We start from the raw sequence: 57,671 nt of genomic DNA, 5'->3' as shown, positions 1-57,671 counted from the left end.
GCGATCGCCGCCGCGGCCCGCGGCCTTGAGCCGCGATGCATTGCGCGCGATCCCCGCGTCGAGTTGTGCTTCGACCGCCTTCGCGCGCGCGTCGCGTCCGGTCACGGTACCAATCGTCCGGAAGATCCGGCGCATCCAGTCGAGCTGCGTGACGAGCACGCCGCCTTCCGACACGTTCGGGCTGAACTGGAACAGGATCGTCGGCGCGATCCGGTCGAGCGCGGCGAAGATCGGCGCATGCCGGAAGCCGACGCCGAGGATGAGGTCGGGCTTAACCGCGGCGATCGCCTCGAGCCCCGGCTCCTGACGCGAGCCGATGTCGGTCACACGGGCGAGCCGGTCGCTCTCGTAGCCGAGCCAGCCCGGATAGAACGCGGTATCGGCCATGCCGACCGGCACGATGTCGAGCGCGATCACGCTTTCCGCGAACATGAAGTCGAGCGCGACCACACGTTGCGGCTGCACCGGCATCGTCGCGCTCGCCTGCGATACGACGGGGTTGCCGGCGAGCGAGCGGCCCGATTGCGAAAGCGTGCTGCCCTGCCCGCCCTGCGCGTCGATCGCAACCGCGGCGGCCGGCGCCGCATGCGCGCCGCACAACGCGGCGCCGAACGCGGCCAGTGCGGCAAGCGCATGGCGGCGGCCGGCATGCGGTGCCGGAGTCACCGGATCGCATCCTGCTCGGCCAGCGCCGCGTCGTCCATCGTCAATAGCAGGGGGCAGCTTCCACACAGTTGCGTTTCTCCAGGAATTTCATAGCGCAGGCAGCACACGCGGCGCGCGCGAAACGGCGTCGGCAGCAGCGGCGAGCGCGGCACGGCGTCGCGTACCGGCAGGCGCAGCGGATTCGGCTCACCTTCGACGCAGGACGCGCCGAACAGCCAGTCGGCATCGCGAGCGGGATCGGCCGCGCACGGCAGCGAACGGTACGTGTCGAGCAGATAGTCGAGCAGGTTGCCCGCGTTGCTCCACAGCACGCGCGGCGTGACGCGGCCCATCGCCGCGAGCAGGCCGATCACCGCGCCGAGATGCGCGACGAGCCCCGCATAGCGCGGCGCGGGCGCGATGCACGGCGCGCCGAGCGCGTCCGGCGCGAAATACAGCGCAGCCGGCATCCCGTCGTCGAGCGCGACGAACGTGCGGTCCGGCGTCATGTCGAGCGGCCGGCCGAGCGTCAGCGCGGCGACGACGCCGGCCGGCGCCGCGCGGCCGAAATAGTATTTGCTCCATTGCGACACCAGCGCGCGCGCATGCAACGCCGGATCGCCGCCGTAGTGGCGGACCATCGCATCGAGCAGCGTATCGCGATGATCGGGCAGCGCGCCGACCGGCACGATGATCCGGCCCGGCGCGTGCGCGTCGTCGGGCATCCCGAGCCACACCGCGTCGAGATGCGCGGTGAACGGTTCGGGGGCGAACGCGGAGAAGCGCGTGGCGCGTGCACCGTCGAGCGCTGGTGTCATCGCCCCGCGCGCCGCGCGCGGCGCCCCTCAAGGATCAGCAACCCGAGCAGATACGGCGCGCCGATCAGCGCGGTCAGCACGCCGGCGGGCACTTCGCGCGGCGCGACGACCGTGCGGGCGGCCAGGTCGGCACACCCGAGGATCAGCGCGCCGCATGCGGCCGCGAGCCACAGCCGCGTGCGGTGCCGGCGCGCGCCGAGCATCGTCGCGACGTGCGGCGCCATCAGTCCGATGAAGCCGACCGGCCCGACCGCCGCGACGGCCGCGCACGCGGCGAGCGTCGCGATCGTCAGCGCGAGCGGCCGCAGCGCGGCGACCGGCAGGCCGAGCGCGGCCGCCTGGTCGTCGCCGAGCGCGAGCATGTCGAGCGGTCGCGCGAGCCAGGCGAACACGGGGACCGCGAGCACGCACCACGGCAGCAGCATCGACACCTCGCCCCAGCCGCGGCCGTAGGTGCCGCCGACGAGCCACACGACGAAGCGCGCGGGCTGCACGCTTTCCTGCGTGATCAGCCATTGCGCGAGCGTGGTCCACAACGCACCGATCACGATGCCGGTCAGCGCGACCGCGAGCGGTGCATAACGGTGCCGGTGATTCAGCGCGAGCGTGATCGCGAGCGACAGCGCACCGCCGCTCAACGCGGCCACGGCGAGCGTCACGTGCCCCATCAGCGGCCACGTCGACAACGCGAACAGCGTGACGAGCCCCGCGCCCTGCGTGACGCCGAGCACTTCGGGGCCGGCGAGCGGGTTGCGCACGACGCTCTGCATCGCGACGCCGCTCACGGCGAGCAGCGCACCCGCGAGGAGCGCGCACAGCAGCCGCGGCATGCGCAGGTCGATCAGCATTCGCGCGACGACATCGTGACCCGACAGCGCGGCGGACCAGCGTGCCGGCGACAGCCATTCGGGGCCGGCCGACGCGCCGGCGAATACGACGAGCACGCCGGCCGCGACGAACAGCGCGGTGCGCAGCGGCCAGCCGAGCTCCTCGAGCCAGGCGACCACCCGCGTCGACCCGCTGCCGCCCGCGCGTTCGGCTTGAGCATGCAGCACGCCCGACCAAGCAGCGCCGCGCCGGATCATCGCGAGCATCAGCGGCGTGCCGACGAGCGCGATCGCGACGCCGGTCGACAGCGTCGCGTCGAGACCCGACGCGAGCACCGCACTGTCGGTGACGAGCACGAGCGCGCCCCCCGCGAGCGCCGACAGCGGCACCAGCACGCCGAGCCGGCCCGCGCGTGCGCCGCGCACCTGGCGCACCAGGTTCGGCGCGACGAGCCCCACATACGACAGCGGGCCCGCGATGCTGACGGCCACGCTCGTGAACGCGACCGCGACGATCGTCGCCGCGAGCCGCGCCGCGTCGACGCGCACGCCGGCCGCGGCCGCCGCCTCGTCGCCGAGCGCGAGCGGATTCAGCGGCCGGATCACGAACGGCAGCGCGAGCAACGGCACGACGAGCCAGCGCGCGGCAAGCGCGAGCCCGGTCGCGCCGGGTTGATAAAGACTGCCGTTGGTCCACAGCGCCGCGCCCGCGATGTTCTGCTCGAAGAATGCGAGCACGAGCGTCGACAGTGCCGCGAACAGCAGCATGCACACACTACCCGCAAGCACGAGCCGCAGCGGCGTCGCGCGCCAGCCGCCGGCCGCGACGATCGCGCACGCGGCGGCGATCAGCCCGCAGATGAACAGCAGCGGCACCGACGCGACACCGGCGAGCGCCGGCACCAGCATCGCCGCGAGCAGGCCGAGCTGGGCGCCGCCCGTCACGCCGAGCAGGTCGGGCGATGCGAGCGGGTTGCGCGTGAGCGACTGGAACAGCGCGCCCGCGATGCCGAGGCAGCCGCCCGCGACGAGCGCGGCCGCGACACGCGGCAGGTTGAGGTCGAACAGGAACACGCCCGCGAGCGCGGCAGCGTCGCTGCCCGGCATCGCGTTCCACCACACACGGAGGTCTGGGGCGATGCGCAGCACCGCCAGCACCGCGATCAGCACGACGAGGCCGAGCGCGAGCGCGCCGGCACGGCCGCCGGATGCCGCGCCCTGCCCGCTCGCCGCGAGCCGCTTGCGCATCGCGAACGTCGTCATACGGCGATATCCCGGTGAACTGCGCGATCGAACCCGTCCGCCGTGCCGGATGCCGGCGGCCCGTATGCCGGCACGCACATCGGCGCGCCCGTCTGCGGATGCGCGAGCTTCAGCATGTCGACGCCGAACGCCGCGCGCAGCCGCGCCGGTTCCAGCATCGCGTCGGGCGAGCCCTGCGCGACAAGGCGGCCGGCACGCATCAGCACGATGTCGTCGCTGAACGCGGCTGCCTGGTTCAGGTCATGCAGAACCCACACGATCGTCAGCCCGCGCGCGCGGTTCAGTGCGCGCAGCGCGTCGAGGATGTCGAGCTGGTGATGGATGTCGAGATAGGTCGTCGGCTCGTCGAGCAGCACGATCGACGCCTGCTGCGCGAGCGCCATCGCGATCCACGCGCGCTGCCGCTCGCCGCCCGACAGCGCGCCGACGTCACGCCCGGCGTCGCCGGCCAGGCCGCTCGTCTCGAGCGCCTCGTCGATCGCCGCATGGTCGGCGCGCGACAGCCCGCGCAGGAAACCGCCATACGCGTAGCGGCCGTACGCGACCAGCTCGCGCACGGTCAGCCCCGACGGAATCTGGTTGAACTGCGCGAGCATCGTGAGCTCGCGCGCGAGCGCGCGACGGCGAAACGACGCGAGCGGCTTGCCGTTTACGTCGATGCGGCCCGCACGCGCGGGCTGCAGGCCCGCGAGCGTGCGCAGCAGCGTGCTCTTGCCGCAGCCGTTCGGGCCGCACAGCGCGGTCACGCGGCCGGCCGCGATCGACAGGTCCAGCCCGTCGATCACGACATGGTCGCGATAACCCACCGTCAATCCGCGCGCGGCCAGCGCGGCGGTACTACGCGTCATCGGTCCTCCGTTCGGCCGCGCGCGGGACCGTATAGCTTTGCGCCATCGCGACGACCACCTTGCGCGACCCTTCGAACGGGTCGCGTGCGTGCGCGGTCAGCATGTTGTCGAGCATCAGCACGTCGCCCGTGCGCCACGGGAACACGATGCGCTGGCGATCGAGCACGCCGCGGATTTCCGCGAGCGCGTCGGCCTCGAGCGGCGCACCGTCGCCGTAATACACGTTGCGCGGCACGTTCTCGAGCCCGACCGCGTCGACGAGCGCTTCCTGCATGTCGTCGTCGAGCGCCGACAGGTGAAACAGGTTCGCCTGGTTGAACCACACGCGCTCGCCCGTGCGCGGATGGCGTGCGACAGCCTGGCAGCGTTCGCGCGTGCGCAGCAGCAGTTCGCCGTCGTCGTCCGTGCGCCATGTGCATTCGATGCCGCGCGCCGCGCACATCCGCTCGACCTCGGCCGGCTCGTCGGTGCCGAACGACTGCTGCCACGGCAGGTCGAGCCCCTGGCCGAAGTTGCGCACGTACAGCAGTTCGCGCTGCTCGAAGCGCGCGACCAGCGCCGGATCGAGCGCGCGGTAGACGGCGCGGCTGTCCGCGATCGGCGTCGCGCCGCCTTTCGGCGCCGCGAGCGCGCAATGGAACCAGATCCGCAGCGGCCACTCGCGCGTGTACGACTGCTCGTTGTGCAGCGGAATCGCGCGATGCGGCGGGTATTCGGTCGACGTGTAGACGGCGCCTTCGACCTGGCTGCGCGGCGTCGACGCGTATTCATAGCCGATCAGCGGATCGCCGAACGACGCCGCGAACTGCTGGAACGCATCGATCGACGGCACGTGAAAGCCCGTGAACAGCACACCGCCCGCCCGTTCGAGCGTGTCGGCCGCGATCGCATGCGCGAGCGGCGCGATCTCGTCGATCGACATGCCGCCGGCGCCGCGCGGCGACACGACGGTGGGCAGCCCCGGCTCGATACGCAGGTCGTCGAGCGTCGGCAACGAAAGCAGGGTCATGCAACGTCCTCTTCAGGTGGCGCGCCGCACACGCGGCGCAGCGGGTCACGACGCGCGCGTTGCGCGATCGCCGTCCATCGCGCGGCGCAGGCTCGCGGGGCGCATGTCGGTCCAGACGGTCTCGATGTGCGCGAGGCAGTCGGCTTTCGGGCCGCGCACGCCGACCTCGCGCCACCCGGCCGGCACGGGCCGGAACGTCGGCCAGATCGAATACTGTTCTTCGTCGTTGATGACGACCGTGTAGACGAGGTCGTCGGTGTCGGCGGAAGGCGTCGTGGCTTGCGTCATGATCGAAAAAAGCGGGAGGCGGTTGAAGGAGGCGAAGCGGCGAACTGTCGGATCGGCCGCTCCTGTCTTGAAGACGATTGGCCGGCGCGATTTTTTACCGGCGCCGCGCGCGGCCGCCGAGAAACACCGGGCACGCGTCACCGCGATGGCACGCGTCGAGGCATTCCGCGCAGTGCCGCTCCGCGTCGCGCACCATGAAATGCACGAGTGTCTGCGACACGTTCAACGCGCGCGCCGCGGTCTGCAGCGTCTCCTCGCGCAGCCGCACCATCTCGAACGCCGCGCGGCTGCGCGCCGGCAGGTCGTCGAGCGCGGCCCACACGCGGCGCAGCGTGTCGCGCGTCATCAGCGCGGCCTCGGGCGTCGGTTCCGGCGACGGCACGTCGAAGCCGTCGTCCTCTTCCGTGTGATAGACGTTCTCGAGGCTTTGCCGGCGGCACGCATCGATCGACGCATTGCGCACCATCCGCGTCACGTATGCGATCGGCTGGCGCACCGCGTCCTGGTTCGGGAATTCGACGAGCTTCACGAACACGTCATGCACGACGTCCTCGGCGCGGCTCGCACAACCGACGAAGCCGCGCGCGACGTTGACGAGCATCGCGCGATGGGCGATCAGCACGTCGAGCAGCGCACCCTGCGCATGCGGCTCGGCGGTACGGCGCGCCCGCGGCGCGGGACGCGACGGCAGGTCCGGATAACTGCCGAGGAACGGGTTCGCCGTTGCCGCTGCCGGTCGTTCGAGCACTTCCGCCATAGCCATCGATCTGCTCCGTCAAATTCCGAGATAGCGCAATTTAACGTAAACGCAAATCATTCTCAATCCGATTACGAGATGACCCTTTCGGTTGTCAGGATTTGTCTGATTAATTGACGGATTCGGTGTTTTGACGAACGGGACAGGCCGAACGACAGGATCTCGACGAAGACGCCTCCGCCACCGTCGCACGGCTCGTGCCGGCCACCGCCGAAGCGCATCCGCGCCACGTGTGCGACTTCGTGCATCGCCATCACAAGGTGTGTCGCCGGGTGCTTTGAGCGGCGCGCCGCGAGCCTGGAAAAAAGCGCCGGCATGCCGGCGCTTTCACGTGAGGTGCGTGCGGTGCGTCGAGCCGCGCTCGCGCGGCTCGCGTCAGTAGATGAACAGCCGGATCGTTGCAGTCGCATCGAACCGCCCGATCTTCGGCGGCCCGAACGACTTGAGCACCGCGTCCATCAATACGCTCTGGTTCATGACGTTGGACGGAAACTGAGCGAGGTTGAACTGTTGGTTGAACGGAATGGCCTTGCCCTGGCTGTCCTCGATGCCGATACCGAAATTGCTGTCCTTCGCCGGCACCAGCAAGCCGTTCTGAACCGGATAGCTCGTTTCGAAATATCCGTCGACGCGTACCGCGACGTTGCATTTCTTGGTCAACGACAACGAGAACCGCTTGCGCGGCACCGCCGGCATGAAGCCGTTGCCCACGGCCTGCACCTGTCCGAAATTGACGATGCCCGGTTCGGGCGTCACGAGCACGTCGACGAAGCACGGCGTCGGCTTGAGGTTGCGCAGGCCGCTCAGGCGGTACTGGAAGCTCGGGTTGTATGCATTCAGCCCGAACTCGCCGTCGAACTGGAATACCGTGTAGATATCGCTCGGTGGCTGGACCCAGTTGCCCTTCTTGCGCACGACGACCTGGTAGTCGATGCTGATACGGGTCTGCTCGCAACGTCCGCGATCGAAGTCGTACTTGCTGCACGGAGGCACCGAATAGCCGGTAAACACCCCTCCGCCGCGATTACTCGTCTTGTCGAAATAGTCGATTCCCTTGTAGCGGATGCCGATCTCCAGCCCCCACGCCGCCGGGTTCGTGCGATTCGGGTTCGCGTAGAAATAGATGTTGTCGACGACTTTCAGGCTGCCTGCATCGCCGAGGTCCTTGTAGCAATACCCTGACGTGGTGCGGACCGGCGACACCCAGATCACGTATCCGTCCGGCGCGTCGGTCGGATACGACGCGACACCGCCGATCGGCTCGGTCAGCGAGGTCGCACCGCTGTTCGTCAGGCATCTTAGCGCCCACGCCGGCTGCGCGGCCGCGACCAGCAATCCCAGCACGAGCCAGCGCAGCCACGCCGCCGGCAACCACCGTTCGCGCATCCCGCCGCTCATTTCTTCACGCTCTTGCAGGCACCGGCCTCACACGCATACTCGACCGCCACCTGGCCGCCGTAGTCGTCCACGTGCGTGACGAACAACGTCGACGGCGTCGCGGCCTTGAACGGCACGTCGGCCGTGCTCATCGGGCTCACCATCACAGGGTCCAGCGGCACATGCGTCTTCTGCGCACCCGAAGCCGCGTCGACGATCGTGATGTGATACGGCGTCGGATTGTCGAACACGAGCTTGTGCGCCGCCGCGTCGACGCGCAGCGTCATCGGCAGCGTCCAGTCCTCGTCGCGCGCGGGCTGCACGCCCTTCGGCCGGTAGAACAGCTTCATCTGCGTATGCAGCGCGATCTGCAGCGTGTTCGGCGTATCGGTCTTCGGCGGCACTTCGCGGATGTTCAGGTAGAACACCGATTCGCGATCGGCCGGCAGTTCGGTGCCCGGCAGCTTCGCGATGCGCAGCACGTTGCGCTCGTTCGCCTCGACGCGCTGCAGCGGCGGCACGACCATCAGCGGCGACGTGATCTTGTTGCCTCGCGTGTCCTCGAGCCACGACTGCACGAGATACGGATACGTCGTGCTCTTGTTCGTGATGGTGACGATCGCGGCCGGTTCGCCTTCGTTGAAGATCACGCGCGTGCGGTCCGGCACGATCGCCGCATGCGCGACGCCGGCGAGCAGCGCGCTGGCCACGGCCAGCATGCACGATGCGCGGCGCGGGAAGAAAAGAGAGAAAGCGTGGTTCATCGCTGGATCCGTCAAATCATCGTTCGGTCCGTGCGGCCGTTGCATGCGGCTCGCCGGGCGTCTGGCACGTCACCGGAATCGGCGTGCCTTCGAGTTGAAGCTGGTTGGGCAGTGCATTCACCGCGCACAGCGTGCGTTCGCCTGCACGCACCACGAGCGCGGATCTCGGCTGCACCTGGGTCAGGAACGCGGCGCCGGCTTCGCCGACGATGCCGAGCTCCTTGCCGTTCGCCGCGTCCTGCACGGATGCGCCGAACGGCACCGGCTTGCCGGCCGCATCGGTCAGCGTCAGGTACAGGTTGCTGCCGCGTGCGGTGGAGAACTTCACGAAGCCGATCGCGCCGTCGGTCAGCACCATGCGCTGGATCGGGTTCGACACCTGCACCTCGAGCGGCAGTTTCTCGACGTTGACGGTCGCGTCGTACACGTTGTACGGGGAGATCCCGTCGAGCACCGCATAGCCGCGCGAGTCGGTATGCGTGAGCGTGCCGGACAGCGGCACGTCGGGCACGCCGTCGGTCGATACCAGCAGGCGCGTATCGCCCGCGTTGCCGTTCGCATGCGCGGACACGCCGTACTGCGTCGCGACGAGCGAGCCGTCGACTTCGAGCGACGCGGCCGCGTACGCGTTGGCGAGCGTCGACGCCTGCGCGCTCAGCTGGTAGGTCGACGTGCGCTGGCGGAAGCTCGCGTTCGCCGACGCGCGGCCGTCGGTCGCGCCCGCATTGATCTGGTAGGTGCGGCCGTCCGGATCGTCGTAGATGTAGCCCGCGTTCACGCTCGTGCTGCCGCTGCCCGTCGTCAGGTTCGACGTGACGGTGTGGCGGCCGCCGATCGGCAGCGTCGCGGTCACCGAGAACTGGTTGCCGCTCGCGCCCGCGGTCTGTGTGCGGAACGCGGACACGCTGACGTTCAGGTTGCGCAGTGCGCCGACCGAGAACGCGCGCGTCAGCGTGAGACCCACGCGCTGCTCGGACGAGCGCGCCCAGTAGGTCGTCTGGTCGTACGAGAAATAGGTCGACGTGTCGCCGAAGCGCTTCGACATCGTCGCCGAGTAGCGCTGCTTGCTGTTGGCGAGGCCGTACGCGGTCGGGTCGCCGGAGAACTGCGCGAAGTTGGTGTACTCGCGCTCGGAGAAGCGATAGCCGAAAAAGCGCACGTCCGCATCGAGCCCGTCGAAATGCTTCGAATAGTTGATACGGTACGAGTTGCCGTTGCGCGTCGCGCCGTTCCACCACAGCCGCGCGCGTGCGTGCGTGACGTCGGCCGACACCGCGCCGAACGTGCCGAAATCGCGGCCGACGCCGAGCGCGATCGACGTGTAGCCCGATGCGGCGATGAAGCCGCCGTACAGCGTGATGTCGAACGGCAACCCGTAGGCGGCTTCGCCGAACCCGAAGAACGGCGTGATGCCGGCGCCGCCGAACTGCCGCGGCTTGCCGACGGCGGCCTTGTAGCGCAGTTGTCCGGTGCGCGCGAGGAACGGCACGGCGGCCGTCGTCACCTGGAAGCGCTGCACGCTGCCGTCTTCCTCGTCGACCGTGACGTCGAGCGTGCCCTGCACGCTCGTATTGATGTTCTGCAGCGCGAACGCGCCGGGCGACACGCGCGTCACGTACAGCACGCGGCCCGCCTGCGACACGGTCACGGTCGCGTTGGTGCGCGCGACGCCCGAGATCAGCGGCGCATAGCCGCGCAGCGAAGGCGGTAGCATCCGGTCGTCGCTGCGGATCGATGCGCCGGTCAGCGCGAACGTATCGAAAATGTCCGAGCTCAGGTAATCGTCGCCGAACGTCACCGTCGACTGGATCGACGGTAGCGCGCGAAACGCATAAAGCCGGCTGAAGCGGAACGTGCGGTCCGCATACGCCGTGTTGCCCACGTTCGACTGCACCTGGTAGTCGCCGCGAAAGCGCCACGCGTCCCAGTTCGCGCCGATCGTTCCGTAGGCCTGGACCGAATTCGTCTGTCCGCCGCCCGAACCGAAGTTGCGGTTCGTGTTCGCGATCACGCGATAGTCGAGCATCGCGCCCGGAATCCCGTCGGACCAGCTCGACGGCGGCAGGTACGTCGAATCGGTGAATTCGAGCGCGGCCTGCGGAATCGTGATCTTCAGCCGTCCGTCGCTCTTCAGGTAGCGCACGGTCGCGCCCTCGATCGCGCCGAGATCGACGCAACGTCCGCCCTGAAAGCGCGGCAGGTCCTTCGCGAGCGATGGTTTCAGCCCGAACCGCGCGACGAGTTCCGGCGGCAGGCACGGCTTGCCCGCGCCGGATGCGTCGAGCGCGATGAACTGGATCGCCTGCAGCCCGTAGAACAGGTCGTTGACCTGGACGTCGAGCATGTATTCGCCCGGCAGCGTGAAGTCGGGCTGCGAGAACTGCGACAAGTCGACGTTGTTCGTGCCGTCGATGTCGAGGAACGACGAATTGAATTCCGTCGCATGGCTCTGGCTGCCGACCACCAGCACGGAGACGCAAAGGAAGGAATGTCTGATTCGCACGCGGCGCTACCGGAAATCCGGGGAAGGTGAGACGTGAAGGAAAGGAAGCCGGAGAAAGGGTGTGGACACCCCTCCTCCGGTACGGCCGCTTACTGGTAGCGGACCGTGAAGTTCGCGACGCCGTCGGCCGTACCCGGCGTCACGCCGGCGGCCGTGGCTTCGTACATCGCCGCGAAGCGTGCGGTGTTGGTGCCGTTTTGCAGCAGGGTCGGCGCCTTCTGTTCGGCGCCGTTGTCGAGGTATTCGCCCGATGCGGCCTGCAGGCGGATGCCGACGTTGGTTGCCGAACCGATCGTGGCGAGCAGCTTCGGCTGGCCCGCGCTCGACGTGCCCGTGAACGTGAAGTACGCGTTCTGCGCGATGCTGGTGTCGCAGTCCGTCAGCTTGATGTCGAACGACACCGCGTCCGACTTGTCGCCGGCTTGCTTGAACTTGTTGGTCGGCACCTTGCCGAGCTGCACGGTCTGGTTGACGGAGTTCGAATCGATGCCGCATGCGCCCGCGACGATCTCGCCCGTGAAGTTGATCGTGCCGGTGCCCGCTGCGAAGGCCGAGGTGGACAGGGCTGCGAGTGCGACCGCGCTCAGGAGGGTTTTTTTCATGACGTTTTCCATGAGAATTGCAAAGGGAATGGACGACGTGGCGGATACAAAAGGCAGCGTGTGGTTGGCTCCCGTCCGTCACGAGGCGGCATTATCGAGATAAGAGTGAAAGAATTTTGTAAATCATTGTCAAATCTCAATGACAATCTTTGTTTTACGCATTTTTAAACCCCATTCCTTCCTGCCAATTCTCAATTACGACATTTTATTCCGCAGTCCTTTTCTATTTTTCGGAACCGACTGAAAATTAACGACAATTCGTTTTATCGATTGAAATATCCCGGCTTCTCTTTGCTGGGCAATGACTTTCCAGATACCGGATGTGAGCCGACAAAATTCGGTCCGATCCCGCCATCGTTGCATGACCACAACGAAATGATTCGACGATTTTCAACCAACAGGAAATTAACGGGCGATATTCAAGGACGCGAAATTTTCGCGCAAACGATTGCAATATCCGCACAAACGTTTCACCGCGACACTTTGTCGCCCATGATTATTCGCAATACTTGAATTAATCGAATCGTCAACCCGGAATTAAAGCGGCCGCATAAAGCCGTGCGCCGGGACGACATTCGCGACACTGGATGGAGTCGAAACTGGAGGAAGTCCGGCACGATCGGAGGCCGGCGGCGACGCGATCGGTCGCCGGGATGCGAGTCGAGTGAAAGGCGGCCCTTCAACCCGACTGCGTGGAGGAAAAACAGGCGCGACGAAGCGCGCATGCGCGTGTCGTCGATCGCGGCCGGTGCCCCGACCGCAGCAACACCGACCGGGGTAGCGGCGACGCATCGCCATGCGCCGCCGCTACCTGCCCGGTCCCGGTCAAGACATCACGCGGCAGCTTCGCCAGCGGTGGCTGGCGCCCACCCGCCGCCCAGCGCGCGATACAGCGCAATCGCATTCGCGAGCCTGCGCTCCTTGAGCCGGATCAGCTCCTGTCCCGACTCGTACGTGCTGCGCTGCGCGTCGAGCAGTTCGAGATACGTCGCGACGCCGCCCGCATAGCGGCGCTCGGCGAGCTTCAGCCGCGCGCCGTCGGCCGCATAGACGTCCTGCTGCGCCGCGAGCTGGCGATCGATCCAGTCGCGCGCGGCGAACGCGTCGGCCACCTCGCGGAATGCGGTCTGCACGGTCTTCTCGTATTCCGCGACCGCGATGTGCTTGCGTGCGGTCGCGACGTCGAGATTCGCGCGATTGCGGCCGCCCGCGAAGATCGGCAGCGTGATGCGCGGCGCGAACGTCCACACGCTCGTGCCGCCCGCGAACAGGCTCGAGAACGCATCGCTGACCGAACCGTAGTCGGTCGTCAGCGCGATGCGCGGGAAGAACGCCGCGCGCGCAGCGCCGATCTGCGCGTTCGCGGCCTTGAGCCGCGACTCGGCCTGCCGGATGTCCGGCCGCCGTTCGAGCAGCGCGCTCGGCGCGCCGGGCGCCACCGGCGCGATCGCGAGCGTGTCGAACGCGGTGCCATCGGCCGGCACGGTGCGTGCAAAATCGCCGGCGAGCAATTGCAGCGCGCGCACCGACTGCGCGTGTTCGCGCTGCAGCGCGGCCTGCGACGCACGCGCGGACGCGACCAGCATCTCGGCCGAACGCAACTCGATCGCGTCGCTCGTGCCGGCCGCGTAGCGGCGCTGCGTGAGCGCGGCGATGCGCTCGCGCGCGTCGAGCGTGCGCCGCGCCAGCGCCAGTTGCTCGCGCAACGACCGTTCGGAAACATACGCGCCGGCGACTTCGGCAATCACGCCGATGCGCACCGTGCGCTGCGCGTCGGCCGTCGCGAAATACTCGGCGAGCGCCGCATCGGACAAGTTACGCACGCGGCCGAACAGGTCGAGCTCGTACGCGCTGACGCCGACGCCCGCGCGATACAGCCCGCTCACCGCGCTCTCGCGCACGACCGGGTCGTACTGGCGCGTGCGTTCGTAGCCGAGGTTTGCGTCGACCGACGGCATCAGGTCCGCGCGCTGCACGCCGTACAGCGCGCGCGCTTCGTCGAGCCGGCCGGCCGCGATCCGCAGGTCGCGATTGTTGGCGAGCGCGGCATCGATCCACGCCTGCAACGCCGGATCGGTGAAATACGCGCGCCAGTCGTCGAGCAGCGCGGCATCGGCGGATGCAGCCGGCTCGACCGCCGGCTGCGTGTCGCCATCGACCGGCGTGTAGCTGGCCGGCACCGGCGCGGCGGGTCGCTCGTAGCGCGGTGCGAGCGAGCATCCGGCGAGCGCGAACGCGAGTGTGGCGACCAGCGCGACCCGAGCGCGCGGCGTCGCGCACGCCTTCAGGTAGAACGTCATTGCGAACCCTCCATCGTCGCCGGCTGGGATCCGCCGCGCCGGCGCGGGCCGACGTCGAACAGGCGACCGACGCTCACGAAAAACAGCGGGACGAGAAACACCGCGAGCACCGTCGCCGTGATCACGCCGCCGAGCACGCCGGTGCCGATCGCCATCTGCGCGCCCGATGCGGCGCCCGATGCGAACGCGAGCGGCAGCACGCCGACGCCGAACGCCAGCGACGTCATCACGATCGGCCGCAGCCGCAGGCGCGCGGCCTCGAGCGCGGCGTCGACGAGCGACATGCGCTGCGCGACCAGGTCCTTCGCGACTTCGACGATCAGGATCGCGTTCTTCGCGGACAACCCGATCGTCGCGATCAGCCCCACCTTGAAATAGATGTCGTTCGGCATCGCGCGCAGCGTGACGCCGAGCACCGCGCCGATCAGGCCGAGCGGCACGACCAGCATCACCGCGAACGGGATCGACCAGCTCTCGTAGAGCGCCGCGAGCGCGAGGAACACGACGAGCACCGACAGCGCGAACAGCATCGGCGCCTGCGCGCCCGACAGCCGCTCCTCGAACGACTGCCCCGACCACGCGTGGCCGATGCCGGCCGGCAGCTTCGCGGCGAGCCGCTCGATCGCGGCCATCGCCTCGCCACTGCTGTGGCCGGCCGCGGCCGAGCCGTTGATCGTGAACGACGGATAGCCGTTGTAGCGCGTGAGCTGCGGCGGCCCGAGCGTCCAGTGCAGCGTCGCGAACGCCGCGAGCGGCACCATCTCGCCGCGCGCGTTGCGCACGCGCAGCTTCTTCACGTCGTCCGGATCGAGCCGGCGCAGCCCGTCGGCCTGCACGATCACGCGGCGCACCTGCGTGCCGTGCATGAAGTCGCCGATGTAGTCGGAGCCGAACATCACCGCGAGCGTCGTGTTGATCTCGTCCATCGACACGCCGAGCGCCGACGCCTTCGCGCGATCGATGTCGAGTTTGAGCTGCGGCGCATCCTGCGTGCCGGCGAACATCAGGTCGGTGAGCGCCGGATCCTTGCCGCCCGCCGCGAGCAGTTGCTCGCGCGCGGCACTGAACGCCGCGTAGTCGAGCCCGCTGCGATTCTGCAGCCGGAAGTCGAAGCCGCTCGTCGAACCGAGATCGGGCAGCGCCGGCGAGTTCATCGCGAACACCGTGGTGTTCGCCGCACCCGCGAAGCGCTCGTTGATGCGCGCGACGATCGCCTGCACGTGATCGCGCCCGGCCTTGCGTTCCTTCCAGTTCTTCAGCGTGACGAAGATCATCCCGCCGTTCGGCCCTTCGCCGTACAGGTTGAAGCCGCCAAGCGCGAACGTATATGCGGCCGGCTCGTCGTTGCGGATATACGACTCGACCTCGCGCACGCTCTGCATCGTTTCCGCGAGCGGCGTGCCCTGCGGCCGGATCACCATCACCATGAAGTTGCCCTGGTCCTCGTCGGGCAGGAACGCGGTCGGCAGTTGCGTGAGCATCAGCGCGGCCGCCGCGGTCAGCGCGCCGTACACGACGAGCCAGCGCACCGGCTTCTTCAGCATCGCGCCGACGCGCGTCGCATAGCGCTGCGTCGCACGCGCGACGAAGCGGTTGAACCAGCCGAAGAAGCCGCGCTTCTCGTGATGGTCGCCGGACACCGGCTTGAGCAGCGTCGCGCACAGCGCGGGCGTCAGCGACAGCGCGAGAAACGCCGAGAAGCCGATCGATACCGCGAGCGCGAGCGCGAACTGCCGGTAGATGTTGCCCACCGCGCCGCCGAAGAACGCCATCGGCACGAACACCGACGTCAGCACGACCGTGATGCCGACGATCGCGCCGCTGATCTGCGTCATCGCCTTGACGGTCGCGTCGTAGGGCCCGAGCCCCTCCTCGACCATCAGCCGCTCGACGTTCTCGACGACGACGATCGCATCGTCGACGAGGATGCCGATCGCGAGCACCATCCCGAACATCGTCAGTACGTTGATCGAGAAGCCGGCCGCGTACATCACACCGAACGTGCCCGCGAGCGCGACCGGCACGACCAGCGTCGGGATCAGCGTCGCGCGCAGGTTCTGCATGAACAGGAACATCACGAGGAACACCAGCACGCCGGCCTCGATCAGCGTCGTGACGACCTTGTTCATCGACACGCGCACGAACGACGACGTCTCGTACGGGATCTGGTATTTCACGCCCGGCGGGAAGTACGCGGACAGCGCGTCCATCGTCGCGCGCACGCGCTTCTCCGTTGCCACCGCGTTGGAGCCCGGCGCGAGCTTGATGCCCATCCCGGTCGCGGTCTTGCCGTTCACGTACGACGGATAGTTGTAGTCGTTGCCGCCGAACTCGACGCGCGCGACATCGCGCAGGTAGAGCGCCGAGCCGTCCGGCTGCGTGCGCAGCGCGATCGCGCCGAAGTCGGCCGGCGTCTTCAGCGGCGCGTCGGCGAACACCGTCGCGGCGATCGGCGCAGTGTCCGGCACCGCGCCGCGGCCGATGTCGCCGATCGTCACGCGCGCGTTGTGCGCGCGCACGGCCGACGAGATATCCGACGCGGTGAGGCCGTGCCCGGCCATCTTCACCGGGTCCGGCCAGATCCGCATCGCATATTCGGCGCCCCAGAACTGCACGCGGCCGACGCCGTCGACGCGGCGCAGCGCCTGCACGACGTTCGCCGACGCGTATTCGCCGAGCTGCACGTCGGTCATCCGGCCGTCGTCCGACGTCAGCGACACGACGAGCTGGATGTTGTCAGCGGCCTTCTCGACCTGGATGCCGTCGCGCCGCACGGGCTCGGGCAGCCGCGCCTCGACGGTCTTCAGCCGGTTCTGCACCTCGACGGCCGCGAGATCGGCGTTGACGCCCTGCTTGAACGTCAGGTACAGCGACGCGGCGCCGGCGCTGCTCGTCGCGGACGTGTACAGCAGCCCCGGCGCGCCGTTCATCTCGCGCTCGATCAGCGCGGTCACCGATTCCTCGACGACCTGCGCGGACGCGCCCGGGTACGTCGCATAGATGCTGACGACGGGTGGCGCGATGTCCGGGTACTGCGCGACGGGCAGCGCGCGTATCGCGAATGCGCCGCCGAGCATGATGAAGAGTGCGATCACCCACGCGAAGACGGGGCGATCGATGAAGAAACGTGCCATGTTGGTCTCGGTGAACCGGTCAGGTTTGACGGGCGGCCGCCTGTGACGCAGCCTTCGTCGGCATTGCCTGCTCGACGGGCTTGACGGCGGTATCGGGGGCGAACTGCGCGGCGTTGTCGACGATCACGCGCTCGCCGCCCGCGAGGCCGCGCGTGATGCGCCAGTCGCGTCCGCTCATCCGGTCGGCGACGACCTCGACGTCCTTCACCTTGCCGTTCGCGCCGACCACGCGCACCGACGTGCGGTCGGCCGTGCGCAGCAGCGCATCGCGCGGCACGAGGATCGCGCGCTGGTCGACGGCCGCGTCGAGCGCGATCCGCACGTACGCGCCCGGCAGCAGTTCGCGTTCGGGATTCGGGAACAGCGCGCGCATCGCGACGGTATCGGTGGTCGGGTCGACCGCGAGATCGCTGAACAGCAGCCTGCCCTTCAGCGGGTACGCGGTGCCGTCGGCACGCAACAGCGTCACCGTGACGTCGTGCTGCGCGATGCCCGTCGCGCGACCGCTCTTCACCGCGCGGCGCAACGCATCGACGTCGGCCGCCGGCTGCGAGAAATTCACGTAGATCGGATCGAGCTGCTCGACGGTCGTGAGCGGCGTCGCCTGGTCCTGGCCGACGAGCGCGCCTTCGGTCACGAGCGCGCGCCGCGCGCGGCCGGAAATCGGCGCGGTGACGGTTGCATAGTCGAGCTGCAGTTGCGCGCGGGCGAGTTCCGCCTTCGCCGAAGCGACGCCGGCCTTCGCCTGCGCGTCGTCGGCAACGGCCTCCGTGTGATCGCGCTCGCTGACCGCATGGTCGCGCACCAGGTCGTCGTAACGGCGGCGCTTGTCGCTCGCCGCGAGCGCGGCGGCCTGCGCCTTCGCGAGCGCACCCTGTGCGGCGTCGCGTGCGGCCTTCAGCGGTGCCGGGTCGATGCGGAACAGCACCGCGCCCTGCTTCACTTCCTGCCCTTCTTCGTAAGTCCGCGCGGTGACGATGCCGGCGACCCGCGCGCGCACTTGCGCTTGCCGATACGCGTCGAGCCGGCCGGGCAATTCGACGGTCATCGGCACGGCCGTCGGACGCACCGTGACGACCGTCGCGTGCTGAATGGCCTCCGGCGCCCTGTCCTGTTCGCCCTTTCCGCATCCGGTCACGAGCAGCGTGGCTGCGAGCGCGAACGGCGCCAGCCGAAGGCGGCGCCCTAGGGAGCGTTTGTTGTTCATGTATGACCTCGGATCGTTCGCCGCCGATACAATGCGGCGGCTCAGGGTGGCCGATTATAATCAGTCACGACTGATTAAATACATGTGGTTGCAATCCGACCGCGTCACTGTGTCAATTAAGCGACAGCGAACTGTAAGGAAATTCACGCCATGGCCCGCAAGACCCGGGAAGAATCGCTCGCCATCAAGCACCGGATCCTCGACGCCGCCGAGCTCGTCCTGCTCGAGAAAGGCGTCGCGCAAACCGCGATGGCGGACCTCGCCGAGGCCGCCGGGATGTCGCGGGGCGCCGTGTACGGCCACTACCGCAACAAGATGGAAGTGTGTCTCGCGATGTGCGACCGCGCGTTCGCACGCACGTCGGAAGGCTTCGACACGGTCGACAGCCTGCCCGCGTTCGCCACGCTGCGCCGCGCGGCGTCGCACTACCTGCAGCGATGCGGCGAGCCGGGCTCGATGCAGCGCGTGCTCGTGATCCTCTATACGAAATGCGAACAGAGCGAGGAGAACGGCGCGCTGCTGCGGCGCCGCATGCTGCTCGAGCTGCAGATACTGCGCATCACCAAGGCGCTGCTGCGCCGCGCGATCGCGGCCGGCGAACTCGCCGCCGATCTCGACGTGCATCTCGCGGCCGTCTATCTCGTGTCGCTGCTCGAAGGCGTGTTCGCGTCGATGATCTGGACCAACCGGTTGCGCGGCAATTTGTGGAACGACGCGGAAGCGATGCTCGACGCCGGCTTCGACGCGGTCAGGACGTCCAGCGCGCTACGCGTGCGTGCGCAAAAATTGCCTGCTTGACGAAAAGCCGCGCAATAAATGCTGATTTAACCCGATTTACCGCAGTGCGAAACGAATGAGCTGACCCTCTTTAAAATTTTTAACGTTTCGCGGAACATCGGTAGACTGACGCTGTCATCTTTCTTTAGCGTCTTCGTGGTAATCCGGGTGCGACCCGGAAAGTTCACGCCGCCGTTCGAAGCGGGCCTGCCCGCGAGTTGGGTCGAACGGAAACGACACAGGCCCCTGGCGGGGCCTGTTTTGTTGCACGCCCGTCGCCTGCCCCCGTCGCCACCCGGCGGACATGCCGCCGATGGCTCCCGCCCACACCTCTTTGAACCGCTTTCCTGGATGTGGACACCTTTGGTCAAGCCTGCCGCAACCCCTGATGCTTTCGCGCCCCGCCGCGCGCAGCGCCTCGTGCGCGCGCTCGTGCCGGCCGCCGTCCTCGGCGCCCTCGCCGCCTTCGGTCTCGCCGCCGCGCTGCCGGCCGTCTCGCAACTGCCGGGGGCCGTCGATTCGGGCACGGCCGCGCTGCCGCAGCGCGTGCTGTCCGACACGCCGTTTCCCACCGCGCAGCATTTCGTAACGAGCGAACTCGCGCGCACGATCGGCGAGCGCAACGAACTCAATGAACGCGGCGAGCGCAGCCTGCAGCCGGGCCTGTTCGCGCCGCTCAGCGCGCACCGCAACGACATGCTCGGCTATACGAGCCTGTTCCAGTTCGCGCCGCCCGAACAGCAGCACGGGATGCGCGCGGGCGACATCGAACTCACGCTGTCCGATACGCTGAACCGTCTCGACGTACCGCCCGAGGTGCGCATCCAGCTCGGCGATCTCGTCACCGGCAAGGTCGATATGCGCGCCGGCGCACGGCGCGGCGACTACTACCGCCTCGCGTACGACACCAACAACGGCACGCCGCACCTCACCGCGCTCGAGCTGCGCGTCGCGGGCCGCACGTTCGGCGCGATCTGGTTCCGCGCGCCAGGCGCCGACCACGGCGCGTACTACACGCTCGACGGCGCACCGCTCGAGGCGGCCGCGTTCACGATGCCCGTCAAGTGGACGCGCATCAGCTCCTTCTTCGGCGAACGCATCCACCCGCTGTCGCAGGCGATGGCGTTCCATACCGGCGTCGACCTCGCCGCGCCGTCCGGCACGCCGGTCAATGCGGCGGCCGACGGTGTCGTGTCGTTCGTCGGCACCGATCCGGGCGGCTACGGCCACTACGTGATCGTCGATCACGCGGACGGTTATTCGACCTACTACGCACACTTGTCCGCGTACGCGCGCGGACTGAAGACCGGCGAAACCGTGAAGCAGGGGCAACGCCTCGGCTCGGTCGGGATGACCGGCGCGGCCACCGGCCCGCATCTGCACTTCGAAGTGCGCGTCGCGAACGATCCGGTCGATCCGCTCGTCACGCTCGCGAGCGCGCAGACCGGGCTGTCCGACATGCAGCTCACGGCGTTCCGCCAGGAAGCGACGCAATGGCGCTTCCGCCTCGCGTCGATCAGTACGACGCCGTTCGCATTCGCGCAGACCGACGGCCCGCTGTGGGGCGACTTCGCGACCGGTCCGTCGACGCTGCGCGCGGTCTTCGATACGCACTACAGCGCGTCCTGACGCCGACGCACCGACGCACCCCGAACCTCATCACACCCGTCGCCGCTCGAGCAGCGGCGACGCGGCCCGCAGCGGATCTCCGCAAGCGACCGATCTTCATCGCCAGCCATGCGCCGCAGGCATCGCACGCGCCCGCCGTCACCGCGCGGGTTCCGTGCGCTCGGCCGCCGCCCGCGCGACGCGCTCCGCACGCGGGCGACGCGACAGCAGCCAGCGCGCCGCGCCGTCGAGCGACGTGCACAGCACCAGATAGATCGCAGCGACGAACAGGAAGATCGGTGCCGGATAGACCATCAGCCGGTTGTTCACCTGCGTCGCGACGAACGACAGTTCCGGCACGCCGACGATGTACGCGAGCGACGTGTCCTTCACGAGCGCGACCCACTGGTTGACGAACGACGGCGTCATGATCCGGATCGCCTGCGGCAGCAGCACGTAGCGCACGGTCTGCCAGCGCGTGAGCCCGAGCGACAGCCCCGCCTGCCACTGCCCGTCGCCTGCCGCGACGATGCCCGCATGCACGGCATGCGCGAGATACGCACCGCCGATCAGCGCCAGCGCGCACACGACCGTCGCGAGCCCTGGCACGTCCATGTGCAGCAGCATCGGCATCAGGAAATACGTCCAGAAGATCAGCATCAGCACGGGAATCGCGCGGAAGAAGCCGATGAACGCGAGCAGCAGCACGCGCAGCGGGCCGCGCGCAAGCGCCATCGCGACGCCGAGCGCGACGCCCAGCACCGCGGACGCGAGCGCCGACGCGATCGCGAGCATGAGCGACAGCGCGGCACCGCCGAGCGCGCCGTCCGGGAACGCGCCGACGAGCAGGTACGGCAGGTTGTCGAGCAGCAGCGAGAAGTCCATCGTCAGCGCCCCGCCCCGAGCCGGTCGCGCCATTGCGTGGCCGCGTATGCGCCGGCCTCGATCGCGGCCACCGCGGCGATGTACAGCACGGTCGCGACACCGAACGCGGCGAAGGTCTTGAACGTCTCGGTCTCGACCTGCCGCGACGCATACGACAGCTCGGCGACGCCGATCGCCATCGCGAGCGACGAGTTCTTCACGAGATTCATGTATTGGCCGAACAACGGCGGCAGCGCGATGCGCACGGCCTGCGGCAGCACGACGTAGCGCAGCGACTGCATTGGCGTGAGGCCGAGCGCCGCAGCCGCATCATGCTGCGCGCGGCGCACGCCGCGCAGCCCGGCTTCGCATTCCTCGGCGACGAACGCGGCCGTGTACGCGCTCAACCCGAACCAGCCCGCGACGAACTCGAACGACGGCCACGCGAGCGTGAACGGGCCCGCACTCAGTTGATGGCGCGCGTTCAGCCACGCGACCCACGTATCGGGCAGCAACGACGCGACGCCGAAATACCAGAACAACAACTGCACGAGCAGCGGCGTGTTGCGGAACGCGACGACGTAACCGGCCGCCAGCGTACGCGGCACGGTGCCGCGCGCATGCCGCATGACGGCGAGCAGCAGCCCGCCGACGGTCGCGGCGAGCGCCGACGCGGCCGCGAGGCCGAGCGTCAGCAGGAAGCCCTGCCAGAGCCAGGACAGATATTTGGGAGCCAACCCGAGCATGCCGTGGTGCGCGCGCGAAGCGCGCGATCGAAAAGAAACGGAAAGCGCCGCGACCCCTGCGCACCGGCGTGGCCGGCGGCGGAACGCGGCGCACCTGGCGTGGGACTCAGGTCTTGTCGCCGATGCGGAAGATGCGCGTGAGCGGCGTCTTCGTCGTGGGCCCGAACCACGCGTCGTAGATCTGCCCCGCGCGGCCGTTCGCCTCGAGGCCCTTCAGCGTGTCGTTGACGAAGCCGAGCAGGCGTGTCTCGCCCTTCGGCACGCCGACGCCCATGTAGTCGTTCGAGATCGTGAACGCCGGGATCTCGTAGTTCTGCTTGTCGGGCACGTTCGCGAGCAGGCCGATCAGTTTCGGCCCGTCCTGCGTGATCGCCTGCACGTTGCCGGCGCGCAGCGCGGCGAACGCGAACGGCGTGTCGTCGTACGCGACGATCGTCGCTTTCGGGAATTTCTCGCGCAGCGTGATTTCGTTCGTCGTGCCCTTGTCCGCGCCGACGCGCAGGCTGTTCAACTGGTCGGCCGATTTCAGCACGCCCTTCTTCGCGAGAAACTGCTGGCCCGACGAGAAATACGGGATGCTGAAGTCGACCTGCTTCGCGCGCTCGTCGGTGATCGTGAAGTTCGCGAGCACCAGGTCGACCTTGCCGGAAGTCAGGAACGGAATGCGGTTCGCAGGATTGGTCGGCTGCAGTTGCAGCTTCACGCCGAGCTTGTCGGCCAATGCCTTCGCATAGTCGACGTCGAGGCCGACGATGTGATTGCTCTTGCCGTCGACATAGCCGAACGGCGGATTGCTGTCGAAGGTCGCGACGCGCAGCACGCCGGCCTTCCTGATGTCGTCGAGGCGGTCCGCGTGCGCGACCGTGCCGGCCGTGACGAGTGCGGCCCCGACGAGCCACGTAGCGAGAGTGTGGATTTTCATGAGCACGACCTGATTTGTTTTGAAGGCCGCCGCGGATCGCGCGGCGGCCGGTTCGAGGAACATCGCGACGTTGTGTGTCGTCGCGAAGCCGCTAACGTATCAGCGCGTGCGGCGATTCCGAACCAACAAATGGTGCTTTGCTCTGCGGCTTTCGTGATGAGGCTTGCAGACGGCGGGCACCGCGCAACGCTTCGAAAAAAAAGACGCCCGCTGCACGCAGCGGGCGCGAATCCCAGTCAAGGAGGTGTCACACGAACTACGGGTTCAGAATAAAAGCACCGCCCGCGGCGAACAACGAAGCGATTCCGATATCGATATCGCGCGTCCCGCGATGAGCTTGCACGCGTCCATGCGAAGCCGTCGCGCATGAAAAAACGGCGCGCCGCCTGTGAGGCGGAGCGCCGTCCCGTTGCACGTTGCCGGTCGATGCGGGCAGCCTCGCGAGGCTGCCCCGCCGATCACGGCTCGTGACGCAGATACCCTACCTTGCTCGGATCGCGCATCCGCCACGACACGAGCAGCGAGATCGCGCACAGCGCGGTCACATACCAGTAGAAGGTTTCCTCGCTGCCCTTCGACTTGAACCACAGCGCGACATACTCGGCAGAGCCGCCGAAGATCGCGTTCGCGACCGCATACGACAGGCCAACGCCCATCGCGCGCACTTCGGGCGGGAACATCTCGGCCTTGATGAGGCCGCTGATCGACGTGTAGAAGCTGACGATCGCGAGCGCGATCGTGATCAGCACGAACGCGGCCGTCGGGCTCGTCACCGTCTTCAGCGCGTGCATCAGCGGCACCGTGCCGATCACCGCGAACACGCCGAACAGGATCATGGACGTGCGGCGGCCGATCTTGTCGGACAGCGCGCCGAACACCGGCTGGATCAGCATGTAGACGAGCAGCGCGACGGTCATCACGTTGCTGGCCGTCTTCGCGTGCATGCCGGCCGTGTTCACCAGGTACTTCTGCATGTACGTGGTAAACGTGTAGAAGATCAGCGAGCCGCCGGCCGTGAAGCCGACCACCGTGAAGAAGGCGCCCTTGTGACGCCACACGCCGCGGATCGTGCCCGCATCCTTCTTGTCGCGCGATGCGCTCGTCGACGTCTCGTCGAGCGATTTGCGCAGGTACAGCGAGATCAGCGCGGCCGCCGCGCCGCAGACGAACGGAATGCGCCAGCCCCACGCCTTCAGTTCGTCATTCGACAGCGCCTGCTGCAGGATCACCAGCACCAGCAGCGCGCACAGCTGGCCGCCGATCAGCGTCACGTACTGGAACGACGCGAAGAAGCCGCGCCGCCCTTTAAGCGCGACCTCACTCATGTAGGTCGCGCTCGTCCCGTATTCGCCGCCCACCGACAGGCCCTGGAACAGACGCGCGACCAGCAGCAGCGCCGGTGCGAGCGCGCCGATCTGCGCGTAGGTCGGCAGCACCGCGATCACGAGCGAGCCGCCGCACATCATCAGCACCGAGATCATCATCGCCGCGCGGCGGCCATGACGGTCGGCGATGCGGCCGAACAGCCAGCCGCCGATCGGACGCATCAGGAAGCCGGCCGCGAACACGCCGGCCGTGTTCAGCAGCTGCGTCGTCGTGTTGCCGCTCGGGAAGAACGCCGGTGCGAAGTACAGCGCGCAGAACGAGTAGATGTAGAAGTCGAACCACTCGACGAGGTTGCCCGACGAGGCGCCGACGATGGCGAATACGCGCCGCCGGGTGTCTTGCGCGGACAGCGCAGCTTGGTCGGTCTGGACGTCCATGGGTTGGTCTGTTCCTTTTAGTGCTTTCTGGGCGAGACGGCTGGGGGCCGCCGCGTGCGGTCGCACGTGGCACCGGTTCCGGCGCACGGCGCTACGGGATTTTAGCGAAATGTAAAGTAACAGGCTTTCCGGGTTCGTCCGGATGTAGAAAAATTTTCTCGCGCCACGCGTTCGTCATATGAAAACGCCAGCCGCGAGGCTGGCGTCCGGTGCAAACTATTCCCGGTCTCGATGCTCAGACACGCACCTCCGGCGGCACGTAGCGGCACTCGTAGCGCTTGCGTACGGTGCCGGCCTCGTCGACGCTTTCCAGGAACACGTCGAACTGCCAGAGCCGCGCCATGTGCTTGAGCACTTCGTCGCTGTCGTTCGACAGATGGCGGTTGTCGGTCATGAAGTGGCGCAACGTGAGGCTGCGGTCGCCGCGCGTGTTCACCGCCCACACCTGGATGTTCGGCTCGCGGTGATGGATGTCGTACTGCCGCGACAACGCCTGCCGCACGTACTGGTAGCCGGACTCGTCGTGGATCGCCGATACCTCGAGCGAATCGCGCATGTCGTCGTCGAGCACCGAGAACAGCCGCATCTCGCGAATCAGGTTCGGCGACAGGTACTGCGCGATGAAGCTCTCGTCCTTGAAGTTGCGCATCGCGTAGTGCATCGCCGGCAGCCACGGTGTGCCCGCGATCTCCGGAAACCACTTGTAGTCCTCTTCCGTCGGCGCCTCGCAGATCCGCCGGATGTCGCTCATCATCGAGAAGCCGAGCGCATACGGGTTGATCCCGCTGTAGTACGGCTTCGTGACCGGCGGCTGATAGACCACGTTGCTGTGCGAATGCAGGAACTCCATCATGAAGCCGTCTTCCAGCTTGCCCTGGTTGTACAGCGTATTAAGCAGCGTGTAGTGCCAGAACGTCGCCCAGCCTTCGTTCATCACCTGCGTCTGCCGCTGCGGATAGAAATACTGGCCGATCTTGCGCACGATGCGGATCACTTCGCGCTCCCACGGCTCGAGCAGCGGCGCGTTCTTCTCCGCGAAATACAGCAGGTTCTCCTGCGGCTCGGGCGGATAGCGCTCCTCCTGCTCCTCCATCTGCTCGGGCTTCTTGCCCGGCAGCGTGCGCCACAGCTCGTTGACCTGCGACTGCAGATACGCCTCGCGCTCGCGCCGCAGCGCAGCCTCCTTCGACAGGGACGGCTTCTGCGGCCGCTTGTAGCGGTCGACGCCGTAGTTCATCAGCGCATGGCACGAATCGAGCAGTTCCTCGACGCGGTCGAGCCCGTAGCGCTCCTCGCATTCGGCGACGTAGTTCTTCGCGTACACGAGATAGTCGATGATCGCGTGCGCGTCGGTCCACAGCCGGAACAGATAGTTGCCCTTGAAGAACGAGTTGTGGCCGTACGCCGCGTGCGCGATGACGAGCGCCTGCATCGTCATCGTGTTCTCTTCCATCAGATACGCGATGCACGGATTCGAGTTGATGACGATCTCGTAGGCAAGCCCCATCTGGCCGCGACGATAGCTCTTCTCGGTCGCGAGGAAGTGCTTGCCGAACGACCAGTGGCGATAGTTGACCGGCATCCCGACCGACGCATAAGCATCCATCATCTGCTCGGCGCTGATCAGTTCGAGCTGGATCGGATAGATGTCGAGCTCGTACTGCTCGGCGACCTGCGAGATGTGCGTGTCGTATTCCTCGAGCAGTTCAAAGGTCCAGTCGGACGGGCACGGCAGCGGCTTGCGTTCGGCAACGTTCATACGCGCTTCCTTCTGCCCGGCACCGGGCAAGTCGGCGGCCGGCGCCGCCGGCTCGGTCCGGCCGCTTTGCTGCGATGCGGCAGGGCCGGCCGTGTCGTCGCCGGAAGGGCGCGGCGCGTAGCCGCGCGACTCGTTGTGCAGATGGCGGGTCGTCATGACGTTTCCACCTGCTTTTCGAACAATTCGCGAAACACCGGGTAAATGTCGGCAGCCGATTCGACTTTTTTCATCGCGAGGTGCGGTTGCGACAGCGCCAGTTGCGCATACTCCAGCCACAGGTTCTGCTCTTCGGGTGCGACCTGGATATACGCGAAGTAACGCGTCTTGGTGAGGATATCCTCTTCCAGGATTTTGCGACACTTCGGGGAATCGTCGGTCCAGTTGTCGCCGTCGGACGCCTGCGCGCCGTAGATGTTCCACTCGGTCGGCGAGTAGCGCTCGTTCATCACCTTGCGCATCAGTTCGAGCGCGCTCGACACGACCGTGCCGCCGCTTTCGGTCGAATGGAAGAAGGTGTCCTCGTCGACCTCCTCGGCACGCGTGTGGTGACGGATGAATACGACCTCGATGCGCTCGTAGTTGCGCTTCAGGAACAGGTACAGGAGGATGAAGAAGCGCTTCGCGAGATCCTTGCGCTGCTCGTCCATCGAGCCCGACACGTCCATCAGGCAGAACATCACGGCCTGGCTCGACGGTTGCGGCTGCTTCACGCGATTGATGTAGCGCAGGTCGAACGGATCGATGAACGGGATCCGCCAGATGCGCCCCTTCAGGTGATGGATCTCGGCCTCGAGCGTCGCGATTTCCGCGCGGCGGTCTTCCGGGTCGAGCTTCATCGCCTCGAGCTGCGCTTCCAGCTCGCGCAACTCGTTGACGAGCGGCGAGCCGAGCGCGATGCGCCGGCCGAGCGCGCTGCGCAGCGAGCGCACGACGTCGATGTTGTTCGGTGTGCCTTCCGCCGACCAGCCCGCGCGCACGTTCTTCCAGCTCGGCACCGTCAGCAGGTGCGTCTTCACGAGGCGCGGCAGTTCGAGATCGTCGAAGAAATACTGCATGAATTCGTCGCGCGACAACTCGAACACGAAGTCGTCCTGCCCTTCGCCCTCGTTGCTCGCCTGACTGCCGCCGCCACCCGAGCCGCCCTGCGGACGCGGAATCTTGTCACCGCGCACGTAGTCTTCGTTGCCCGGGTGCACGTATTCACGACGCCCGCCAGGCCCGTGCCGGAAATTCGGCTCGGCGATGTCCTTGCGCGGAATCGTGATGCTTTGCGTGCTCTGGATATCCTTGATGCTACGGTCGCGCACCGCGTCGGACACGGCACGACGAATGTAGTTCTTGACGCGACGCAGAAAGCGTTCGCGGTTGGCGATGCTCTTGTTCTTGCCGGCCAGCCTGCGGTCGATGATTTGATGAAGCACTCCCGGTCTCCCGCTCGAAAATCGATCTGCCGGGGCACTCGCCGCGCATGCCGTCTGCCGTCATGCGGGCGGCGCCTCTGAAGGTGCCCGTACGGACTCGCCGTACGGGCGCGGTACCGCGCGCGTCATGACGACTTGCGCACGCGCAGGTACCAGTCGCAAAGCAGCCTCACCTGCTTCGGCGTATAGCCCTTTGCGACCATCCGGTTCACAAAGTCCTCATGCTTGCGTTGCTCCTCCGCCGACCCCTTCGCGTTGAACGAAATGACCGGCAACAGTTCCTCGGTATTCGAGAACATCTTCTTCTCGATCACGACGCGCAACTTCTCGTAGCTCGTCCACACGGGGTTCTTCCCGGCGTTCGCCGCCCGCGCGCGCAACACGAAGTTCACGATCTCGTTGCGGTAATCCTTCGGATTGCTGATCCCGGCCGGCTTCTCGATCTTCTCCAGTTCCGCATTCAGCGCGGCGCGGTCGAAGCTCTCGCCCGTGTCGTGATCGCGGAATTCCTGATCCTGGATCCAGAAGTCCGCATACGTGACGTAGCGGTCGAAGATGTTCTGCCCGTACTCCGAATACGATTCGAGATAAGCCGTCTGGATCTCCTTGCCAATGAAGTCCGCATAGCGCGACGCGAGCACATCCTTCACGAACGACAGGTATTTCTGCTCGGTCTCCGGCGGGAACTGCTCGCGTTCGATCTGCTGTTCGAGCACGTACATCAGGTGCACGGGGTTCGCCGCGACCTCGCTCGAATCGAAGTTGAACACGCGCGACAGGATCTTGAACGCGAAGCGTGTCGACACGCCCGTCATCCCTTCGTCCACGCCCGCGTAATCGCGATACTCCTGGTACGACTTCGCCTTCGGATCGGTGTCCTTCAGGTTTTCGCCGTCATACACCTGCATCTTCGAGAACAGGCTCGAATTCTCCGGCTCGTGCAGGCGCGACAGCACCGAGAACTGCGACATCATCTTCAGCGTGCCCGGCGCGCACACGGCTTCGGCCAGCGACGAATTGCGGATCAGCTTCTCGTAGATCTTCGTCTCTTCCGACACGCGCAGGCAGTACGGCACCTTCACGACGAAGATCCGGTCGAGCAGTGCCTCGTTGTTGCGGTTGTTGCGGAATGCCTTCCACTCCGACTCGTTCGAGTGCGCGAGAATCACGCCGTCGAACGGAATCGCGCCGAATCCTTCGGTACCCTTGAAATTGCCTTCCTGCGTCGCGGTCAGGAGCGGGTGCAGCACCTTGATCGGCGCCTTGAACATTTCGACGAATTCGAGCAGGCCCTGGTTCGCCAGGCACAGGCCGCCCGAGTAGCTGTACGCATCGGCATCGTCCTGCGCGTACTGTTCGAGCTTGCGGATGTCGACCTTGCCGACGAGCGACGAGATGTCCTGGTTGTTCTCGTCGCCAGGCTCCGTCTTCGCGATGCCGATCTGCCGAAGGATCGACGGATAGCGGCGCACCACGCGGAACTGGCGGATGTCGCCGTTGTATTCGTGCAGGCGCTTGACGGCCCACGGACTCAGGATGCTCTTCAGGTAGCGGCGTGGAATGCCGTATTGCTCTTCGAGGATCGGGCCGTCCTCGTCGTAGTCGAACAGCCCGAGCGGCGATTCGTTGACGGGCGAACCCTTCAGCGCATAGAACGGCACGCGCTCCATCAGTTGCTTCAGGCGCTCGGCGATCGACGACTTCCCGCCGCCCACCGGGCCGAGCAGGTAGAGGATCTGCTTCTTTTCCTCGAGCCCTTGCGCAGCGTGGCGGAAGTACGCGACCACCTGCTCGATCACTTCCTCCATTCCGTAGAACTCACGGAACGCGGGATAGACCTTGATAACCTTGTTCGCGAAGATCCGCGACAGGCGCGGGTCGTTGCGGGTATCGACTTGTTCCGGTTCCCCGATTGCAGCCAGCATGCGTTCGCCGGCCGTGGCGTACGCTGACGGATCGTTCTTGCAGAGCGCGAGGTACTCCTCCAGCGAGAACTCTTCCTCTCGCGTTTTTTCGAAGCGGTTCGCGAAGCTGCTGTAAATATCCATGCTACCTCCCTCGCCTGAGTCTGAAGACGTGCCTGCCTTCTATGACTGCGCAGAAGCAAGCGCGTTCGAATTCATCCTAAACCCTTTCTTATTTTTTTTCACGAACTCTTCGTATGAAGTTCGTCATTCTCGACAACACCGCTTGGACAACGCATTTCGACGCTTTACAATCGATCTCCCGAGCCGCAGAAACTGCATCCGCCACGTCTCGTCGAGCATCGGAACATCTCGTACGTTGGATGCCTCCGCCGTCATCGCCGCGCCCTTCACTCCCCCCTTCATCCCTATACGTTCGAGCAGACGTTTTCGACGACACGCCGCGCGCACCGTTACAAAATTTTTTCGCATCGTCCGGAGATACCCGTAGCGCGGATGCGCACATGCAACGCGCGCGGCGACGCACGCACGTTCACGCGCGCTGTCACATTTCATCAGCCGTCGAAACGACGACGCCCGCATGTCGCGGGCGTCGTGTGCTGCCTCGGGTGCTGCCAAATGGGGATAGATGCGCGGCGCGCGCGACTCAGAACGTTTCCCAGTCGTCAGCGCCGGCAGAGGCGGCCACCGGTGCGGGTGCAGCGGCCGCGGCCGCCGGCTTGCGAGCCGGCGCCGCGCGCTTCGGTGCTGCATCGCGGTCGTTGCGCGCCCCGGATGGAGCGGGCGGCGAAACCGGCACGACAGCCGGTGCGGCCACCGCGCGCGGCGCCTGACGCGCAGCGGCGACGACCGGCCCGGCCGCGTCGTCATCGATCCGGAACACCGACGCCGTTTCGCGCAGGCGCGCGGCCTGCTCATCGAGCGATTGCGCGGCGGCCGCCGCCTCCTCGACGAGCGCGGCGTTCTGCTGCGTGACCTCGTCCATCTGCGCGACCGCGCGCGCGACCTGGTCGATGCCGCCGCTCTGCTCCTCGGACGCCGCCGCGATCTCGCCCATGATGTCCGTCACGCGCTGCACCGCACCGATCACGTCGCTCATCGTGCGGCCCGCTTCGTCGACCAGCGTCGAGCCCGTCCGGATACGCTCCACCGACGCGTCGATCAGCGCCTTGATCTCCTTGGCCGCGCTCGACGAACGCTGCGCGAGGCTGCGCACCTCACCCGCGACGACCGCGAAGCCGCGGCCTTCCTCGCCGGCGCGCGCGGCTTCGACGGCCGCGTTCAGCGCCAGAATGTTGGTCTGGAACGCGATGCCCTCGATGATCGCGATGATGTCCGCGATCTTCGCCGAGCTGTCGTTGATCTCGCCCATCGTGCCGACCACCTGGCCGACCACCGTATTTCCCTTGTTTGCAATCTCCGACGCGTTGGCGGCCAGCGCGCTTGCCTGCCGTGCATTGTCCGCGTTCTGCTTCACGGTGCCGGTCAGTTGCTCCATGCTCGATGCGGTTTCCTGCAGCGCGGACGCCTGCTCCTCCGTGCGCGACGACAGGTCGATGTTGCCGGCGGCGATCTGGCGGGCCGCGGTCGCGATCGATTCGCTGCCGCCGCGCACGGTGCGCACCGTGTCGACCAGCCCGCGCTGCATTTTCGCGAGACCGTCGAGGAGCTGGCCCATTTCGTCGCGCCGATGCACCACGATCGAGCGTCGCAGGTCGCCCGCGGCGATCGCGTCGAAATGCGCGAGTGCGTCCGCAAGCGGACGGCCGATCGCACGACTGAGCGTCAACCAAGACAGCACCGCGGCAACCAGACCAGCCGCCAGCAGGACGATCGACAGCAAGCGCAGCGTTTCGAACGTCGATTCCGAATGATCGAAGCCCGACTGCGCGGCGCTGAACTGGAAATTGCGCAGCGCCTCGCTCGCAACCGCGAGATCGTTGTAAAGCACCTGGAGCTGCTTGGCGCCATCGCCGATCCGGTCGTGGTCGCCCGTCGCGACAAGGCCTCCGAACGTGTCGCAACTGCGCTGTAGCGCCTGCCGCTTCGCGGACACGTCCTGCGCGAGCCGGTCCTCCTCCGCATCGCGCGGCAGCGCGAGGTACTTTTTCCACCACGCATCGGACTGCGCGCGCATCGCGCGGCTACGCTCCACCGCGGCAGCCGAGTCGGGTGTCCCCGCCAGCAGCGCGGCGCGATCGAGCGCCAGACGCTCGCGCGCCGCGTACATGTCGGCAACGGCCACGTCGACCGCGCTCGGCATCTGGTTCGTGAAAATCTCCCGCGTCGCGTCGTTCGAGCGCGTCATCCCGTACACGCCCAGCATGCCGATCGCCCCCAGCAGTACCGCGAGAAACGCCATCGTCAAACCGATGCGTGCACGTATCGTCAGGTTTCCGATCACCATCATTCTTCCTGTATTGCGTCGTCATGAACGGGCAAGGCCCGTTTTTTCGAAACGGTGTTTCGTCCTGATGTATTTACGACCGGATGCTGCGCAGCTTGATGGCATTCACATCAATTTTTTCATCAATTCATCGGTTAATTACACATTTCCGAACAATAGGGTCGAAGCATCGCAGGCCTGCCTCGCGAAATCGCGTGGCAAGCATCGTGATGGTGCAATCGGGGGAGATGGCCGGCGCCTGCTTCCGCACGCGCCGGCCGAGAGGCGCGATCCAGCCCTATTCGGCCAGCTCGGCGAGGGTGGGAATCGACGGCTGCGCGCCTGCGCGCGTGACCGACAACGCCGCCGCGCGTTGCGCGAAGCGGATGGCCGTGTCGATGGGCTCACCTGCCGCGAGCCGCGCGGCGAATCCGCCGATGAAGGTATCGCCGGCCGCGGTCGTGTCGACGGCCTTGACGACGGGTGCCGGATAATGGCGCGCCGCGCCGTCGGCCGTCAGCGCGCACACGCCGCGCGCACCGAGCGTGATCAGCACGTTGCGCGCGCCGGCCGCGTGCAGCGCACGCGCTGCGGCTTCCGCCTCGGCCGGATTGCGCACCGGCAGCCCGGTCAGCGCGGCCGCCTCCACTTCGTTCGGGATCAGGTAATCGACCAGCGGCAGCCAGCCGTCCGGCAGCGGCGCGACGGCCGGCGCCGGATTGAGCACCACGGTGCGGCCGAGCCGCCGCCCGGCCGACAGCGCCGCGAACACCGCGTCCGGCGGCGTCTCGAGCTGGCAGATCAGCACGTCGGTCGCGGCCAGCGCGGCCTCGTGCCGTGCCACCGTATCGGTCGTCACTTCGCCATTGCCGCCCGCGACGATCACGATCGCGTTCTGGCTCGCGTCGTCGACGACGATCAGCGCGACACCGGTCGACGCCGACGCGCTCGTCGCGAGCCGCGAGCAGTCGATGCCTTCGGCCTCGAGGCCGGCCCGCAGCGCGGTACCGTGCGCATCCGCTCCGACGCAGCCGATCATCACGACCTGCGCGCCGAGCCGCGCCGCCGCGACGGCCTGGTTGCCGCCCTTGCCGCCCGCCGCCTGCGCGTATTCATGCCCGGCAAGCGTTTCGCCTGGCAGCGGCAGCCGCGGCGCACGCACGACGAGATCCATGTTGAGGCTGCCGACCACCGTCACGCGGCCGGCGCCCGCCGTACGCGCCGTCATGGGCGGCCGCCCGGCGCGGCCGGCTCGCGGTAGATCGCCGTCGATTCGCGCAGCACGAGACGCGGCGACACGACGCGACGACGGCTCGGCGCAGCCGTCGAACCGCCGCCGATCCGCTCGATCAGCGTTTGCGCGGCCATTTCGCCGAGCGCGCGCACCGACTGGCCGACCGTCGACAGCGCCGGGTACGTGTAACGGGAGAATTCGATGTCGTCGAAGCCGATGATCGAGCAGTCGTCCGGCACGCGCATGCCGCGCTCGGCCGCCGCGCGCAGCGCGCCGACGCCCATCAGGTCGTTGCCCGCGAAAATCGCGCTGGGATGCACCGACTCGAACAGTCGCGATGCCGCGTGGTAGCCGCCGAGGCACGAAAAATCGCTTTCCGCGATCGCGCCCGGCACGATGTCGATCCCGCGCTCGGCCATCGCGCGGATGAAGCCGTGCACGCGCATCGCGCTGACGGCCGTGTCGGTCGGCCCGGTGATGCAGCCGATCTTCGCGTGCCCGAGTTCGAGCAGGTGACGCGTCGCCAGGTAGGCACCGCGTTCGTGGTCGATCTGCACGAGGTCGGCCGCAAGCCCCTCGATGTTGCGGTCGACGACGACGAGCGGCGCATGCGCGTCCGCGAGTGTCTGCGCGAGCACCGCGTCCTCCCCGGCCGATGCGACGATCAGCCCGTCGATGCGCTTTTCCTGCAGCACGCGCAGGTAGTTGCGCTGCTTCACGGGATCGTCGTCCGAGTTGCAGAAGAACACGCAATAGCCGTTGGCCGCGCACTGGTCCTCGATGCCGCGCGCAAGCTCCGCGAAGTACGGATTCGTGCTGTTCGGCACGACGAGGCCGATGGTCGCCGTCGAGCGCGCCTTCAGCGAGCGCGCCACGGCCGATGGCACGTAATTCAGCTCGCGGATCGCACCCTCGACCTTCGCACGCACATCCGCGGACACCGGCCGCGAATTGTTCACCACGTGCGAGACGGTCGTAAACGACACGCCCGCCATGGCTGCCACATCCTTGATCGTCGCCATTTCCCGTTTCTCTCTGGTCTGCTTTCCGTGTAGTAGTTCTATCGCGCGCGCGCGCGCCGGCTGCGATACGTGTCGAGCACGACCGCGACCACGATCACCGCCCCGGTGATGATCCGTTTGGTCGGCTCGTTCGCGCCGATCTGCGCCAGCCCCGCGGCCAGCACGGAGATGATCAACACGCCGAAGAACGTGCTGATCACCGAGCCGCGCCCGCCCATCAGGCTCGTGCCGCCGATCACGACGGCTGCGATCACCTGCAGCTCGACGCCCGCGCCCGCGTTCGGATCGGCGGCCTCGAGCCGCGAGATCTGGAACAGCGACGCGAGCCCGGCGAGCGCGCCCATCAATGCGAATACGAGGATTTTATACGGACGCGGGTTAACCCCGGCAAGCCGTACCGCCTCTTCGTTCGTGCCGATCCCGACGAGATAGCGTCCGAACACGGTGCGCGTGAGGACGAACTGTGCCGCGATCATCACCGCGACCGCGATCAGGAACGCCGGCGAGATGCCGAGCGCGATCGGATTCGACAGGAAATCGAACGCGTCGCCGATGTAGGCCGTGCGCGAATTCGTCAGCTGGTATGCGACGCCGCGCGCGGCCTCGAGCACGCCGAGCGACACGATGAACGACGGAATCCGCCAGCCGACCGTGATCGCGCCCGTCAGCGAGCCCGTCGCGGTCGCGACCGCGATCCCGATCAGCGCGGCCGGCAGCGGCCCCCACTGCCATTTCAGCGCGGCCACGCTGACCATCGACGCGGCCAGCGCGAGCACCGAGCCGACCGACAGGTCGATGCCGGCGATGATCAGCACGAAGGTCATCCCCACCGACATCACGACGAGATCGGGGATCTGGTTCGCGATCGTACTGAACGTATCGTAGGTCAGAAAATGCGAACTCAGCGCCGAGAACAGCGCGATCATCGCGGCGAGCGCGCCGGCGAGCCCGAGATAGTTCGACACGCCGAGCCGCGTGCCGGACAGCGTACGCGCGCGGCGCCCCGTCACGGTCTGCTGCGCGCCTGCGTCGCTCGGGGATACGGGAGGCTGGGTCATTGCTGTCGTCCTGTGGTCGAAGTGCCGGAAGCCGCGCGCGGCGCGCCTTCCGCATCCGGATGCCGCACGCCGTCCGGCAGCGCTTCGCGGCCGAAGCCGGCGAACGCCGCGGCCAGCAGCGCATCCTGGGTCCAGTTGCCGCGTTCGAACACGGCGGTCATGCGGCCGGCCGACATCACGCCGATCCGGTCGCAGATCAGCATCAGCTCGCGCAGGTCGCTCGATACGACCACCAGCGCACGGCCCTCGCGCGCGAGCGCGCCCATCAGCGTGTAGATCTCGAACTTGGCGCCGACGTCGATCCCGCGGGTCGGTTCGTCGAACAGCAGCACGCCCATGTCGCGCGCGAGCCAGCGGCCGATCACGACCTTCTGCTGGTTGCCGCCCGACAGTTCGCCGACCACCTGCGCGGCGCCGTGCGTGCGGATCCGCAACGCGTCGATCTGCTGCTCGGCGAGCGCCGTCTCGCGCGTCGTATCAACGATGCCGCCGCGCGCGAGCCGGTCGAGCTGGCCGAGCGACACGTTCGACGTGACCGACTGCGACAGCAGCAGCCCTTCGCCCTTGCGGTCCTCGGTGATCAGCGCGATGCCGTGCCTCACCGCGTCGACGGGCGAGCCGATGTGCGCCGGTTTCAGCGGATCGCCGACCGCGATCATCCCGGCGTCCGGCGTATCCGCGCCGTAGATCAGCCGCAGCAGCTCGGTGCGCCCCGCGCCGATCAGCCCCGAGATGCCGAAGATCTCGCCCGAGCGCACTTCGAGCGACACGTCCTGCACGGCCGTGCCGCGCGTCATGCCCGACACGACGAGTCGCGGCGCGCCGATATGGCGCGCGCCGAGATCGATGTGCTCGCCGAGCTCGCGCCCGACCATCAGCGTGACGAGCCCGTCGGACGTCGTCGCGGCCATGTCGCCGACATGCACGAGCCGGCCGTCGCGCAGCACCGCGACGCGCTCGGCGACGCGCGCGAGCTCCTCGAGCCGGTGCGAGATGTAGACGATCGCCACACCGCGCGCCTTCAGCCGGTCGATCTGCTCGAACAGCAGTTCGACCTCGCGCGCGGTCAGCATCGCGGTCGGCTCGTCGAGGATCAGCACGCGGCAGTCGCCGATCAGGTTGCGCGCGATCTCGACCATCTGCTGGTGGCCGATGCCGAGCGCGCCGACCGGCGTATCGGGGTCGACCGCATCGAGCCCGACCTGCGCCATCGCGGCACGCGCATCGTCGCGCAGCCGCGCGCGATCGATGATGCCAAAGCGCCGCGGCAGACGGTTCAGAAACAGGTTTTCGGCAACCGTCAGCGTCGGCAGCAGGTTCAGCTCCTGCATCACCATGCGCACGCCGAGCGCCTCGGCCTGCGTGCGGCTCGCCGGCGCATAGGCCTGGCCGCCGAGCTGCATCGTGCCGGTCGTCGGGTCGACGAGCCCGCCGATGATCTTCGACAGCGTGCTCTTTCCTGCGCCGTTCTCGCCCGTCAGCGCGAGCGCCTCACCCGGCGCGAGCATCAGCGTGACGTCGGCGAGCACGGGTTCGGCGTAGGTCTTGCCCACGCCGGAGACGGACAGCACGGGAACAGCTGAACGGGAGGGTTGGAAGGTCGGTTCCATCGCGATCCTGGTTGCGGCCGCGCGCACGCGGCGCGCGGGTATGACGCTCACTAGTGCATGTGCATGCAGTGGCCGTGATCGCGCTCACACCGGATAACGGCCGCCGCGCCGGATTCTTGAGGGCGGCGGCCGCACCGGCGCGGCGTCACTTCGTCACGAGATCCACCGGCGTCTCGACCACACCGGTCATGTCGGCCTGCTTGCGATGCTCGGCGATCGCCTTGAGCGCCGTGTCGATGCCGAATACGGCCTGCTTCGCCGCGTACTGGTCGGCGGTCGCGATCACGCGGCCGTCCTTCAGCATCGGCTTGATCGCGTTGATGTTGTCGTAGCCGACCACGAGCACCTTGCCCTGCTTGCCCGCCGCCCGCACGGCCGACACGGCGCCGATCGCCATGTTGTCGTTGCCGCACAGCAGCGCCCGCAGGTTCGGGTATTCGTTCAGCATCGCGGAGGCGACCGCATTGCCCTTGTCAATCTCCCATTCGCCCGACTGCACCGACACGACCTTCATCCCGCCCGCCTTCATCGCATCCTGGAAGCCGGCCGTGCGCTGCTGCGCATTGGTGGTCGTCGACACGCCTTCGATGATGCCGACCTGGTCGCCCGCCTTCAGCCGCTTGGCGAGGTAGTCGCCGATCTTGCGCGCGCCCTTGCGGTTGTCGGGGCCGACGAACGGCACGTTCAGGTTCTTCGACTTCAGCACGTCCGGATCGAGCCGGTTGTCGATGTTCACGACGATGATGCCCGCGTCGACCGCCTTCTTCACGACCGGCACGAGCGCCTTGGAGTCGGCCGGCGCGAGCACGATCGCATCGACCTTCGACACGATCATCTGCTCGACGATGCGGATCTGGTTCGCAGTGTCGGTCTCGTCCTTGATCCCGTTCGTGATCAGGTCGAACTGGCCGGCGTTGTGCTTCTGGTATTCCTTCGCGCCGTTTTCCATCGTCAGGAAGAACTCGTTGGCGAGCGACTTCATCACAAGCGCGACCTTCGGCTTGCCCGCGGATTGGGCATGGACGGCCGGTGCGGCAGCGACCGCGACGGCGGCAAGCGCGGCGGTCAGGAAGCGACGGCGAAAGCGGACATTCATACATATCTCCTGGCGACTGGCCCGACGGGCCGGACTGTTGTTTTAATGCGAGCAAACGTTTGCGCCACACTACCCGGGCATTGGCCATCGATGCTGCTTGTCGGTACCACGGAATGGAAGCGAGGCAGACGGCCGACTGCCTGGCGCGTGCTGTCGTCGACGCGCCACCGCCGGCGGGGACGCCGGCGGAGTGAGGGCTATGCTGTACCGTTTCGGGTCGACGCGCAACCCGTCTGATCAATATTTAAGGGTTTATTCGGAGCGCGCGATTGCGCGCTCCGATTGCGGCGCGTTACACCGGGTGCGGCGGCGCCGCTTCGTCGCGGCCGCCCAGCGGGGGCCTGCCGCGCCCCCGAAACATCGCTTGCTCGATCAGACCGCTTCGCGCAGCAGCCCGGCGATTTCGGCTTCGTTCAGGTGCGGCGCGAACATCTCGATCAGCCGGTATGCATACGCGCGCAGGAACGCGCCCTTGCGCAACCCGACGCGCGTCGTGCTCGCCTCGAACAGGTGCTGCGTGTCGAGCGCGACGAGCCCGGTGTCGCGTTGCGGATCGAAGGCCATCGCCGCGACGACGCCGATTCCCATCCCGAGCTCGACGTAGGTCTTGATCACGTCCGCGTCGATCGCGGTCAGCACGACGTCGGGCACGGCGCCGGCCTGCGCGAACGCCTGGTCGATGTGCGAGCGGCCCGTGAAGTCCTGGTCATACGTGATGATCGGGTACTCGGCGATTTCGTCGAGCGTCAGGTTTTCGCGGCCGACCAGCGGATGCCCCTTCGGCACGACCACCGTGTGGTGCCACGAATAGCACGGGAACGTGACGATATCCGGATAGCGATCGAGCGCCTCGGTCGAGATGCCGAGATCGGCTTCGCCGTTCAGGATCATTTGCGCGATCTGCTGCGGGCTGCCCTGGCGCAGCGCGAGATGCACCTTCGGGAACACGTCGGTGAACTGGCGGATCACCTTCGGCAGCGCATAGCGCGCCTGCGTGTGGGTCGTCGCGACGACGAGGTGGCCGCTGTCCTGGTCCGCGAACTGACGCGCGACGCGGCGCAGGTTCTCCGCATCGAGCAGCATCCGCTCGATCAGCTGGTGCACGGCCTTGCCCGGCTCCGTGAGCCCCGTGAGCCGCTTGCCGCGCCGGATGAAGATGTCGACGCCCAGTTCATCCTCGAGATCCTTGATCTGCTTCGACACGCCCGACTGCGACGTGTACAGCACGTTAGCGACTTCCGTCAGGTTCATGTTCTGGCGCACGGCTTCGCGCACGAAACGCAATTGCTGAAAATTCATGGGTATGCCTCTTGGGCTGTCGTTGTTCGAATGTGATCCGGAGCGGTATCCGCCCTCTTCTCATTACCGGGTATGGGCGTCAGTGTGCGGGAAATACGCGAACCGCGCGCGGCACGGCCGTCGCGCCGTCGCCGACCTGCAGCGCGAGCGCACGCCACGCATCGCGATCGAGCTCCGCTTCGAGCGCGCCGCCCGTGCGCGCCTCGAGTTCGACCCGCACCGAGCCGCCGAGCGGGATCACGCGGCGCACGTCCACCGCGATGCCGTCCCGATGCCCTTCGCCTGCCGGCCAAAGCTGCAGGTCGTGCGGCCGCACGTACGCGTTCGCGGGGCCCGCGAAGTCGGCGTCGACCTCGATCGGCGCAGCGGCGCCCTCGGCGACGAAACCGCGCCCGGCGACCGTGCCCGGCAGCCGGTTCGCCGCGCCGAGAAACTCGTAGACGAACGCGCTTTGCGGATGGTCGTACACATCCTGCGGGCTGCCGACCTGCTCGACGTGACCGCGGTTCAGCACGACGATCCGGTCGGCCACTTCCAGCGCTTCCTCCTGGTCGTGCGTGACGAAAATCGTCGAGATGTGCAGGTCGTCGTGCAGGCGGCGCAGCCAGCCGCGCAGTTCCTTGCGTACCTTCGCGTCAAGCGCGCCGAACGGCTCGTCGAGCAGCAACACCTTCGGCTCGACCGCGAGCGCGCGGGCCAGCGCGATCCGCTGGCGCTGGCCGCCCGACAGCTCGGACGGATAGCGCTGCGCGAGCCAGTCGAGCTGCACGAGCTTCAGCAGTTCGTGCACCTTGTCGCGGATCACGGCCTCCGACGGCCGCTCGCGGCGCGGCTTCACGCGCAGCCCGAACGCGACGTTCTCGAACACGGTCATGTGGCGGAACAGCGCGTAATGCTGGAACACGAAGCCGACCTGGCGATCGCGCGCGCCGACCGACGCGACGTCGAGCCCCTGCAGCACGACCTGGCCGGCGTCCGCGTGCTCGAGGCCCGCGATCACGCGCAGCAGCGTGGTCTTGCCGCAGCCGGACGGCCCGAGCAGCGCGACGAGCTCGCCCGGCGGAAAGTCGAGCGATACGTTGTCGAGCGCGGTGAAATCGCCGAAGCGCTTCTGAAGGTGACGGACGGTGATACCCATTCTGGTTGCCTCTTTACGATTTCGACGAAATGGCGGCGGCGGGGCCGGCATGAGCGGGAACGTCGTCGCGTGCGCCGGCCAGTTCGGCGGCGAGGTGACGTTCGGCGAGCAGCTTCAGCGCGAGCGTGACGAGCGCGAGCAGCGCCAGCACCGACGCCACCGCGAACGCCGCCGCGAAGTTGTATTCGTTGTACAGGATCTCGACGTGCAGCGGCATCGTGTCGGTCACGCCGCGAATGTGGCCGGACACGACCGACACCGCACCGAATTCGCCCATCGCCCGCGCATTGCACAGGATCACGCCGTACAGCAGGCCCCACTTCACGTTCGGCAGCGTCACGCGCCGGAAGATCTGCCAGCCCGACGCGCCGAGCACGCGCGCGGCCTCTTCCTCGTCGGTGCCCTGAGCCTGCATCAGCGGGATCAGCTCGCGCGCGACGAACGGGAACGTGACGAAGATCGTCGCGAGCACGATGCCCGGCACCGCGAAGATGATCTGCACGTCGTGATCCTGCAGCCACGGCCCGAGCCAGCCCTGCGCGCCGAACAGCAGTACGTAGACGAGACCCGAGATCACCGGCGACACGGAGAACGGCAGGTCGATCAGCGTGGTCAGCAACGCCTTGCCGCGGAATTCGAACTTCGCGATCGCCCACGATGCGCATACGCCGAACACGAGGTTCAACGGCACCGCGATCACGGCGACGGTCAGCGTCAGCTTGATCGCCGACCACGCGTCGGGATCGGCGAGCGATTCGAGATAGAAGCCGACGCCCTTGCGCAGCGCCTCGAAGAACACCGCGGCGAGCGGCACGACGAGGAAGAACGCGAGGAACGCCAGCGCGACGCCGATCAGCAGCCAGCGCACGGCGCGCGGCTCGCTGACGGGGTCGAGCCGATTCGAGGCACGGCCTTGCACGGCCGACGGCGGGGTTTTCAGCACGACGGTGGCCTCCTGGTTCATTGCTGGCCTCCTGTTGCGGCGGCGACGGTGACGGTCGCCGGCGCGGGGCCGCTCGCGCCCTTGCTCGTGCGGCGTTGCAGATACCACTGCAGCGAGTTGATCAGCAGCAGCATCAGGAACGACACGACCAGCATCACGACCGCCAGCGCGGTCGCGCCCGCATAGTCGTACTGCTCGAGCTTCGTGATGATCAGCAGCGACGTGATCTCTGATTTCATTGGCACGTTGCCGGCGATGAAGATGACCGACCCGTACTCGCCGAGCGCGCGCGCGAACGCCAGCGCGAAGCCGGTGAGCAGCGCCGGCAGCACGGCCGGCAGCACGACGCGGCGGAACGTCAGCCAGCGCGATGCGCCGAGGCACGCGGCGGCCTCTTCCTGCTCGCGCTCGAAATCCTCGAGCACCGGCTGCACGGTGCGCACGACGAACGGCAGCCCGATGAAGGTCAGCGCCACCAGCACGCCAACCGGCGTGAACGCGATCTTGATGCCGAACGGCGCGAGATACTGGCCGACCCAGCCGTTGGTCGCATAGACGGCGGCAAGCGAGATGCCGGCGACCGACGTCGGCAGCGCGAACGGCAGGTCGACGATCGCATCGACGAGGCGCTTGAACGGGAACGTGTAGCGCACGAGCACCCACGCGACGAGAAAGCCGAACACGGCGTTGATCAATGCGCCGCCGAGCGCGGCGGAGAACGTCAGCCGGTACGACGCGAGCACGCGCGGCGACGTGACGGCGGTGACGAACTGGTCCCACGACAGCGTCGCGGTCTTCATGAACGTGGCGGCGAGCGGAATCAGCACCACGAGGCTCAAATAGGCCACCGTGATGCCGAGCGTCACGCCGAAACCGGGCAGCGCGCTCGGCTTGCGAAAGGTGTACGTCGTCATCGGATGCTCTTGCTGGGTCGATGCTGCTCATGGGTCCGACGCAAACCGCCGGCGCGATGCATTGCGCCGGCGGCCCGTCGGGGATGCGGCGCGCTCTCGTGGCGCGCCGCTGTCGTTATGGCTTGCTGCGTCGCGTTACTGCGGCTTGTAGATCGAATCGAACACACCGCCGTCCGCGAAATGCGTCTTCTGCGCATTCGTCCAGCCGCCGAACGTGTCGTCGACCGTGTACAGCTTCAGCTTCGGGAACTGCTTCGTCAGCTCCGCCGGCACGTTCTTCGAACGCGGCCGGTAGTAGTTGCGCGCCGCGATCTCCTGGCCCTGCGGGCTGTACAGGAAGTTCAGGTACGCGTCGGCCAGCTTGCGCGTGCCCTTCTTGTCCACCACCTTGTCGACCACCGCGACGGGCGGCTCGGCCAGGATGCTCACGGACGGCACGACGATCTCGAACTTGTCGGTACCGAATTCCTTGACCGACAGGAATGCCTCGTTTTCCCATGCGATCAGCACGTCGCCGATTCCGCGCTGAACGAAGCTCGTCGTCGCGCCTCGCGCGCCGGAATCGAGCACGCCCGCGTTCTTGTACAGCTTCGTGACGAATTCCTTCGCCGTCTGCTCGTTGCCGCCCGGCTTGTGCACCGCATACGCCCACGCGGCCAGGTAGTTCCAGCGCGCGCCGCCCGACGTCTTCGGGTTCGGCGTGACGATCGAGACGCCCGGCCTGGTCAGGTCGTCCCAGTCCTTGATCCCCTTCGGATTGCCCTTGCGCACGAGGAACACGATCGTCGACGTGTACGGCGATGCGTTGTCGGGCAGGCGCTTCTGCCAGTCCTTGTTGACAAGTCCCTTGTTGGCGAGCGCGTCGATGTCGTAGGCGAGCGCAAGCGTCACGACGTCGGCCTGCAGGCCGTCGAGCACCGAGCGCGCCTGCGCGCCCGAGCCGCCGTGCGACTGCTTGAAGTTGACGGTCTCGCCCGTCTTCGCCTTCCACTCCTTGCCGAACGCCTGATTGAAGTCCTGATACAGCTCACGCGTCGGGTCGTAGGACACGTTCAGGAACGTCACATCGGCCTGGGCGTGCGTCGCGACGCCCAGCGCCGCCGCCGCGCCCAGCGCGAGTGTTGCGATCAGGCGGCCCGCTCCGCCCACCAGCCCCGTATTGCGCTTGCCCATCCTTGGTTCTCCAGTGTTGTCTGTATTGCGATGTCGGGCCAGTCTAACGAACGGGTTACATGATTAAAAATAATCGTTCTTCATTTTTTAATACTCAAAAGTGCTAACGCAGACGGGACGGACGGTTGCGGCAGACAAACCGGCGTCCGGACGTCGCGAAATCGCGCCGGAACCGGCGTGATCGCGTCGAACCTCAAGTAACACTTGAAATTCGCGAAGTACTGTATAAAAATACAGCTCACTGTCTATCCATACAGTTCAGCCATGACCAAACTCACCGCCCGTCAGCAGCAAGTGTTCGACTTGATCCGCCGCGCGATCGAGCGCTCCGGTTTCCCGCCCACGCGCGCCGAAATTGCGGCAGAGCTGGGTTTCAGCTCGCCGAACGCGGCCGAGGAACACCTCCGTGCGCTGGCGCGCAAGGGCGTGATCGAGCTGGCCGCCGGCGCGTCGCGCGGCATCCGCCTGCTCGGCATCGACGACGCCCCGCACCAGTTCACGCTGCCGCACGCCGGCCTGATGCAACTGTCGCTGCCGCTCGTCGGCCGCGTCGCGGCCGGTAGCCCGATCCTCGCGCAGGAGCACATCTCGCATCATTACGCGTGCGATCCCGCGCTGTTCACCAGCAAGCCCGATTACCTGCTGAAGGTGCGTGGCCTGTCGATGCGCGACGCCGGCATTCTCGACGGCGACCTCCTCGCCGTGCAAAAGCGCACGGAAGCGAAGGACGGCCAGATCATCGTCGCGCGTCTCGGCGACGACGTCACGGTCAAGCGCCTGATGCGCCGGCCCGGCGGCCTCGAACTGATCGCGGAGAACCCGGATTACGAAAATATCTTCGTCAAGGCCGGCAGCGCGGAGTTCGCGCTGGAAGGCATCGCCGTCGGGCTGATCCGCTCGGGCGAACTCTGACAATCGGTCTCGCTGAGGAGAACATCATGGAACGCCTTTCCCGTCTGCTGCCTTTCCGTCAATTCGGCCGCCTGCGTCACCTGCGCGGTCGCACCCCCTGCGCGCCGCTGTCAGCCTCGGCGCCCGTGGTGAGCCAAGAAGTCGCAGTTGAACGGCAGGCGTCGCTGCTGCCGTCAGCACTTCCCGCATTCGCGCGGGTCTCGCTGAACGCCGGCCTGAATCACGCGGAACCGGCGCGCCGTGCGCCCGTGCGCGTCTATCACGGCCGGTCGCGCCTGATCATGGTCGGGACGATCGATGCCGTGTGCCGGATGATCGATCGCTGCATCGCCGAGGAACGATCGGCCAAGCACGGCGGTCTCTGATTGCGGAACGTGTCCGCACCGGAGGCATCGTGACTGGATCTTCGGGCCGCGCGTGGCGGCTCAAGCCATTGCTGATCGTCGTGCTGGCCATCGCCGTCCTGGCGGCGATCGGTTATGCGTACGCATCGCCGTACGTCGCGCTCGGTCGCCTGAAATCGGCGATCGATGCGCGCGATGCGCAAGCGGTCAGCGAGTATGTCGATTTTCCGTCGCTGCGCATCAGCCTGAAGCAGCAGGTCACGGAAGAGTTGATGCGCCGAATCGACGCAGTGAAGAAAGACAATCCGTTCGCGGTGATTGGCGCGCTGATCGGATCTGCGTTGATCGGCCCCCTGGTCGATGCCTATGCGACACCGGAAGGTGTAGCGGCGCTGATGAGCGGCATTCCCCCGCGCGGCAATCCGGGCGAACGACCGCCCGAATGGTCGGGCCCGCCGTCAGGCGCTGCGCCCGACAATGCACCGGCCGCGCCGCCGGTCAATCCGGCGAGCGCCCCCGTGCCGGCCAGCAATGCCACCGCCTCCGCCGCATCGGCGCCAGCCACCGCACCCGCACCGGCCAGCCCCGGCGAGGCGACCCATCCGCGGCAAACGAGCGCCGGCTACCGGAATATCGATGAATTTGTCGTGACCTACCAGCGCAGCGCGGACGGCACGCGCTATGCGGCAATCTTCCACCGCTTCGGCTTGTTTTCGTGGAAGCTGTCCGCGATCGACCTGCACGCCTGAGCGGCCGCAATCGGCGTGGATGCCGCTAGCGGCACTGCGCGCGACCGGCGCGAATCGCGATACGACCCGGCCGGCCACACAATCGTTGCGTCACTTGCCGCTCGCGGTGGCCGCTTCGCGTTCGCGTGCGATCTCGGCCTTTTGCTCTTCCGCCGACGAACATGCGACCAGAATGCTGCAGTTCACGCGATCGAGCAGTTGCGTGTTGCCCGAACCCATCCACCATCTCGACAACCCGCTGCGGCACCGATGGCCGACGACGACGAGGTCGGCCTTCAATTCCGTCGCGAGGTTCGCGATTTCGTCGATCGGATAACCGAATGCGAAATGGCCTTCGGCCTGAACACCGCGCTCGCGCAGCCAGTTCACACCTTCCTGCAGTATCTCGCGCGCCGTTTCCTCGAAGCGGCCGCACGCGACGTCGGTCAGCAGCCCTGCGCTTTGCGCGATGCTCGAGCGCATGTCGACGACCGACAGCAAATGCGTTTCCGCCTTCAGGTCCAGCGCAAGATTGGCACCGCACCGCAATGCCTTGCGTCCTTCGAGCGTGCCGTCGTAGCAAAGCAGAATCTTGTTGTAGCTAGCCATGAGACCTCCCTGTCGCGACTTCGTACCCTATGCACTCATCATGGTGCGCCGCAATTCCGGACGCAAGGGATGGAAAACGCTGATTCGCCACGCGGGGCGCGTCGGCGATGATGCGGTGCACGATCCGTGCGCGCATGCACCGTGTCGCGCGAGCCTGCCCTGAAGAGACGCAGCCGATGCACTAGAATGGCCCGTCCGTGCCGTCGACGCGCGTTCGCCTCGGTCATGCCCATGTGACACGCATTCACCCGACCCGTTCGCCGGCCGGCATGCCCGTCCGACCGGCCGCGAAACGCGTCCGCGTCCGCTTACAACGACAACCTGCCCATGTCCGTTGCACCGATCGATTTCCGGAACGTCGAAAAGCGCTATGGCGACAAGCTCGTCGTCAACGATCTGTCCTTCCACGTGCAGGCCGGCGAATGCTATGGCCTGCTCGGGCCGAACGGCGCCGGCAAGACCACGACGCTGAAGATGCTGCTCGGCCTCGCGTATCCCGACGCCGGCACCATTTCACTTTGCGGCGAGCCGGTTCCGTCACGCGCACGGCATGCGCGCCAGCGCGTCGGTGTCGTCCCGCAGTTCGACAACCTCGACCCCGACTTCACGGTCCGCGAGAACCTGCTCGTGTTCAGCCGCTATTTCGGCATGTCGGCACACGCCGCACGCGCGCTCGTGCAACCACTGCTCGAATTCGCGAAGCTGGAAAACAAGGCGGATGCGAAGGTCGGCGAATTGTCGGGCGGCATGAAGCGCCGTCTGACGCTCGCACGCGCGCTCGTCAACGATCCCGACGTGCTGGTGCTCGACGAGCCGACGACGGGCCTCGATCCGCAGGCGCGGCACCTGATGTGGGAGCGGTTGCGGTCGCTGCTCGCCCGCGGCAAGACGATCCTGATCACCACGCATTTCATGGAAGAAGCGGAGCGCCTGTGCGACCGGCTGTGCGTGATCGAGGAAGGCCGCAAGATCGCCGAAGGCGCGCCGCACGCGCTGATCGAATCGGAGATCGGCTGCGACGTGATCGAGATCTACGGACTCGACCCGGTCGCGCTGCGCGACGAACTGGCGCCGTTCGCGAAGCACACCGAGATCAGCGGCGAGACGCTGTTCTGCTACGTGACCGATCCCGAGCCGCTCAGTGCGCGACTCAAGGGTCGCACGGGGTTGCGTTATCTGCACCGTCCGGCCAATCTGGAGGACGTGTTCCTGCGGCTCACGGGCCGCGAAATGCAGGACTGATCGATCATGGACGTACGCAACTATTCCGCCGCCGCGCCGTCCGCACCGCCACGCGAATCACGATTCGCGATCGCGCTGCCCGCAAATGCCACCAACTGGATTGCCGTGTGGCGACGCAACTACCTCGTGTGGCGCAAGCTCGCGCTCGCCTCGCTGTTCGGCAATCTCGCCGATCCGATGATCTACCTGTTCGGGCTGGGGTTCGGACTCGGCCTGATGCTCGGCCACGTCGACGGTGTGTCGTATATCGCGTTCCTCGCGGCCGGCACGGTCAGTTCGAGCGTGATGATGTCCGCGAGCTTCGAATCGATGTATTCGGGCTTCTCGCGAATGCACGTGCAGCGCACCTGGGAAGCGATCATGCACACGCCGCTCGCGCTGGGCGACATCGTGCTCGGGGAGATTGTCTGGGGCGCGAGCAAGGCGCTGCTGTCGGGCGTCGCGATCATGCTCGTCGCGGGACTGCTCGGCTATGCGCGGTTTCCGTCGATGCTCGCGGCACTGCCCGTGATCGCACTCGCCGGCCTCGCGTTCGCGAGCACGGCGATGATCGTCACCGCGCTCGCGCCGTCCTACGACTTCTTCATGTTCTATCAGACGCTCGTGCTGACGCCAATGCTGCTGCTGTCGGGCGTGTTCTTCCCGATCACGCAGTTGCCGCCGGTCGCACAGCACGCGGCACACATGCTGCCGCTCGCGAACGCGGTCGAACTCATCCGCCCCGCGATGCTCGGCCGGCCGGCGACGGACATCGGCCTGCATCTCGCGGTGCTCGCCGGCTATGCGGTCGGCGGATTCGTGGTCTCCGCGTGGCTGTTCCGGCGGCGGATGATGCGCTGACGGCCGGCGCGCACGGCGCCCGCTCGATGCTGCGATGAAATGGCGACGACGTTACTCGTCGTCGTCGCTCCACGGGATCTCGACGTCGGTCAGGAATGCGACGGTCGCCAGCGGGCCGCCTTCGTGGCGACCGAGCTTGCCGTCAGCGCGGTGCCATTCGACGCGGAACTGCGTTCCCGGATCGTCGGCGACGAGATAGACCGCGCGCAGCTCTTCCGCGTCGGCCTCGTCGACCGGACCGTCGAACGACACCAGCATCTTCTGCGGCCACAGGCCGTTCACCGGATCGTAAATGCGGTCGCCTTGCGGAATGTCGATGCTGGCCTCGACGCCGATCGTGGCGGAGGCTTCGATGATCATCGTGCCGAGCGCGTTCAGCACGGCAGTCGCCCGCGCGGAATTGGCCTGGCGGATCGCGAGATCGCCGCGCGTCAGCGCCTTTTCGAGTCGAGGATGAATCTTCGGTTGGGTCATGCGTTTTCCTGTTTGCTTCTTGTAAAGGGCACCGCACGCGTGAAGCGGCGGCGCCGGATGAATACGGCCGTCGCACGGCGGGATCGGTCGGCGCGCGGCACGGCAGCCATCGCGCAGGCCCGCTCGCCTTCCCGCCCGCGTGTCCGTCAGAACCCGAACGCGATCGCGAGCAGCCCGCTCACGATCCCGAACACGACGACGAGGCCCGTGACGATCGCCAGCATGTAGGGCTTGAACGAACGCGCGAGCATCGCGAGCGACGGCACGCTGATCGGCGGCAACGTCATCAGCAGCGCGGCAGCCGGGCCGACGCCCATGCCGAGCGACAGCATCGCCTGGATGATCGGCACCTCGCCGGCCGTCGGGATCACGAACAAGGTGCCCGCGACCGCGAACGCGATGATCCAGCCGAGATGATTGCCGATGTCCGGGCCGATATGCGGGAACAGCCACGCGCGCGCCGCGCCGAGCAGCAGCACGAGCACGATGTATTCGGGCACGAGCCGCACGGCCATGCGTGCGAGCAGCTTCATCCAGCGGACGAACGGATTGCCCGCGGCGGCCTGCTCGGCTGCCAGCGCGGCGAGTTGCGCGTCGTCGACGCTGCGATCCTCGGGGCGCGCGACACGGTTCAGCAGATAGCCGATCCCGAATACCATCGCGACGCCGAGCACGAGCCGCAGCGCGCTCCAGTGCCAGCCGAGCACGAAGCCCATGAACACCAGCGCGGCCGGATTCAGGACCGTGTTGCCGAGCCAGAACGCGACCGCGCCGCCCGGCGACGCGTGCCGCGCGCGCAGGCCCGCGACGACCGGCGCCGCGCAGCACGTGCACATCATGCCGGGCAGCGAAAGCAGGCCGCCCGCGGCGACGCTGCCGAAGCCCGTGCGGCCGAGCGCACGCGCAACCCAGTGCGCCGGCAGCAGCGCCTGCACGGCCGAACCGAGCAGCAGGCCGAGCACCATGGCCTGCCAGATCGCCTTGCCGTACGCCCACGCGTAGTCGAGCGCCGCCTTCAGCGACGGCTCGGGAGCGCTCGCCGACGTGCCCATCAGGATCGACTGGCCGATCGAATGATGCTCGGCGGCGACGAACGCCTTGTTGTAATACGGGAACCATTTCACGTAGAACAGTCCCGCGACCGCGATCAGCAGGAAGGTCATCCAGCCGAGCGCTGGACTGGGTTGAGGGCGTGTGGTCGTCATCGTGTGGTGGTCGTAGGGTTGTTGTCGGTGTCGGCTCGCGCCGCCATGCCGGCAGCGGGCGATGCCGGCAGCCCGGCCAGCGCGAGCGCGTCGAGCAGCGCGCGCGCCTGCTGGCGCCCGTCGGCCGCATTCGGCCGGAACGTGAACGTCAGCACGCGGTTCGGTTTGTCGTACGACGAACGATAGGTGCGTGCATACGCAGGATCGTAATGCTTGTCGATCAGCGTACGGAACAGTTCGGTGCGCTCGTTCGCGTCGATCAGCGCGTTCCAGCGCGCGACCTCTTCACGGCTATGCAGGCCGATCAGTCGATCGAGCTGCGACTTGAACGTGGCCGGTTCATCGAACAGATGGGCGTAGTCTTCGAGCAGGAAAGCGATCCGTTCGTCATGCGCCGCCTCGACCTGCACCCACGGCCCCGCGCGAAACGCGTCCAGCAACGCGAGCGGCAGCTGCACGAGCCCGATCTTGCGGCTTTCCGATTCGACGAACACGGGCCAAGCGGGGTCGAAACGCTCGAGCGTACCGACGAGCCCCGAATCGAAGGACTTCTGCGTCGGCTGCGGCACACCCGGCAGCGCACCGAGCAGCGAGCCACGGTGACACGCGAGCGCCTCGAGATCGAGCGTCTGTGCCTCTTCGTCGCGCAGCGCGTTCAGGAGCCGCGTCTTTCCGCAGCCCGTGTGACCGACGAGCACGATGTAGCGAAACCGGGTCGGCAACGTATCGAGCGTCGCGCACACCGAGCGGCGGTAAGCCTTGTACCCGCCTTCGAGTTGGCGCGCCTGCCAGCCGATCAGGTTGAACCAGGTCGTCATCGAACCCGAACGCTTGCCGCCGCGCCAGCAGTAGATCAACGGTCGCCAGTTGCGCGGACGGTCGGCGAACGTGGTGTCGAGATGGCGCGCGATGTTGCGCGCGACCATCGCCGCGCCGACGCGCGTCGCTTCGTACGGCGACACCTGACGGTACATCGTGCCGACGATCACGCGCTCCTCGTTGCTGAGCACGGGCGCGTTCATCGCGCCGGGAATATGGTCCTCGGCGAACTCGAGCGGCGTGCGCACGTCGATGATCTCGTCGAACTCGCCAGCGCGATCGAGGGTGACAATCAGGTTCTTCAATTTGGCGTCGAACAGGGGCGATGCGGCTCGGCGAGCCGCACGGGAATGGAAGGCGGATTCGCGATTATCTCATGCCCGGGCGTCTCGGGCCGCGCACGGCAACCGGCGGGGGCGATGCGCTGCTCATCACGTCGATCAGATGGTCGCGAAACGCGCGCACCGACGCGGGAAGATCGCGCCCCGCCATGGTCTGCACCTGGATGCTGCGCTCACGCAACTGGGGATTCGTGACGGGCACGGCGACGAAGCCGTCCGCGTCGAAACGGTCCCGCACCGACAGCAGCCCCGTGAACATCACGGCGCCGGTACGCTGCGCGTAGCGATACATCACCGCGGTGTTGTTGCTGGTCAGTTCCGGCTCGAGCATGAGCCCGTCGAGCACGCACGCGATGTCGATCAGCTGGCGCACCGTCGTGCCGGCCTCGGGCAGCACATGCGGGTGCCGCGCGACATCGGCGAGCGACACCGAATCGCGCGCCGCGAGCGGATGGTCGCGCAGCACGAGCGCGAAGACCGGCGCACGCTCCGTGTGTTCGACGCGCACGCCCTGCTCCGGCGCGAGGCTGAACGTCAGCCCGATGTCTGCATCGCCGTCGCGCACGCGCCGTGTCGCCTCCGCCGGCGACACGACCCACACCGAGAAATCGACGCCCGGGTGGCGCGCCTTGAAGCTTGCCAGCACGCCTGGCAGGAAGTCGATCGCGAACCCCTCCGAGCAGGCGACCTTCAACAGGCTGCCGTGCAGCGCCTCCAGCCCGCCGATTTCCTTCATCACATGCTCGGCCTCCAGCAGGCTACGCTGCGCGAAGCCCAGCAGCCGTTCGCCGGCCTCCGACAACGCCATCCCGCGCGGCCGGCGCTCGAACAGCGGCGCGCCGAGCTCGCTCTCGAGCTTCGCGATCTGCCGGCTGATCGCCGAGACGGCCACGTGCAGCCTCGTGGATGCGTCGCTGATCGACCCGGTGCGCGCGACTTCGACGAAATACCGCAACGCAAGACCATGCAGGAAAACCGCCATCGTTCTGTCCCCGGGCCCGTCGTCCAGGCCGCTCCGCTTTGCCTTTTCGGCAAAGAAATGTTCGAAATTCGATCATTGTGACAAAAAAAACGGCTTTCTAGAATCGATCGCACTCCGGGCCGTGCGCGCCGCGCCCGCCGGAAAACCGATACAGGAGACACGTCTTGAGCCGTACCGCCGCCATCCAGCACGCGCTGAACCAGTTCGAATCGGGCGCGGTCTTCGCGACCCTGAGCCGCCGCGTCGGCCTGCGCACCGAAAGCCAGGACAGCGGCTCGAGCGCCGCGCTGCGCGCCTACCTGACCGACGAGATCGCGCCGGAGGCCACGCGTCTGGGTTTCACGTCGCGCATCATCGAGAACCCCGTCGATGGCGGCGGCCCGTTCCTGCTGGCGTCGCGCCACGAGGACGACGCGCTGCCGACCGTGCTCGTCTACGGTCACGGCGACGTCGTGCGCGGCTACGACGCGCAATGGCGCGCGCCGCTGTCGCCGTGGACGTTGACCGTCGCCGGCGATCGCTGGTACGGCCGCGGCAGTGCCGACAACAAGGGTCAGCACACGATCAACCTGGCCGCGCTGGCGAGCGTGCTCGACGCGCGGGGCGGCCGGCTCGGCTTCAACGCGAAGCTGCTGATCGAGATGGGCGAGGAAACGGGGTCTCCGGGCCTCGACGCGCTGTGCCGCCAGGAGCGCGACGCGCTCGCGGCCGACGTGCTGATCGCGTCCGACGGACCGCGCGTCACCGCCGAACGTCCGACCGTGTTCCTCGGCTCGCGCGGCTCCGTCAACTTCAAGCTCAGCCTGCGCGCACGCGACGGCGGCCATCACTCGGGCAACTGGGGCGGCCTGCTGCGCAACCCGGCGACCGTGCTCGCGAATGCGCTCGCGAGCCTCGTCGACGCGCGCGGCGCGATCCGTGTCGCCGGGCTACGCCCGCCGCCGATCCCGGCCGCCGTGCGCGCCGCGCTCGCCGACCTGTCCGTCGGCGGCGGCCCCGGCGATCCGGCGCTCGACGCCGACTGGGGCGAGCCGGGCCTCTCCGCCGCCGAGCGCGTGTTCGGCTGGAACACGTTCGAAATTCTCGCGTTCAAGGCCGGCAATCCCGACCATCCGGTCAATGCGATTCCGCCCGTCGCATACGCGCACTGCCAGTTGCGTTTCGTGGTCGGCACTGACTGGCAAGCGCTGCATGCGCACCTGCGCGCGCATCTCGATGCGCACGGCTTCAGCGACATCGAGATCGACGTCGAACGTGGCGCGCCGGCGACGCGCCTGTCGCCGGACGATCCGTGGGTCCATTGGGCTGTCGCGTCGCTCGCGCGCACGACCGGCAAGAAGCCCGCGATCCTGCCAAACCTCGGCGGCACGCTGCCAAACGAAGTATTCGCCGATACGCTGGGGCTGCCGACGCTGTGGGTGCCGCACTCGTATCCGGCGTGCTCGCAGCACGCGCCCGACGAGCACTTGCTCGCGAGCGTCGTGCGCGAGGGACTGCAGATGATGGCCGGCCTCTTCTGGGATCTCGGCGAGGCCGCGCCGCCTGTTCGCCACGCGGCACCCGCCGCGGCCGGCGCCGCCCTGTAACGCGCTTTGCCCCTTTCTCGGGACCTGCTCACACGATGAATACGACCACCCTGACCTCGCAGGACGCCGCGCGACCCAGCGCCGCGAAGATCCGGCGCATCATCTTCGCCGCGTCGATCGGCAATGCGCTCGAATGGTTCGACCTGATCGTCTACGGCTTTTTCGCGGTGACGATCGCCAAGCTGTTCTTCCCCGCGACGAGCGAGGCGACGTCGCTGCTGCTCACGCTCGGCACGTTCGGGCTGTCCTACCTGATCCGGCCGATCGGCGGCTTCGTGCTCGGCGCCTACGCGGACCGCGCGGGCCGCAAGGCGTCGCTGCTGCTGTCGATCGGGATGATGATGGCCGGCACGCTGCTGATCGCGCTGATGCCGACCTATGCATCGATCGGCATCCTCGCACCGCTCGGGATCATGCTGTCGCGGCTGATGCAGGGCTTTTCCGCCGGCGGCGAATTCGCGAGCTCGACCGCGTTCCTCGTCGAACACGCGCCGCAGCGGCGTGGCTTCATGTCGAGCTGGCAGTTCGCGAGCCAGGGCCTCGCGACGCTACTGGCATCGGGCTTCGGTGCGCTGCTGACATCGACGCTGAGCGTCGCGCAACTCGAAAGCTGGGGGTGGCGCGTGCCGTTCCTGTTCGGTCTCGCGATCGGCCCGGTGGGGCTCTACATCCGCCGCTACGTCGACGAGGGGATCGAGTTCAAAACGCAGGCGCGCTCCGAAGCACCCGTGCGCGAGCTGTTCGCGGACCAGAAGATGCGCGTGCTGCTGTCGATCGGGGTGCTCGTGATCTCGACCGCGATCAACTACATGGTGCTGTACATGCCGACGTATGCGATCAAACAGCTCGGACTGCCCGCGTCGACGGGCTTCGCGGCGACGCTCGCGACCGGCTTCGTGCTGACGCTCGTCACGCCGCTGGTCGGCCATCTGTCCGATCGCACCGGGCGGATCCGCGTGATGGTGGCGGCAGCCTTGCTGATGCTCGCCACCGTATGGCCGACGTTCGCGTGGCTCACGCATCACGCGTCGTTCGCGACGATGCTCGCGGCGCTGATCTGGATCGGGCTGCTGAAGGCGACGTACTGCGGCGCGCTGCCGGCGCTGATGGCCGAACTGTTTCCGTCGCAGACCCGCGCGACCGGCCTCGCCGTCAGCTACAACACGGGCGTCACGCTGTTCGGCGGCTTCGCGCCGTTCGTGATCACGTGGCTGATCAGCGCAACCGGCAACCGGCTGTCGCCGGCGCTGTACCTGATGGGTTGCGCGGTGCTGAGTCTCGTCGCACTGATGGTCGCGCGCACGCGGCTCGGGATGCGCTGAGCCCGCTCACGAAGGAAACCACGGCGCGGCAATGCGCGCCGGGCGCGGCGCGGTCCGTCGCGGCACCGTGCCGCGCGGGCCGCTCACCGTTTACGGCGCCGGGTTCGGCTGCAGTTCGTGCAGCGCGTCGATCTCGGCGAGGATCTCGTCGGACAACGTCACGTCGATGCTGCCGATGTTCTCCTTCAGTTGCGCCAGCGACGTCGCGCCGACCAGGTTGCTGCGCACGAACGGCCGGCTGTTGACGAACGCGAGCGCCAGCTGCGCGGGCGACAGCCCGTGTCGTTTCGCGAGCGCGACGTAGCGCGACGTCGCCTCGACGGCCTGCGGCTTGCTGTAACGCTGGAAGCGCTCGAACAGCGTGATGCGCGCGCCGGCCGGACGCGCGCCGTTCTCGTACTTACCGGACAGCCAGCCGAACGCGAGCGGCGAATACGCGAGCAGGCCGACGCCATCGCGATGCGTGAACTCGGACAGGCCGTTCTCGAACGTGCGGTTCAGCAGGCTGTACGGATTCTGGATGCTGGCGATGCGCGGCAAATCGAGCTTCTCCGCCGCGCGCAGGAACTGCGCGACGCCCCACGGCGTTTCGTTCGACACGCCGATCGCGCGGACCTTGCCGGCCTTCACGAATTCCGCGAGCACGCCCAGCGTTTCCTCGATCGGCACCGTGTACGCATCGTCGACCCACGGATACGCGGGGCGGCCGAACGTCGTCGTGCTGCGATCGGGCCAGTGGAGTTGATACAGGTCGACATAGTCGGTCTGCAGGCGCTTGAGACTGCCGTCGAGCGCCTCGGTCAGGTTCTTGCGGTCGAACTGGTTGCCTTCGCCGCGAATATGACGCGGATTGTGCGGCTGCCGCGCCGGGCCCGCGATCTTCGTCGCGAGCACGATCCGGTCGCGCTGCGCACGATGCTGCGCGAGCCAGGTGCCGATGTACTGCTCCGTGCGTCCCTGGGTATCGGGCTTCGGCGGCACCGGGTACATTTCCGCGGCATCGATCAGCGTGACGCCCTGCCCGAGCGCGAAATCGATCTGCTCGTGGGCGTCGCGTTCAGAATTCTGCTCGCCCCACGTCATCGTGCCGAGACCGATCAGGCTGACCTCGATGCCTGAATCGCCGAGTATGCGGTATTCCATGCTGTTCCTGTCGCGTCAGTGGAAAGCAGGAACGCTATCACATTGAAGCGAGCGCTTCAGACGGCCGATGCGTTCGCTTACAGGCCGCCTTCGATGTGCGCCCGACCCTCGCTCATTCGCGGTACGGCGGCTGTCGCGTGTGCGTGCATGGTCCCGATGATGCCGGACGGCCGGGCTGGTATCAGGACGCCACCCGCTGCGTCATTGCGGCCGCTGAATGAAGCAAGTCGCCGATGCGTGCGCGACGATCTTGTCGTCCGGCGTCTTCAGTGTGCCTTCCGCGACGCCGAGCGAACGCGACAGGTGAATCACGCGCCCCTCGGCGATCAGGTCGACGTCGCGCGGCACGGGGCGCAGCATTTTCACGTGGAGGTCGACCGTGCCGTAACCGACGCCCGCGTCGAGCATCGAATGCACCGCGCAGCCCGTGACCGAGTCGAGCACCGTCGCGGCGAACCCGCCGTGCACGCCGCCGAGTGGATTCAGGTGCCGGCCGTCCGCACGCGCGGACATCTTCACGTAACCGAGCTCGACGCCCAGCGGCCGCATCGGGATCGTTTCCGAGATCGACGCGAGCGGCAGATCGCCCGCCGCGGCCGCGCGCAGCAGTTCGAGACCGGACAGGGAAAGCGGATTCATCGGGTTGTCTCCTGATTGAAAGCGCGTCGCCGCGCGAGTAAGTTCTAAATTGGAACTTATTATTGACAACCGCACCGGGCTTGTCAACGCAACCACCGCCCGTTGCAACCGAAGGCAAGTTCTATAATCCAACCCGCTCTTTCGCTGAACCGCCGCACGAGAATCGATCATGAAATGGGATGACATCGGCACGCTGAACTGTTCGGTCGCGCGCACGCTCGCCGTGCTCGGCGATCGGTGGACCATGCTGATCCTGCGCAACGCGTTTCTCGGCTGCCGCCGCTTCGATGCGTTCCAGACGCAACTGGGCCTCACGCGCCACGTCCTGGCCGAGCGGCTAGCGCGCCTCGTCGACGAAGGCGTGCTCGTCAAGCGCGCGTATCAGGCGCGCCCACCGCGCTTCGAGTACCGGTTGACGGAAAAAGGCCTCGACCTCTACCCGGCCCTGCTCGCGCTGATGACATGGGGCGATCGCTGGAAGGACG

General features: G+C 67.2%; 49 protein-coding genes and 1 pseudogene (2 of these 50 running past the window's edge). 11 read left to right on the top strand and 39 right to left on the bottom strand.

All coding sequences use genetic code 11. The features are described from left to right. The 7 genes from DIE11_RS18355 to DIE11_RS18325 form a co-directional block, all read right to left on the bottom strand. Positions 1-471: the 5' portion of an ABC transporter substrate-binding protein gene (locus DIE11_RS18355; RefSeq protein WP_409364577.1), read on the bottom strand. 378 nt of this gene lie to the left of the window's left edge; 471 of the gene's 849 nt are visible here — the first part of the coding sequence; the start codon lies at positions 469-471; its stop codon lies beyond the left edge, outside the window. Positions 472-662: 191 nt separating this feature from the next. Next, the gene (gene fhuF, locus DIE11_RS18350) at positions 663-1,463 is read right to left on the bottom strand and encodes a siderophore-iron reductase FhuF (protein WP_124626150.1); all 801 of its coding nucleotides are present in this window, start codon (positions 1,461-1,463) and stop codon (positions 663-665) included. Beyond that, positions 1,460-3,553 (bottom strand): Fe(3+)-hydroxamate ABC transporter permease FhuB, encoded by a 2,094-nt coding sequence (fhuB, locus tag DIE11_RS18345; protein WP_124626148.1) that lies wholly within the window; start codon positions 3,551-3,553, stop codon positions 1,460-1,462. The genes fhuF and fhuB overlap by 4 nt, the downstream gene beginning before the upstream one ends. Continuing rightward, on the bottom strand, positions 3,550-4,401 hold the full coding sequence (locus DIE11_RS18340; RefSeq protein ID WP_059606715.1) for an ABC transporter ATP-binding protein: 852 nt from the start codon (positions 4,399-4,401) through the stop codon (positions 3,550-3,552). The genes fhuB and DIE11_RS18340 overlap by 4 nt, the downstream gene beginning before the upstream one ends. Further along, complete coding sequence (locus tag DIE11_RS18335; protein ID WP_124626146.1) at positions 4,391-5,410, bottom strand: TauD/TfdA family dioxygenase; 1,020 nt, start codon at positions 5,408-5,410, stop codon at positions 4,391-4,393. The genes DIE11_RS18340 and DIE11_RS18335 overlap by 11 nt, the downstream gene beginning before the upstream one ends. 45 nt (positions 5,411-5,455) lie before the next feature. Further along, positions 5,456-5,698 (bottom strand): MbtH family NRPS accessory protein, encoded by a 243-nt coding sequence (locus DIE11_RS18330; protein ID WP_059510746.1) that lies wholly within the window; start codon positions 5,696-5,698, stop codon positions 5,456-5,458. A 94-nt stretch (positions 5,699-5,792) separates the two neighbouring features. Beyond that, entirely contained in the window at positions 5,793-6,461 is a 669-nt protein-coding gene (locus tag DIE11_RS18325; protein WP_059606711.1) for an RNA polymerase factor sigma-70, read from the bottom strand. 179 nt (positions 6,462-6,640) lie between these two features. Here DIE11_RS18325 and DIE11_RS36955 point away from each other — a divergent pair. Next, positions 6,641-6,736: pseudogene (locus DIE11_RS36955) on the top strand (hypothetical protein); the annotation flags it as partial. 94 nt (positions 6,737-6,830) lie between these two features. Here DIE11_RS36955 and DIE11_RS18320 read toward each other — a convergent pair. The 7 genes from DIE11_RS18320 to DIE11_RS18290 form a co-directional block, all read right to left on the bottom strand. Further along, positions 6,831-7,853, bottom strand: coding sequence for a fimbrial protein (locus DIE11_RS18320; protein ID WP_124626144.1), 1,023 nt, complete (start codon positions 7,851-7,853; stop codon positions 6,831-6,833). Next, on the bottom strand, positions 7,850-8,596 hold the full coding sequence (locus tag DIE11_RS18315) for a molecular chaperone (protein ID WP_124626142.1): 747 nt from the start codon (positions 8,594-8,596) through the stop codon (positions 7,850-7,852). The genes DIE11_RS18320 and DIE11_RS18315 overlap by 4 nt, the downstream gene beginning before the upstream one ends. A gap of 16 nt (positions 8,597-8,612) precedes the next feature. Next, positions 8,613-11,066: a fimbria/pilus outer membrane usher protein gene (locus DIE11_RS18310; RefSeq protein WP_124626277.1), complete on the bottom strand. Its 2,454-nt coding sequence runs from the start codon at positions 11,064-11,066 to the stop codon at positions 8,613-8,615. A 122-nt stretch (positions 11,067-11,188) separates the two neighbouring features. Beyond that, complete coding sequence (locus DIE11_RS18305) at positions 11,189-11,701, bottom strand: fimbrial protein (RefSeq protein WP_124626140.1); 513 nt, start codon at positions 11,699-11,701, stop codon at positions 11,189-11,191. Positions 11,702-12,534: 833 nt separating this feature from the next. Beyond that, a complete protein-coding gene (locus DIE11_RS18300) occupies positions 12,535-14,001 on the bottom strand; it encodes an efflux transporter outer membrane subunit (RefSeq protein WP_124626138.1) in 1,467 nt (488 codons plus the stop codon). Beyond that, entirely contained in the window at positions 13,998-17,135 is a 3,138-nt protein-coding gene (locus tag DIE11_RS18295) for a multidrug efflux RND transporter permease subunit (protein ID WP_059606700.1), read from the bottom strand. The genes DIE11_RS18300 and DIE11_RS18295 overlap by 4 nt, the downstream gene beginning before the upstream one ends. 19 nt (positions 17,136-17,154) lie before the next feature. Next, complete coding sequence (locus tag DIE11_RS18290) at positions 17,155-18,342, bottom strand: MexX/AxyX family multidrug efflux RND transporter periplasmic adaptor subunit (RefSeq protein ID WP_124626136.1); 1,188 nt, start codon at positions 18,340-18,342, stop codon at positions 17,155-17,157. A 150-nt stretch (positions 18,343-18,492) separates the two neighbouring features. Here DIE11_RS18290 and DIE11_RS18285 point away from each other — a divergent pair, with 150 nt between their 5' ends. Both DIE11_RS18285 and DIE11_RS18280 read left to right on the top strand, forming a co-directional pair. Then, the gene (locus DIE11_RS18285) at positions 18,493-19,140 is read left to right on the top strand and encodes a TetR family transcriptional regulator (RefSeq protein ID WP_124626134.1); all 648 of its coding nucleotides are present in this window, start codon (positions 18,493-18,495) and stop codon (positions 19,138-19,140) included. Positions 19,141-19,470: 330 nt separating this feature from the next. Next, positions 19,471-20,748, top strand: a complete 1,278-nt coding sequence (locus tag DIE11_RS18280) for a M23 family metallopeptidase (RefSeq protein ID WP_124626132.1) — start codon at positions 19,471-19,473, stop codon at positions 20,746-20,748. A gap of 138 nt (positions 20,749-20,886) precedes the next feature. Here DIE11_RS18280 and DIE11_RS18275 read toward each other — a convergent pair whose 3' ends face one another. The 18 genes from DIE11_RS18275 to DIE11_RS18185 all read right to left on the bottom strand — a co-directional run bounded on the left by DIE11_RS18275 (position 20,887) and on the right by DIE11_RS18185 (position 44,000). Then, a complete protein-coding gene (locus tag DIE11_RS18275) occupies positions 20,887-21,612 on the bottom strand; it encodes an amino acid ABC transporter permease (RefSeq protein ID WP_124626130.1) in 726 nt (241 codons plus the stop codon). 2 nt (positions 21,613-21,614) lie between these two features. Continuing rightward, complete coding sequence (locus tag DIE11_RS18270) at positions 21,615-22,337, bottom strand: amino acid ABC transporter permease (RefSeq protein ID WP_124626128.1); 723 nt, start codon at positions 22,335-22,337, stop codon at positions 21,615-21,617. Between the two features lie 106 nt (positions 22,338-22,443). Continuing rightward, positions 22,444-23,259, bottom strand: a complete 816-nt coding sequence (locus DIE11_RS18265; RefSeq protein ID WP_059606940.1) for an ABC transporter substrate-binding protein — start codon at positions 23,257-23,259, stop codon at positions 22,444-22,446. A 458-nt stretch (positions 23,260-23,717) separates the two neighbouring features. After that, the gene (locus tag DIE11_RS18260) at positions 23,718-25,022 is read right to left on the bottom strand and encodes an MFS family transporter (RefSeq protein ID WP_124626126.1); all 1,305 of its coding nucleotides are present in this window, start codon (positions 25,020-25,022) and stop codon (positions 23,718-23,720) included. A 235-nt stretch (positions 25,023-25,257) separates the two neighbouring features. Then, entirely contained in the window at positions 25,258-26,937 is a 1,680-nt protein-coding gene (locus tag DIE11_RS18255) for a SpoVR family protein (RefSeq protein ID WP_059683304.1), read from the bottom strand. Next, entirely contained in the window at positions 26,934-28,202 is a 1,269-nt protein-coding gene (locus DIE11_RS18250; RefSeq protein WP_059606685.1) for a YeaH/YhbH family protein, read from the bottom strand. Before DIE11_RS18250 ends, DIE11_RS18255 begins: the two co-directional genes overlap by 4 nt. A 125-nt stretch (positions 28,203-28,327) precedes the next feature. Then, positions 28,328-30,250 (bottom strand): PrkA family serine protein kinase, encoded by a 1,923-nt coding sequence (locus tag DIE11_RS18245; protein WP_059606682.1) that lies wholly within the window; start codon positions 30,248-30,250, stop codon positions 28,328-28,330. A gap of 523 nt (positions 30,251-30,773) precedes the next feature. Then, entirely contained in the window at positions 30,774-32,534 is a 1,761-nt protein-coding gene (locus DIE11_RS18235) for a methyl-accepting chemotaxis protein (RefSeq protein WP_124626124.1), read from the bottom strand. A 277-nt stretch (positions 32,535-32,811) separates the two neighbouring features. Beyond that, positions 32,812-33,741 carry a ribokinase gene (gene rbsK, locus DIE11_RS18230; RefSeq protein ID WP_124626122.1) on the bottom strand — a complete coding sequence of 310 codons (930 nt, stop codon included), beginning with the start codon at positions 33,739-33,741 and terminating at the stop codon, positions 32,812-32,814. Further along, complete coding sequence (locus DIE11_RS18225) at positions 33,738-34,769, bottom strand: LacI family DNA-binding transcriptional regulator (protein ID WP_059606677.1); 1,032 nt, start codon at positions 34,767-34,769, stop codon at positions 33,738-33,740. The genes rbsK and DIE11_RS18225 overlap by 4 nt, the downstream gene beginning before the upstream one ends. A gap of 38 nt (positions 34,770-34,807) precedes the next feature. After that, the gene (locus DIE11_RS18220; protein ID WP_124626120.1) at positions 34,808-35,827 is read right to left on the bottom strand and encodes an ABC transporter permease; all 1,020 of its coding nucleotides are present in this window, start codon (positions 35,825-35,827) and stop codon (positions 34,808-34,810) included. Then, positions 35,824-37,437: a sugar ABC transporter ATP-binding protein gene (locus tag DIE11_RS18215; protein WP_124626118.1), complete on the bottom strand. Its 1,614-nt coding sequence runs from the start codon at positions 37,435-37,437 to the stop codon at positions 35,824-35,826. The genes DIE11_RS18220 and DIE11_RS18215 overlap by 4 nt, the downstream gene beginning before the upstream one ends. A gap of 145 nt (positions 37,438-37,582) precedes the next feature. Beyond that, positions 37,583-38,533: a sugar ABC transporter substrate-binding protein gene (locus tag DIE11_RS18210; RefSeq protein ID WP_059606671.1), complete on the bottom strand. Its 951-nt coding sequence runs from the start codon at positions 38,531-38,533 to the stop codon at positions 37,583-37,585. A gap of 372 nt (positions 38,534-38,905) precedes the next feature. Next, a complete protein-coding gene (locus DIE11_RS18205) occupies positions 38,906-39,832 on the bottom strand; it encodes a CysB family HTH-type transcriptional regulator (protein ID WP_059606665.1) in 927 nt (308 codons plus the stop codon). A 79-nt stretch (positions 39,833-39,911) separates the two neighbouring features. Beyond that, the gene (locus DIE11_RS18200) at positions 39,912-40,970 is read right to left on the bottom strand and encodes a sulfate/molybdate ABC transporter ATP-binding protein (RefSeq protein WP_059683287.1); all 1,059 of its coding nucleotides are present in this window, start codon (positions 40,968-40,970) and stop codon (positions 39,912-39,914) included. A gap of 13 nt (positions 40,971-40,983) precedes the next feature. Beyond that, a complete protein-coding gene (gene cysW, locus DIE11_RS18195) occupies positions 40,984-41,934 on the bottom strand; it encodes a sulfate ABC transporter permease subunit CysW (RefSeq protein ID WP_124626116.1) in 951 nt (316 codons plus the stop codon). Beyond that, positions 41,931-42,827: a sulfate ABC transporter permease subunit CysT gene (gene cysT, locus DIE11_RS18190; RefSeq protein ID WP_124626114.1), complete on the bottom strand. Its 897-nt coding sequence runs from the start codon at positions 42,825-42,827 to the stop codon at positions 41,931-41,933. The genes cysW and cysT overlap by 4 nt, the downstream gene beginning before the upstream one ends. A gap of 135 nt (positions 42,828-42,962) precedes the next feature. Continuing rightward, the gene (locus DIE11_RS18185) at positions 42,963-44,000 is read right to left on the bottom strand and encodes a sulfate ABC transporter substrate-binding protein (RefSeq protein ID WP_124626112.1); all 1,038 of its coding nucleotides are present in this window, start codon (positions 43,998-44,000) and stop codon (positions 42,963-42,965) included. Positions 44,001-44,264: 264 nt separating this feature from the next. Here DIE11_RS18185 and lexA point away from each other — a divergent pair, with 264 nt between their 5' ends. The 3 genes from lexA to DIE11_RS18165 are packed head-to-tail and all read left to right on the top strand — an operon-like array spanning position 44,265 to position 46,005. Next, positions 44,265-44,912 carry a transcriptional repressor LexA gene (lexA, locus tag DIE11_RS18175; RefSeq protein ID WP_059606655.1) on the top strand — a complete coding sequence of 216 codons (648 nt, stop codon included), beginning with the start codon at positions 44,265-44,267 and terminating at the stop codon, positions 44,910-44,912. Between the two features lie 26 nt (positions 44,913-44,938). Further along, entirely contained in the window at positions 44,939-45,277 is a 339-nt protein-coding gene (locus tag DIE11_RS18170) for a hypothetical protein (RefSeq protein ID WP_124626110.1), read from the top strand. A 29-nt stretch (positions 45,278-45,306) separates the two neighbouring features. Next, positions 45,307-46,005, top strand: a complete 699-nt coding sequence (locus tag DIE11_RS18165) for a DUF2939 domain-containing protein (protein ID WP_124626108.1) — start codon at positions 45,307-45,309, stop codon at positions 46,003-46,005. Between the two features lie 90 nt (positions 46,006-46,095). Here the strand turns inward: DIE11_RS18165 and DIE11_RS18160 are convergent, their stop codons facing one another. Then, positions 46,096-46,593: a universal stress protein gene (locus DIE11_RS18160; protein ID WP_044843612.1), complete on the bottom strand. Its 498-nt coding sequence runs from the start codon at positions 46,591-46,593 to the stop codon at positions 46,096-46,098. Positions 46,594-46,920: 327 nt separating this feature from the next. Between DIE11_RS18160 and nodI the strand changes: the two genes are divergently transcribed. Together nodI and DIE11_RS18150 are read left to right on the top strand one after the other, a co-directional pair. After that, a complete protein-coding gene (nodI, locus tag DIE11_RS18155; RefSeq protein ID WP_059606650.1) occupies positions 46,921-47,835 on the top strand; it encodes a nodulation factor ABC transporter ATP-binding protein NodI in 915 nt (304 codons plus the stop codon). Between the two features lie 6 nt (positions 47,836-47,841). Continuing rightward, the gene (locus tag DIE11_RS18150) at positions 47,842-48,675 is read left to right on the top strand and encodes an ABC transporter permease (protein ID WP_124626106.1); all 834 of its coding nucleotides are present in this window, start codon (positions 47,842-47,844) and stop codon (positions 48,673-48,675) included. A gap of 51 nt (positions 48,676-48,726) precedes the next feature. On the opposite strand, the gene DIE11_RS18145 is transcribed toward DIE11_RS18150, so the two are convergent. The 4 genes from DIE11_RS18145 to DIE11_RS18130 all read right to left on the bottom strand — a co-directional run bounded on the left by DIE11_RS18145 (position 48,727) and on the right by DIE11_RS18130 (position 52,496). Continuing rightward, entirely contained in the window at positions 48,727-49,149 is a 423-nt protein-coding gene (locus DIE11_RS18145) for a hypothetical protein (protein WP_059449632.1), read from the bottom strand. A 146-nt stretch (positions 49,150-49,295) separates the two neighbouring features. Next, positions 49,296-50,354: a permease gene (locus DIE11_RS18140; RefSeq protein WP_124626104.1), complete on the bottom strand. Its 1,059-nt coding sequence runs from the start codon at positions 50,352-50,354 to the stop codon at positions 49,296-49,298. After that, positions 50,351-51,478: a tRNA 2-selenouridine(34) synthase MnmH gene (gene mnmH / locus DIE11_RS18135; protein ID WP_124626102.1), complete on the bottom strand. Its 1,128-nt coding sequence runs from the start codon at positions 51,476-51,478 to the stop codon at positions 50,351-50,353. Before mnmH ends, DIE11_RS18140 begins: the two co-directional genes overlap by 4 nt. 64 nt (positions 51,479-51,542) lie before the next feature. Continuing rightward, positions 51,543-52,496, bottom strand: coding sequence for a LysR family transcriptional regulator (locus tag DIE11_RS18130; protein WP_124626100.1), 954 nt, complete (start codon positions 52,494-52,496; stop codon positions 51,543-51,545). A 164-nt stretch (positions 52,497-52,660) separates the two neighbouring features. Here DIE11_RS18130 and DIE11_RS18125 point away from each other — a divergent pair, with 164 nt between their 5' ends. Both DIE11_RS18125 and DIE11_RS18120 read left to right on the top strand, forming a co-directional pair. Then, a complete protein-coding gene (locus tag DIE11_RS18125) occupies positions 52,661-54,082 on the top strand; it encodes a M20 family metallopeptidase (RefSeq protein ID WP_124626098.1) in 1,422 nt (473 codons plus the stop codon). 35 nt (positions 54,083-54,117) lie between these two features. Next, a complete protein-coding gene (locus DIE11_RS18120; protein WP_124626096.1) occupies positions 54,118-55,404 on the top strand; it encodes an MFS transporter in 1,287 nt (428 codons plus the stop codon). Positions 55,405-55,494: 90 nt separating this feature from the next. Here the strand turns inward: DIE11_RS18120 and DIE11_RS18115 are convergent, their stop codons facing one another. Together DIE11_RS18115 and DIE11_RS18110 are read right to left on the bottom strand one after the other, a co-directional pair. Continuing rightward, on the bottom strand, positions 55,495-56,547 hold the full coding sequence (locus DIE11_RS18115; protein WP_124626094.1) for an NADP(H)-dependent aldo-keto reductase: 1,053 nt from the start codon (positions 56,545-56,547) through the stop codon (positions 55,495-55,497). 201 nt (positions 56,548-56,748) lie between these two features. After that, complete coding sequence (locus DIE11_RS18110) at positions 56,749-57,186, bottom strand: PaaI family thioesterase (protein WP_059606628.1); 438 nt, start codon at positions 57,184-57,186, stop codon at positions 56,749-56,751. A 169-nt stretch (positions 57,187-57,355) separates the two neighbouring features. Here DIE11_RS18110 and DIE11_RS18105 point away from each other — a divergent pair, with 169 nt between their 5' ends. Beyond that, positions 57,356-57,671, top strand: the 5' portion of a protein-coding gene (locus tag DIE11_RS18105) for a helix-turn-helix domain-containing protein (protein WP_059606626.1). The gene runs 167 nt beyond the window's last position; the window shows 316 of its 483 coding nt (coding positions 1-316); its start codon is at positions 57,356-57,358; its stop codon lies off the right edge, out of view.

Source organism: Burkholderia sp. Bp9012 (assembly GCF_003853825.1).
Taxonomy (GTDB): Bacteria; Pseudomonadota; Gammaproteobacteria; order Burkholderiales; family Burkholderiaceae; genus Burkholderia; species Burkholderia diffusa.
This window is presented reverse-complemented; position numbering and strand designations above follow the sequence as displayed.

Excerpts from the sequence above, each read along its gene's own strand:
- fhuF (WP_124626150.1), bottom strand. The coding sequence starts at position 1,463 with ATGACACCAGCGCTCGACGGTGCACGCGCCACGCGCTTCTCCGCGTTC.
- fhuB (WP_124626148.1), bottom strand. The coding sequence starts at position 3,553 with ATGACGACGTTCGCGATGCGCAAGCGGCTCGCGGCGAGCGGGCAGGGC.
- DIE11_RS18340 (WP_059606715.1), bottom strand. The coding sequence starts at position 4,401 with ATGACGCGTAGTACCGCCGCGCTGGCCGCGCGCGGATTGACGGTGGGT.
- DIE11_RS18335 (WP_124626146.1), bottom strand. The coding sequence starts at position 5,410 with ATGACCCTGCTTTCGTTGCCGACGCTCGACGACCTGCGTATCGAGCCG.
- DIE11_RS18330 (WP_059510746.1), bottom strand. The coding sequence starts at position 5,698 with ATGACGCAAGCCACGACGCCTTCCGCCGACACCGACGACCTCGTCTAC.
- DIE11_RS18325 (WP_059606711.1), bottom strand. The coding sequence starts at position 6,461 with ATGGCTATGGCGGAAGTGCTCGAACGACCGGCAGCGGCAACGGCGAAC.
- DIE11_RS18320 (WP_124626144.1), bottom strand. The coding sequence starts at position 7,853 with ATGAGCGGCGGGATGCGCGAACGGTGGTTGCCGGCGGCGTGGCTGCGC.
- DIE11_RS18315 (WP_124626142.1), bottom strand. The coding sequence starts at position 8,596 with ATGAACCACGCTTTCTCTCTTTTCTTCCCGCGCCGCGCATCGTGCATG.
- DIE11_RS18305 (WP_124626140.1), bottom strand. The coding sequence starts at position 11,701 with ATGAAAAAAACCCTCCTGAGCGCGGTCGCACTCGCAGCCCTGTCCACC.
- DIE11_RS18300 (WP_124626138.1), bottom strand. The coding sequence starts at position 14,001 with ATGACGTTCTACCTGAAGGCGTGCGCGACGCCGCGCGCTCGGGTCGCG.
- DIE11_RS18295 (WP_059606700.1), bottom strand. The coding sequence starts at position 17,135 with ATGGCACGTTTCTTCATCGATCGCCCCGTCTTCGCGTGGGTGATCGCA.
- DIE11_RS18290 (WP_124626136.1), bottom strand. The coding sequence starts at position 18,342 with ATGAACAACAAACGCTCCCTAGGGCGCCGCCTTCGGCTGGCGCCGTTC.
- DIE11_RS18285 (WP_124626134.1), top strand. The coding sequence starts at position 18,493 with ATGGCCCGCAAGACCCGGGAAGAATCGCTCGCCATCAAGCACCGGATC.
- DIE11_RS18280 (WP_124626132.1), top strand. The coding sequence starts at position 19,471 with ATGTGGACACCTTTGGTCAAGCCTGCCGCAACCCCTGATGCTTTCGCG.
- DIE11_RS18275 (WP_124626130.1), bottom strand. The coding sequence starts at position 21,612 with ATGGACTTCTCGCTGCTGCTCGACAACCTGCCGTACCTGCTCGTCGGC.
- DIE11_RS18270 (WP_124626128.1), bottom strand. The coding sequence starts at position 22,337 with ATGCTCGGGTTGGCTCCCAAATATCTGTCCTGGCTCTGGCAGGGCTTC.
- DIE11_RS18265 (WP_059606940.1), bottom strand. The coding sequence starts at position 23,259 with ATGAAAATCCACACTCTCGCTACGTGGCTCGTCGGGGCCGCACTCGTC.
- DIE11_RS18260 (WP_124626126.1), bottom strand. The coding sequence starts at position 25,022 with ATGGACGTCCAGACCGACCAAGCTGCGCTGTCCGCGCAAGACACCCGG.
- DIE11_RS18255 (WP_059683304.1), bottom strand. The coding sequence starts at position 26,937 with ATGACGACCCGCCATCTGCACAACGAGTCGCGCGGCTACGCGCCGCGC.
- DIE11_RS18245 (WP_059606682.1), bottom strand. The coding sequence starts at position 30,250 with ATGGATATTTACAGCAGCTTCGCGAACCGCTTCGAAAAAACGCGAGAG.
- DIE11_RS18235 (WP_124626124.1), bottom strand. The coding sequence starts at position 32,534 with ATGGTGATCGGAAACCTGACGATACGTGCACGCATCGGTTTGACGATG.
- rbsK (WP_124626122.1), bottom strand. The coding sequence starts at position 33,741 with ATGACGGCGCGTACGGCGGGCGCCGGCCGCGTGACGGTGGTCGGCAGC.
- DIE11_RS18225 (WP_059606677.1), bottom strand. The coding sequence starts at position 34,769 with ATGGCGACGATCAAGGATGTGGCAGCCATGGCGGGCGTGTCGTTTACG.
- DIE11_RS18220 (WP_124626120.1), bottom strand. The coding sequence starts at position 35,827 with ATGACCCAGCCTCCCGTATCCCCGAGCGACGCAGGCGCGCAGCAGACC.
- DIE11_RS18215 (WP_124626118.1), bottom strand. The coding sequence starts at position 37,437 with ATGGAACCGACCTTCCAACCCTCCCGTTCAGCTGTTCCCGTGCTGTCC.
- DIE11_RS18210 (WP_059606671.1), bottom strand. The coding sequence starts at position 38,533 with ATGAATGTCCGCTTTCGCCGTCGCTTCCTGACCGCCGCGCTTGCCGCC.
- DIE11_RS18205 (WP_059606665.1), bottom strand. The coding sequence starts at position 39,832 with ATGAATTTTCAGCAATTGCGTTTCGTGCGCGAAGCCGTGCGCCAGAAC.
- DIE11_RS18200 (WP_059683287.1), bottom strand. The coding sequence starts at position 40,970 with ATGGGTATCACCGTCCGTCACCTTCAGAAGCGCTTCGGCGATTTCACC.
- cysW (WP_124626116.1), bottom strand. The coding sequence starts at position 41,934 with ATGAACCAGGAGGCCACCGTCGTGCTGAAAACCCCGCCGTCGGCCGTG.
- cysT (WP_124626114.1), bottom strand. The coding sequence starts at position 42,827 with ATGACGACGTACACCTTTCGCAAGCCGAGCGCGCTGCCCGGTTTCGGC.
- DIE11_RS18185 (WP_124626112.1), bottom strand. The coding sequence starts at position 44,000 with ATGGGCAAGCGCAATACGGGGCTGGTGGGCGGAGCGGGCCGCCTGATC.
- lexA (WP_059606655.1), top strand. The coding sequence starts at position 44,265 with ATGACCAAACTCACCGCCCGTCAGCAGCAAGTGTTCGACTTGATCCGC.
- DIE11_RS18170 (WP_124626110.1), top strand. The coding sequence starts at position 44,939 with ATGGAACGCCTTTCCCGTCTGCTGCCTTTCCGTCAATTCGGCCGCCTG.
- DIE11_RS18160 (WP_044843612.1), bottom strand. The coding sequence starts at position 46,593 with ATGGCTAGCTACAACAAGATTCTGCTTTGCTACGACGGCACGCTCGAA.
- nodI (WP_059606650.1), top strand. The coding sequence starts at position 46,921 with ATGTCCGTTGCACCGATCGATTTCCGGAACGTCGAAAAGCGCTATGGC.
- DIE11_RS18150 (WP_124626106.1), top strand. The coding sequence starts at position 47,842 with ATGGACGTACGCAACTATTCCGCCGCCGCGCCGTCCGCACCGCCACGC.
- DIE11_RS18145 (WP_059449632.1), bottom strand. The coding sequence starts at position 49,149 with ATGACCCAACCGAAGATTCATCCTCGACTCGAAAAGGCGCTGACGCGC.
- DIE11_RS18140 (WP_124626104.1), bottom strand. The coding sequence starts at position 50,354 with ATGACGACCACACGCCCTCAACCCAGTCCAGCGCTCGGCTGGATGACC.
- DIE11_RS18130 (WP_124626100.1), bottom strand. The coding sequence starts at position 52,496 with ATGGCGGTTTTCCTGCATGGTCTTGCGTTGCGGTATTTCGTCGAAGTC.
- DIE11_RS18120 (WP_124626096.1), top strand. The coding sequence starts at position 54,118 with ATGAATACGACCACCCTGACCTCGCAGGACGCCGCGCGACCCAGCGCC.
- DIE11_RS18115 (WP_124626094.1), bottom strand. The coding sequence starts at position 56,547 with ATGGAATACCGCATACTCGGCGATTCAGGCATCGAGGTCAGCCTGATC.
- DIE11_RS18110 (WP_059606628.1), bottom strand. The coding sequence starts at position 57,186 with ATGAATCCGCTTTCCCTGTCCGGTCTCGAACTGCTGCGCGCGGCCGCG.